Source organism: Nostoc sp. (assembly GCF_036917755.1).
GTDB lineage: Bacteria > Cyanobacteriota > Cyanobacteriia > Cyanobacteriales > Nostocaceae > Nostoc.
In genome coordinates this window covers 1-49,209 of sequence record NZ_JBALFC010000065.1, presented here as the reverse complement: position 1 = coordinate 49,209, position 49,209 = coordinate 1, and the positions used below count along the sequence as shown (strand labels likewise).

At 42.9% G+C, this 49,209-nt stretch carries 46 protein-coding genes and 1 pseudogene; 28 read left to right on the top strand and 19 right to left on the bottom strand.

Features of this window, described 5'->3' with window-relative positions; genetic code table 11:
• Positions 1–376: 376 nt before the first annotated feature.
• Positions 377–1,426 (bottom strand): serine/threonine protein kinase, encoded by a 1,050-nt coding sequence (locus V7L05_RS15945; protein WP_335165356.1) that lies wholly within the window; start codon positions 1,424–1,426, stop codon positions 377–379.
• A 317-nt stretch (positions 1,427–1,743) separates the two neighbouring features.
• Between V7L05_RS15945 and V7L05_RS15940 the strand changes: the two genes are divergently transcribed.
• Positions 1,744–3,093, top strand: coding sequence for an acetyl ornithine aminotransferase family protein (locus V7L05_RS15940; RefSeq protein WP_335165355.1), 1,350 nt, complete (start codon positions 1,744–1,746; stop codon positions 3,091–3,093).
• 86 nt (positions 3,094–3,179) lie between these two features.
• A complete protein-coding gene (locus tag V7L05_RS15935) occupies positions 3,180–4,094 on the top strand; it encodes a DUF1338 domain-containing protein (RefSeq protein ID WP_335165353.1) in 915 nt (304 codons plus the stop codon).
• Between the two features lie 404 nt (positions 4,095–4,498).
• Here V7L05_RS15935 and ureG read toward each other — a convergent pair whose 3' ends face one another.
• Positions 4,499–5,095 carry an urease accessory protein UreG gene (gene ureG / locus V7L05_RS15930; RefSeq protein ID WP_100901384.1) on the bottom strand — a complete coding sequence of 199 codons (597 nt, stop codon included), beginning with the start codon at positions 5,093–5,095 and terminating at the stop codon, positions 4,499–4,501.
• Positions 5,096–5,119: 24 nt separating this feature from the next.
• On the opposite strand from ureG, the gene V7L05_RS15925 reads away from it, so the two are divergent.
• Positions 5,120–5,242, top strand: coding sequence for a hypothetical protein (locus V7L05_RS15925; RefSeq protein WP_335165351.1), 123 nt, complete (start codon positions 5,120–5,122; stop codon positions 5,240–5,242).
• Here the strand turns inward: V7L05_RS15925 and V7L05_RS15920 are convergent.
• Positions 5,239–5,931 (bottom strand): urease accessory protein UreF, encoded by a 693-nt coding sequence (locus tag V7L05_RS15920; RefSeq protein WP_335165349.1) that lies wholly within the window; start codon positions 5,929–5,931, stop codon positions 5,239–5,241. The two genes, V7L05_RS15925 and V7L05_RS15920, sit on opposite strands and share 4 nt — an antisense overlap.
• Positions 5,906–6,352 carry an urease accessory protein UreE gene (gene ureE, locus V7L05_RS15915; protein ID WP_335165347.1) on the bottom strand — a complete coding sequence of 149 codons (447 nt, stop codon included), beginning with the start codon at positions 6,350–6,352 and terminating at the stop codon, positions 5,906–5,908. Before ureE ends, V7L05_RS15920 begins: the two co-directional genes overlap by 26 nt.
• A 154-nt stretch (positions 6,353–6,506) precedes the next feature.
• Between ureE and V7L05_RS15910 the strand changes: the two genes are divergently transcribed.
• Positions 6,507–7,076, top strand: coding sequence for a Uma2 family endonuclease (locus V7L05_RS15910; protein WP_335165346.1), 570 nt, complete (start codon positions 6,507–6,509; stop codon positions 7,074–7,076).
• 259 nt (positions 7,077–7,335) lie between these two features.
• On the opposite strand, the gene V7L05_RS15905 is transcribed toward V7L05_RS15910, so the two are convergent.
• Entirely contained in the window at positions 7,336–9,183 is a 1,848-nt protein-coding gene (locus V7L05_RS15905; protein ID WP_335165344.1) for a vWA domain-containing protein, read from the bottom strand.
• Positions 9,184–9,482: 299 nt separating this feature from the next.
• Here V7L05_RS15905 and V7L05_RS15900 point away from each other — a divergent pair, with 299 nt between their 5' ends.
• Positions 9,483–9,842, top strand: a complete 360-nt coding sequence (locus tag V7L05_RS15900) for a Rieske (2Fe-2S) protein (protein ID WP_335165343.1) — start codon at positions 9,483–9,485, stop codon at positions 9,840–9,842.
• 422 nt (positions 9,843–10,264) lie between these two features.
• On the opposite strand, the gene V7L05_RS15895 is transcribed toward V7L05_RS15900, so the two are convergent.
• The gene (locus tag V7L05_RS15895; RefSeq protein WP_335165341.1) at positions 10,265–10,789 is read right to left on the bottom strand and encodes an Hsp20/alpha crystallin family protein; all 525 of its coding nucleotides are present in this window, start codon (positions 10,787–10,789) and stop codon (positions 10,265–10,267) included.
• Positions 10,790–11,041: 252 nt separating this feature from the next.
• Between V7L05_RS15895 and V7L05_RS15890 the strand changes: the two genes are divergently transcribed.
• From V7L05_RS15890 to V7L05_RS15875, 4 genes are all read left to right on the top strand, one after another.
• A complete protein-coding gene (locus tag V7L05_RS15890; RefSeq protein ID WP_335165339.1) occupies positions 11,042–11,266 on the top strand; it encodes a hypothetical protein in 225 nt (74 codons plus the stop codon).
• 112 nt (positions 11,267–11,378) lie between these two features.
• Positions 11,379–17,087: a PAS domain S-box protein gene (locus V7L05_RS15885; RefSeq protein WP_335165337.1), complete on the top strand. Its 5,709-nt coding sequence runs from the start codon at positions 11,379–11,381 to the stop codon at positions 17,085–17,087.
• A gap of 89 nt (positions 17,088–17,176) precedes the next feature.
• Positions 17,177–17,680, top strand: coding sequence for a GNAT family N-acetyltransferase (locus V7L05_RS15880; protein ID WP_335165336.1), 504 nt, complete (start codon positions 17,177–17,179; stop codon positions 17,678–17,680).
• Positions 17,677–17,838 carry a type II toxin-antitoxin system PemK/MazF family toxin gene (locus V7L05_RS15875; RefSeq protein WP_335165357.1) on the top strand — a complete coding sequence of 54 codons (162 nt, stop codon included), beginning with the start codon at positions 17,677–17,679 and terminating at the stop codon, positions 17,836–17,838. The genes V7L05_RS15880 and V7L05_RS15875 overlap by 4 nt, the downstream gene beginning before the upstream one ends.
• 268 nt (positions 17,839–18,106) lie before the next feature.
• Here V7L05_RS15875 and V7L05_RS15870 read toward each other — a convergent pair whose 3' ends face one another.
• Both V7L05_RS15870 and V7L05_RS15865 read right to left on the bottom strand, forming a co-directional pair.
• On the bottom strand, positions 18,107–18,325 hold the full coding sequence (locus tag V7L05_RS15870; protein ID WP_335165334.1) for a type II toxin-antitoxin system HicB family antitoxin: 219 nt from the start codon (positions 18,323–18,325) through the stop codon (positions 18,107–18,109).
• Positions 18,312–18,542, bottom strand: coding sequence for a type II toxin-antitoxin system HicA family toxin (locus V7L05_RS15865; RefSeq protein ID WP_335165333.1), 231 nt, complete (start codon positions 18,540–18,542; stop codon positions 18,312–18,314). Before V7L05_RS15865 ends, V7L05_RS15870 begins: the two co-directional genes overlap by 14 nt.
• 57 nt (positions 18,543–18,599) lie before the next feature.
• Here V7L05_RS15865 and V7L05_RS15860 point away from each other — a divergent pair, with 57 nt between their 5' ends.
• The 3 genes from V7L05_RS15860 (at position 18,600) to V7L05_RS15850 (ending at position 19,856) form a co-directional block, all read left to right on the top strand.
• The gene (locus tag V7L05_RS15860; protein ID WP_335165332.1) at positions 18,600–18,797 is read left to right on the top strand and encodes a hypothetical protein; all 198 of its coding nucleotides are present in this window, start codon (positions 18,600–18,602) and stop codon (positions 18,795–18,797) included.
• A gap of 297 nt (positions 18,798–19,094) precedes the next feature.
• Positions 19,095–19,421: a hypothetical protein gene (locus V7L05_RS15855; RefSeq protein ID WP_335165330.1), complete on the top strand. Its 327-nt coding sequence runs from the start codon at positions 19,095–19,097 to the stop codon at positions 19,419–19,421.
• A 6-nt stretch (positions 19,422–19,427) separates the two neighbouring features.
• Positions 19,428–19,856, top strand: a complete 429-nt coding sequence (locus V7L05_RS15850; protein ID WP_335165328.1) for a nucleic acid-binding protein — start codon at positions 19,428–19,430, stop codon at positions 19,854–19,856.
• A gap of 294 nt (positions 19,857–20,150) precedes the next feature.
• On the opposite strand, the gene V7L05_RS15845 is transcribed toward V7L05_RS15850, so the two are convergent.
• Entirely contained in the window at positions 20,151–20,450 is a 300-nt protein-coding gene (locus V7L05_RS15845; RefSeq protein WP_335165326.1) for a type II toxin-antitoxin system RelE/ParE family toxin, read from the bottom strand.
• Positions 20,447–20,701 carry a type II toxin-antitoxin system ParD family antitoxin gene (locus tag V7L05_RS15840; protein WP_335165324.1) on the bottom strand — a complete coding sequence of 85 codons (255 nt, stop codon included), beginning with the start codon at positions 20,699–20,701 and terminating at the stop codon, positions 20,447–20,449. The genes V7L05_RS15845 and V7L05_RS15840 overlap by 4 nt, the downstream gene beginning before the upstream one ends.
• A 54-nt stretch (positions 20,702–20,755) precedes the next feature.
• On the opposite strand from V7L05_RS15840, the gene V7L05_RS15835 reads away from it, so the two are divergent.
• Positions 20,756–21,439: a hypothetical protein gene (locus tag V7L05_RS15835; RefSeq protein ID WP_335165323.1), complete on the top strand. Its 684-nt coding sequence runs from the start codon at positions 20,756–20,758 to the stop codon at positions 21,437–21,439.
• 24 nt (positions 21,440–21,463) lie between these two features.
• Here V7L05_RS15835 and V7L05_RS15830 read toward each other — a convergent pair whose 3' ends face one another.
• The 4 genes from V7L05_RS15830 to V7L05_RS15815 all read right to left on the bottom strand — a co-directional run bounded on the left by V7L05_RS15830 (position 21,464) and on the right by V7L05_RS15815 (position 25,473).
• Positions 21,464–22,195 (bottom strand): hypothetical protein, encoded by a 732-nt coding sequence (locus V7L05_RS15830; protein WP_335165322.1) that lies wholly within the window; start codon positions 22,193–22,195, stop codon positions 21,464–21,466.
• A 286-nt stretch (positions 22,196–22,481) separates the two neighbouring features.
• Positions 22,482–23,888, bottom strand: coding sequence for an NAD(P)(+) transhydrogenase (Re/Si-specific) subunit beta (locus V7L05_RS15825; protein ID WP_335165321.1), 1,407 nt, complete (start codon positions 23,886–23,888; stop codon positions 22,482–22,484).
• The gene (locus tag V7L05_RS15820; RefSeq protein WP_229547018.1) at positions 23,885–24,178 is read right to left on the bottom strand and encodes an NAD(P) transhydrogenase subunit alpha; all 294 of its coding nucleotides are present in this window, start codon (positions 24,176–24,178) and stop codon (positions 23,885–23,887) included. The genes V7L05_RS15825 and V7L05_RS15820 overlap by 4 nt, the downstream gene beginning before the upstream one ends.
• A gap of 122 nt (positions 24,179–24,300) precedes the next feature.
• Complete coding sequence (locus V7L05_RS15815; protein WP_335165320.1) at positions 24,301–25,473, bottom strand: Re/Si-specific NAD(P)(+) transhydrogenase subunit alpha; 1,173 nt, start codon at positions 25,471–25,473, stop codon at positions 24,301–24,303.
• An 897-nt stretch (positions 25,474–26,370) separates the two neighbouring features.
• On the opposite strand from V7L05_RS15815, the gene V7L05_RS15810 reads away from it, so the two are divergent.
• From V7L05_RS15810 to V7L05_RS15750, 13 genes and pseudogenes are all read left to right on the top strand, one after another.
• Entirely contained in the window at positions 26,371–26,883 is a 513-nt protein-coding gene (locus tag V7L05_RS15810) for a DUF2808 domain-containing protein (protein WP_335165318.1), read from the top strand.
• A gap of 151 nt (positions 26,884–27,034) precedes the next feature.
• Positions 27,035–27,169 (top strand): 50S ribosomal protein L34, encoded by a 135-nt coding sequence (rpmH, locus tag V7L05_RS15805; protein WP_094327629.1) that lies wholly within the window; start codon positions 27,035–27,037, stop codon positions 27,167–27,169.
• A 26-nt stretch (positions 27,170–27,195) separates the two neighbouring features.
• On the top strand, positions 27,196–27,618 hold the full coding sequence (gene rnpA, locus V7L05_RS15800; RefSeq protein ID WP_335165316.1) for a ribonuclease P protein component: 423 nt from the start codon (positions 27,196–27,198) through the stop codon (positions 27,616–27,618).
• A complete protein-coding gene (locus V7L05_RS15795) occupies positions 27,605–27,997 on the top strand; it encodes a PH domain-containing protein (RefSeq protein WP_335165314.1) in 393 nt (130 codons plus the stop codon). The genes rnpA and V7L05_RS15795 overlap by 14 nt, the downstream gene beginning before the upstream one ends.
• A complete protein-coding gene (locus V7L05_RS15790) occupies positions 27,997–28,152 on the top strand; it encodes a histidine kinase (RefSeq protein ID WP_335165313.1) in 156 nt (51 codons plus the stop codon). Before V7L05_RS15795 ends, V7L05_RS15790 begins: the two co-directional genes overlap by 1 nt.
• A gap of 67 nt (positions 28,153–28,219) precedes the next feature.
• The gene (gene yidC, locus V7L05_RS15785) at positions 28,220–29,371 is read left to right on the top strand and encodes a membrane protein insertase YidC (RefSeq protein ID WP_335165312.1); all 1,152 of its coding nucleotides are present in this window, start codon (positions 28,220–28,222) and stop codon (positions 29,369–29,371) included.
• Positions 29,368–29,895, top strand: a complete 528-nt coding sequence (locus V7L05_RS15780) for a Jag family protein (protein WP_335165310.1) — start codon at positions 29,368–29,370, stop codon at positions 29,893–29,895. The genes yidC and V7L05_RS15780 overlap by 4 nt, the downstream gene beginning before the upstream one ends.
• Positions 29,896–30,112: 217 nt before the next feature.
• On the top strand, positions 30,113–30,643 hold the full coding sequence (locus V7L05_RS15775) for a YceD family protein (RefSeq protein ID WP_335165308.1): 531 nt from the start codon (positions 30,113–30,115) through the stop codon (positions 30,641–30,643).
• A gap of 261 nt (positions 30,644–30,904) precedes the next feature.
• Positions 30,905–32,105: pseudogene (locus tag V7L05_RS15770) on the top strand (IS4 family transposase).
• A 26-nt stretch (positions 32,106–32,131) separates the two neighbouring features.
• The gene (locus tag V7L05_RS15765; protein WP_335165307.1) at positions 32,132–33,199 is read left to right on the top strand and encodes an ATP-dependent nuclease; all 1,068 of its coding nucleotides are present in this window, start codon (positions 32,132–32,134) and stop codon (positions 33,197–33,199) included.
• Between the two features lie 25 nt (positions 33,200–33,224).
• Positions 33,225–33,386: a hypothetical protein gene (locus V7L05_RS15760; protein WP_335165306.1), complete on the top strand. Its 162-nt coding sequence runs from the start codon at positions 33,225–33,227 to the stop codon at positions 33,384–33,386.
• A complete protein-coding gene (locus tag V7L05_RS15755) occupies positions 33,383–34,894 on the top strand; it encodes an AAA family ATPase (protein WP_335165304.1) in 1,512 nt (503 codons plus the stop codon). The genes V7L05_RS15760 and V7L05_RS15755 overlap by 4 nt, the downstream gene beginning before the upstream one ends.
• Before the next feature lie 220 nt (positions 34,895–35,114).
• Positions 35,115–35,618 carry an SH3 domain-containing protein gene (locus tag V7L05_RS15750; RefSeq protein WP_335165303.1) on the top strand — a complete coding sequence of 168 codons (504 nt, stop codon included), beginning with the start codon at positions 35,115–35,117 and terminating at the stop codon, positions 35,616–35,618.
• 152 nt (positions 35,619–35,770) lie between these two features.
• Here V7L05_RS15750 and V7L05_RS15745 read toward each other — a convergent pair whose 3' ends face one another.
• Positions 35,771–37,123: a serine/threonine-protein kinase gene (locus V7L05_RS15745; protein WP_335165301.1), complete on the bottom strand. Its 1,353-nt coding sequence runs from the start codon at positions 37,121–37,123 to the stop codon at positions 35,771–35,773.
• Positions 37,124–37,314: 191 nt separating this feature from the next.
• Here V7L05_RS15745 and V7L05_RS15740 point away from each other — a divergent pair, with 191 nt between their 5' ends.
• On the top strand, positions 37,315–38,763 hold the full coding sequence (locus V7L05_RS15740) for a peptidoglycan-binding domain-containing protein (RefSeq protein WP_335165300.1): 1,449 nt from the start codon (positions 37,315–37,317) through the stop codon (positions 38,761–38,763).
• On the opposite strand, the gene V7L05_RS15735 is transcribed toward V7L05_RS15740, so the two are convergent.
• Together V7L05_RS15735 and V7L05_RS15730 are read right to left on the bottom strand one after the other, a co-directional pair.
• On the bottom strand, positions 38,760–41,786 hold the full coding sequence (locus V7L05_RS15735; protein WP_335165298.1) for an SMC family ATPase: 3,027 nt from the start codon (positions 41,784–41,786) through the stop codon (positions 38,760–38,762). The two genes, V7L05_RS15740 and V7L05_RS15735, sit on opposite strands and share 4 nt — an antisense overlap.
• Before the next feature lie 381 nt (positions 41,787–42,167).
• Positions 42,168–42,356: a hypothetical protein gene (locus V7L05_RS15730; RefSeq protein ID WP_335165297.1), complete on the bottom strand. Its 189-nt coding sequence runs from the start codon at positions 42,354–42,356 to the stop codon at positions 42,168–42,170.
• A gap of 867 nt (positions 42,357–43,223) precedes the next feature.
• On the opposite strand from V7L05_RS15730, the gene V7L05_RS15725 reads away from it, so the two are divergent.
• Positions 43,224–44,918, top strand: coding sequence for a multicopper oxidase family protein (locus V7L05_RS15725; RefSeq protein WP_335165295.1), 1,695 nt, complete (start codon positions 43,224–43,226; stop codon positions 44,916–44,918).
• A 185-nt stretch (positions 44,919–45,103) separates the two neighbouring features.
• Here the strand turns inward: V7L05_RS15725 and V7L05_RS15720 are convergent, their stop codons facing one another.
• Together V7L05_RS15720 and V7L05_RS15715 are read right to left on the bottom strand one after the other, a co-directional pair.
• On the bottom strand, positions 45,104–45,385 hold the full coding sequence (locus V7L05_RS15720; protein ID WP_335165294.1) for a hypothetical protein: 282 nt from the start codon (positions 45,383–45,385) through the stop codon (positions 45,104–45,106).
• An 86-nt stretch (positions 45,386–45,471) separates the two neighbouring features.
• Positions 45,472–48,753 carry a tetratricopeptide repeat protein gene (locus V7L05_RS15715; protein WP_335165293.1) on the bottom strand — a complete coding sequence of 1,094 codons (3,282 nt, stop codon included), beginning with the start codon at positions 48,751–48,753 and terminating at the stop codon, positions 45,472–45,474.
• Positions 48,754–49,209 lie beyond the last annotated feature (456 nt).

Sequence of the window (49,209 nt, the reverse complement as noted above, 5' to 3'; positions counted from 1 at the left end):
TCTAGTTATTGGCATAGAGGATACACAATTTCTGGCTTTTGTCAAACCTTATGTTAAGAAAGATGTGGGTAATGGATAGTTAAAAAAGGGGGGTTAGGGGGGATCGAGGTTTCAAGCTTTGATTGCGTAAGTCCTGTAACTATTGCGATCGCAAAAGCAACTAATGCGACTGCTGATCTAACTATTGGAGTCGCAAAAGCAACTAATGCGACTCTAAAACTAACTATTGGAGTCGCAAAAGCAACTAATGCGGTTGCTGATCTAACTATTGCGATCGCAAAAGCAACAAATGCGACTGCTGATCTAACTATTGCGATCGCAAAAGCAACAAATGCGGTTGCCGATCTAACTATTGCGTAGGTGTAGCTGCTCGTTATTACCTATTTTGTGGTTTAGTGGGGGATGATGGCGTTTGTTGTGTTGAGGGATTGGTCGGTGTTGATGGACTTGAGAAAAATCTATCAATCAATTGAACACCATTATTAAGTGCTGAAATCAAAGGTTCTATCTTAGTTATAAGTACGCCAGCTGCGAGGATTGCTGCTAGCAGTACCTGTAAACGTTTATTTCCCAAACTAGGAAAAGTAAATCTCCTTCTCCAACCCAATTCTTTTAACCAGTCTTCTACTGTTTGGGGGCGCTTGTCTGGTTCTAATTCCATTGCGTGGAGAATGGCTTGATTGACGCGATCGCTAATCTGATCATTCAATTCTTTAGGTGGAATTAAACGCTTATTATTATCTTGGCGCTCAATAGCACTTTCTGGCAGTTTTCCTGTTAATAAAAAATATAAAGTTGCCGCAAGAGAATAAATATCAGTCCAAGGTTTACGTCGCCCCTGTTGTCTAGGAGAGTTAGAATACAGTTCAATTGGTGTAAATTTATCAACTAAGTTACCACGACTTGACACTGGGTTATCAACAAATCTTCGTGCTAAGTCGAAGTTTATCAAAACAACCTGATGCGTACCCGCCCGCAAAATGATATTTTCTGGTTTCACATTTCGATGTAAGAATTCTTGCTTATGTACCGTGATGAGTGCTTTTCCAATTTGCTCGATATAGTTTAGGGCTTCTTTTTCAGGGAGAAATCCTCGCGGTTGGACAATCTTGGCTAAATTATCTCCTGGAATATACTCCATGACCATGCATTTTAAGTCACCTTCCTCGAAAGTATCAATGACTTGGACAATATTCGGATGTTTGCATATTGATAGTTTACGGGATTCATCAGCAAAACCTGATTTTAAGCGATCGCGGTCTTCGTTACTTAATTGATTAAGTAAATTGGAATCCAATATTTTAATTACAACATTCTTGCCATCCCGATCCTCAGCAAGATAAGTAATAGCGAACTGTCCCTGTCCTAACTGTTGTTTAATTTCATACTTATCGCGGTGTAACTTTTGTCCAGATGCCCAAGTCATTAGTTGATTAGCTCAGAGACTTTTATTAATTTTTGCATATAGCAATTCTCCTGTGGATGCCATCGCACCTGGAAAATGTGTGTTATAAAAGCGGGCAAGAGTCTTAAAAAAATACGAAAGTCTTTACCATGAAGCTTTTTCGTTAAATACCTCTAAGGATTCATGAAAAATTTATCTGTAATTTTTCATGATCGCTAGCCTGTACTCTAATTTTTCGGTAAATGCGTAATTCCTACACCAATGGAATCAAATGCTACTTTAAATTATCACATTTTAGGGTTTAATCATCAGTAATATGCAAAAAAATTGAAAAAACTATGTTAAGTATCCCTATTAACTTAAATTTATCTCGTACACCCCGTCTAATAACTTCCTTACCTGGCCCTCTTGCTCAAGCAATTGTACAACGCGATCGCGCCGTCACTTCTCCTTCTTACACCCGTGATTATCCCTTAGTTGCATCTCGCGGCCAAGGGTGCATGATAGAAGATGTGGATGGCAATGTATTTCTGGATATGACCGCAGGTATTGCCGTTACCGCCACCGGACACGCCCACCCAGAAGTCGTCAAAGCAATTCAAGAACAGTCGGCGCGTCTGCTGCACATGTCAGGGACGGATTTTTATTATGAACCGATGGTGGAACTAGCGGAACAATTAGCGATTCGCGCCCCTTTTCCCCAGCCACAGAGTAACACTGGGTTTCCCGCAAAAGTATTTTTCACCAATTCCGGAGCAGAATCCAACGAAGGAGCAATCAAACTAGCTCGATATTACACCAAGCGATCGCTAATCATAGCTTTTTTAGGTGCATTTCACGGACGCACCTATGGGGCTATGTCTCTTACGGGTTCCAAAACAGTACAGCGAGCTAATTTTGGGCCTTTAGTTCCTGGGGTTACTCATATACCCTACGGCACTCACGCTAGTTTAGATTACCTGGAACAACAGCTATTTGGCACAATTTTACCACCGCAAGAAGTAGCAGCGATCGTAGTTGAACCAATTCAAGGAGAAGGTGGCTACATTGTCCCCGAAGATGCTTTCTTAAAAAGGATTCGGGATATATGCGATCGCCACGGTATTCTGATGGTAGTGGATGAAGTGCAATCAGGAATGGGGCGGACTGGTCGCTTATTTGCGATCGAGCATTGGGGTGTCATGCCTGATATCATTACTACTGCTAAAGGTATCGCCAGTGGTCTGCCATTAGGAGCGATACTTGCCAGACCAGAGTTAATGACTTGGCCTCCCGGTTCTCACGCTACCACATTCGGCGGTAATCCTGTAGCTTGTGCAGCTGGTATTGCCACACTGCGACTGCTGGAAAGTGGTTTGATGACCAACGCTACCCTGATGGGAGAATTTTTACAAGCTAGTCTTACCGAGTTGCATCAAAAATTTTCCAGAGTATCGCCGCCACGAGGTAAGGGTTTGATGGTTGCGGTGGACTTATTGGATAAACAGGGTAATCTTGATCATAAATTGCGCGATCGCATTATCCAAGAAGCTTTTTTACGCGGTTTATTGTTACTAGGTTGCGGTAAAGCAGCAATTCGTTTCTGTCCACCTTTAGTTATCGACAGCGACCAAATTCAGATAGCCCTTGAGATTATCAGCGAGATTTTAAAAAATGAGGGGGAGTGGGGAGTGGGGAGTAGGGAGTAGGGAGTAGGCTTGCCGTGAGCGTAGTCGAATGGGAGTGGGGGGAAATGACAAATGACAAATGACAAATGACAAATGACAAATGACAAATGACAAATAAAATAGCCTTTCATTTATGGAAATTACTTTGGCAAGAATACAGCGCCAGGGTAAATCATGCCCGTACCTACCAGCAAATGATTACTGCTGCGGGTGGGACTGTCGCCAACGACCACATCGCCTTTCGGTCTTTGCGTTTATTAGTAGATACTCCACAGGGTCAAGTTAACTTGGGAATTGACTACCTTGGGCAACTTGCAGAAGCTTTGGGTTATGTGGCGGTTGGAGAATATAATTTTGCTCAAACCCATTTGTACGCCCGTTATTATCGTCATCCGCAACAAGAGGAATTTAACTTACCCAAACTGTTTATCAGTGAGTTGATTGTCGATGAATTGCCTGCTAATATTGCCCAACTTATCTCTAAAACAGTATCTTCAATCTCAGACCAACTGAGCTTACCTCTTACTTTTCTACACAAAGACGGGAATATTGAAACCATCGCCAAACAACTCCAGCAAATCTTCACCCGCCCTTGGCTACCTCCCCAGCATTCTGTTGTCGAAGAGGTGAATCAGGTTACTCAGTATGGGGCTTGGGTGTTGTTGCACGGTTACGCAGTCAACCATTTTACAGGTTATGTCAACAGCCAGAACACTCCAGAATATCCAGACATTGATACTACCGCCAGTGCTTTGGCTAACCTGGGTGTACCAATGAAAGCAGAGATAGAGGGAAATGTTGCTTGTGGTTTGCGGCAAACTGCAACTCAAGCAGTAACAGAAATGGTGACAGTGTTAGATGATAACAGTGGCGCAGAAATTCAGATCCCTTGGACTTACGCCTATTATGAAATTGCCCAGCGCTATCTAGTGGAAGGGGAATCTGGAGAGCAAATGCTTTTCGATGCTTTTTTAGGAAGTAATGCCCAGCAATTGTTTGAAATGACTCGTCTGTTTAAGTAACCCAGAGTTGAGCCTGACTTTTCACCTCAAGTGGAAAAGTCCATGAAAAACCTAACCCCCTAACCCCCTTCCCGACACGGGAAGGGGGAAAATTCAAAATCTCTCTCCTACTAGGAGAGAGATTTTGAGGTTGTTTGAAAAGTTTTTCGCTGTGACTTTAGGCACTTTTAGATCCCCCCTAACCCACGCCAGTCGCTCCACTTGGGGAGACCCCAAGACCGCGCTGGCTCCCCTTAAAAAGGGGGGAACCGGAATCAAAGTCTCCCAATTTATCGGGAGATTTAGAGGGATCTAAAACTTTTGATACCGACAAGAGGACTTTTCAAACATCCTCTTAGAGAGAGGTTTTCCAGATGCCGTGAAAAGTCAGAGAGTTGAGCGAAACAATCCTGATCATTTGATTTTTAACAAATATTTGTGCAAACAAAGTTAATTACATCTGCAAGTCCTGACTGAGTTTTTAAATTAGTAAAAATAAAAGGTTTATCACCGCGCATTTTTTTAGCATCCCGTTCCATCACACTTAAATCTGCACCAACATAGGGTGCAAGGTCAGTTTTATTAATCACCAACAAATCAGATTTAGTAATGCCGGGGCCGCCCTTGCGGGGAATTTTATCACCTGCTGCAACATCAATGACGTAAATCGTTAAATCCACCAATTCTGGACTAAAGGTAGCAGCCAAATTATCACCACCACTTTCCAAAAATACTAAATCCAAATCGATAAAACGTTCTTCTAACTGTTCAATTGCTGCCAAATTCATCGAAGCATCTTCGCGGATAGCAGTGTGAGGACAACCACCAGTTTCTACACCCAAAATGCGATCGCTTGCCAACGCCTGAGAACGCACTAAAAACTGAGCATCCTCCTGAGTATAAATATCATTCGTCACCACCGCAATCTGATACTGCTCACGCAATCCCTTGCACAAAGCATCCACCAAAGCCGTCTTCCCCGAACCCACTGGCCCAGCAACCCCCACTCGAAATGCATTCATAAGTCTCCTCATCCCCAATGCCCAATGCCCAATGCCCCATGCCCCATGCCCAATGCCCAATGCCCCATGCCCAATGCCCCATGCCCAATGCCCAATGCCCAATGCCCAATGCCCAATGCCCAATGCCCCATGCCCAATGCCGCCTAACTCCTAAACAACCTTGTATACTGTGTTTCATGCTGCATACTCGCCAGTGACAAACCCCAACTACAACAGGCGAGTTGATCATCCTCCAACGCGAGAATTTCCAATGCCGCCGCACTAAGTAATGGTTGCAAATCTAGCAATAACTGCTGTCCTGCTGTTTGTCCAAGGGGAATAAGTTTCACGCCAGCAGTAATCAAATTACTTGCCCAACTATGCAGATATCCGAGTAATGCGGCTTTGATACTGATTTGCCAATGGGCAACGGCAATGCCAAAAGCGATCGCATAATTGCAAGGATTACCGACAGCATTGGCAATAGGTACAATCTGCGGTTCTAGTTTACCAAGTAATTGGATCAGCGATCGCCCCATCTGCCAACTAGAGGCGCGTAATTCTTCTGTTTCCCTAGCAGCCGATAACCAGAGATTCCAACGGCATAGCGACTCAACATCACCCATTTTTGCAGCTTGCTGCGATCGTACCATCACCGCCGCCTCTAACCGAATTGCCCCGTAGAGTAACTCTGCTTTTAGCCAATGTTTGAGATGTGTCTGGTTAGCGATCGTACCATTTTCTACCAACATTTCCAAGCCTTCAGAATAGCTATATGCTCCCACAGGCAAAGCGGGGCTAGCCAACTGTAAAATACTCAAAAGATGGCTATCACTGAGCATGATAGTGTTGTCCATAAGCTCCCAATTCTGGCTGAAACGGTAAAATTTCTTCTTTAACTTCTAACCCCAGTTGTTCTAACATTGTGCGTAAAACAGAATCTGAGGACAGGCGTAAATAAGTTGGGGTAATTTCTACAGGTACATGACGATTTCCCAAATGGTATGCCGCCCGTAATAATAAAAGTGGTGTTTGGGCAAAGGCAGTCAGCACTAGTTCTGGTTTGGCAGTAATTCTGATTAAACTGCTATCGGTTTCTTCTTGCAGAATATCGCCATCATGTAACACGGTTCCTCTGGGTAAATGTAAAAACACAACCTTACTATCTGCCGTTTCAAAGCGATGACGACTGCGGGTACGTTCTTCTGCTGTTAGCGCCAGAGTAAAAGTAACTACGGCATCGTGATTAGGTGGTTTAAGTTGGGTAAATGTTAGCATACAGAGTTTCGCCTGATCTTCCGCTTTTCATTATGGTTCTAATTTTACGAATTACGAATTACGAATTACGAATTATTTTAAATATCATAGCTGCCTTGCCCGAAGGAAAAATAAAATTAAACAAAGAAAGGCAACGAGCCAAACGGGGACAATCATGAACCAAGCCATTGAGGGAGTACGCTGGACAATTCAGGATTTAGAGGTTCTACCCGAAAATGAGTGGACGCGCTATGAAATTATTAATGGAGAACTCTTTGTGACTGGCACTCCTCACCGCCGTCATCAACAAGTTTGTGGCAAAATTTCTCGACAACTCGATGTTTGGTCAGATTCGAGTGGTTTAGGGGAGACAATTGTGCCTCCAGGAGTGATTTTTTCGCAAGCAGATAGCGTCATACCGGATGTAGTTTGGGTAAGTCGAGAACCACTGGCGCAAATTGAAGATGAAGCGGGACATTTAACAGGCGCACCAGAGTTAGTAATAGAGGTTTTATCCCCTGGTAAACAAAACGAATTTCGAGACAAAGAAGCAAAACTGAAACTTTATTTAGTTCAAGGCGTGCGTGAATATTGGATTGTTGATCGCTTCACTCAACAAGTCGAAGTTTATCGGCGAGAAAAAGCACAATTGGTTTTAGTTGCTACTTTGTTAGGCGATGATGAAATTACATCACCACTTTTACCCGGATTTTGTTGTTCTATCCGTTGCTTTTTTCCTGAATAATAACAAATTCGAGAAGATTTATGGTGGGTAAAATTTTTGGGCAATAATTGCTCTTTTCTCTGTGTACTCTGCGCCTCTGCGGTTTAAAAGTGATTTATTTAACCGCAGAGGCACAGAGGAGGACACTTGCATGGGCGGGTTTCCCACGCCAGTCCGCACAACAGGGGGAACCCCCGCAAGCGGCTGGCTTGACTTGAGCAAAGTGTCCGTAACGCAGAGAGGAAAGCAAAGATTTTATCAGTCACTTTGAAAGGGCTACTCAATTGGTAGTAGTGGGTTGGACAAACCGCTTAATTTCACCACAAGCAATATAGGACTTGCCATCAGGTGCGGTTTTGACTTCATCAACCAGGTAAAGCATTCCTTCCTCGCGAACCGATCGCGGAAAACGCATATTCCAATCCGGTTCATATCCGTCGGAAACTACCCTAGCACGCAGCTTGCTGCCATCTTTGACACACTGAACTAAAATGCTGTCCCCTACACTGTCAGTTGTGGTCAGATCGGCGGCACTAGCAGGGCCTTTGGAAGCTTTGCCTGTGTTAGTTAGATTCGATTGTCTAGGGGCAACGAAGATATCTGCTTTACCCGGTTGAGCAAAACGAGTGATATTACCACGTACACGGTAGAAAGTGCGTTCCCTTGAGAGTTCCAGTCCTTCAACAACATAGCTTGCTCCCTCGGCACGAATGGCGCGAGGAAACTGGATGTTTTTGGTTGAATCGTAGCCTTCGGACATGACTTTGATCCGCAGTTTACCCCCTTCACGAACGCAGTACAATTCAACACCTGAACCGACTTCATTCACAATCGGTATCGCGTACACTTCATCGCCAGCAGTGACACCGCGACCCACCAGATCGCTGCGATTGCGCGTCATCGTCTGGTAAGACTGATCCCGCATCTCTTTACGTCCGGCATTGCCTAGAGCTTTTTGGGCGATCCGACCTGCAAAATACTCAAGCTGATCGATCTCTTCAGCAATTTCAAAATTCTCGTTCAACCCTTTATCCCGCAAATCTTTCACAAGCGCCCGGAGGGTTTGTTCAGCTTCCTGATGCTTGCCATGTTCAGCTAGATTCAGTCCAATTTCTTTAGCCTTAGCGATCGTCAGGCGACTCAGTTCAATAATGATATGGCTCGTAGAGGCAAAAGCTGCTTCCTCAACAGTACCAACTTTGGCGATGACATCTACTGTACCTGATACGCTTTGAATCAGGTCATCTTGCACAACATCGGCGCTGTAATGTAGTTTCATCACAGGTAACTCACCAATTTGAGCGCTTGATATCATCAAACTCAAACCGAGAAGTTTGTCTTCGCCCTCATAAAGCTCTCCCAAGGTGAGGACAGGTTGAGAAGCTTTATTTTGGCTAACTTGAGCAAGACTTAAGGTATCAACAAGGCTGACACCATCAGCCAACTCCAGTGTCACCTTGAGGTTCTGTCCCACTACTGCTCTAAGACTGTCTAGTTCAATACTAAACACTTCCGTTGCTTCATCAATGCTTTGAATGAAGTAGAAGTTACCCGTCGCGGCTCTTGCCATCCCAATCAGCAGGTCTTCATTGAAACCCTGAGCAAAACCTAACGTAGTTGTGATAATGCCTTCCTCAGCTTTTTGCGCCGATGTCGCCGTGAGTATCTTCGGGTCTTGAATGCCCATATTGGCGTGACCATCGGTAAGCAGGAGAACACGATTTATTTTTTGCGGATCAAGTCGCGTCTTTACATGTTCACAGCCTTTGATCCATCCCCCCGATAAGTTGGTAATACCCCCGGCTCTCACCTTGCGGATAGAATTTTTCAGTGCAGCCTTGTTAGTCACAGCTTGGGGTGGCACAACGCTATCCACTTCATCGTCGTAAACAACTACTGAGAGAATGTCATCTGGCTCAAGTTGATCCACCACAGATTCAGCGGCTTTGAGTGCATGATGCAAGGGAGCGCCAGCCATAGAGCCGGAACGGTCAATTACAAGAGAAAGGTTAAGGTTACGTCGGGGAGATTCAGCTACCTCAGCCCGAAAACGTAGCAGAATATTAGTCTTTAATGAAGATCCTGCGGGGAGGATAGACTGGTCAAATTCGTAACTTGTCTTAATCATTTTTTATATCGCCCAAAATTGTCTATTATGAGCCACAATCCCGATGATGCTGTGACAGGAAGCGCTCTCTTTAGTTTACTCAGAAATCAGTTTGTTCAGTGTAACAATGGAATTTAATGTCATATTTTATAGTTATGACATCTCACCAGCGTAGGCAAAGCCCGCCGTAGACATCGCTCTTTCGGAAAAAGTTTGTGAACTACTGACTTTATCCTTCCCCACTCCCACAACTGAAAGGCGATCGCACTGGTCACAATTGCGGGAAACTGAAAGCAGATATATTAGGAGAGGAGAACCTAATGAGTTGGACTAAAGTTCTTGCAGTCGAAGCACTTTCCCCAGGTACGCGAGAAGTAGTGAAAGTTGGTAATCGGAAAATTCTGCTTTTGAATCACGAAAGTCAGCTTTATGCTGTAGATAACACCTGTCCTCATATGAAATTACCACTGAAAAGTGGGAAAATCACTGAAAGTGGGACAATTGTTTGTTCCTTCCATCACAGTGCTTTTGACCTGCGGACTGGTGAGGTACAAGACTGGTGTTCCTGGCCACCTGGTGTAGGTAAATTACTCTCGTTGGTTTCACAACCAAAGCCACTGCCAGTATTTCCGATTCGTGTAGAAGAAGGCAGTATCTGGGTTGATGTGCAAGAGGAATAGCACCCTCTCCCGGAATTTACCGAAAGAGTGGTGAATGAATGGGGAGTAGGGAGTAGGGAGTAGGGAAACTAAGCTGCTTAACATCGGGGAGCCACTCTCGTGGGCGGGTTTCCCGACTTGAGAAAACTGGCATCGGGGTTTCAACCTACCTTGAAAAATAGGGATTTTTTCGCTTAGCCCTTCGGCAGAGCTACGGGCATCGCATCGGGCGAGGCTTAAAACCAACTTTTCTATCTCTAGTTTTCTCTTTTGTTCCCCACTCCCCACTCCCTACTCCCCACTCCCGCCTCGAAAGGGCTGGTAAAAAAAGCAATAAAAACCCCAGCAGATGAGTTTAGCTGGGGTTTCTATCAAAATTGACCTATTTCAAAGATATAGGAACCATTGAATCAATAGAACATCTTCTCAGAAGTTTGAACGCTTTATTGTGATATAATGTTGGATTGTGTGTTAGCATTGCCAGCTTCTATGGAAGCTGTAGCACTTTCAGATTGGCCTAAATTCACTTTGAATACCTTGCTCTGCTCTTGCTCCAGTTTGGGTAAAGTCAGAATTAAAATCCCATCTTTCAGGTCTGCCTTAACTTGTTGATTCTGAACTTTGGTTGGCAGAGCAATTACTCTAGTGAAGTTGCCATACCGGAATTCAGAATGAACTTTAGCGTTAGATTGGGAATGTTTTTCGTAACGATGCTCACCAGCAATCGAAACTGCGTCTTGAGTAACTTGAACATCCAGGTCTTTACCTTCCACTCCTGGAATCTCAACTCTTAATAGCAACTCGGAACCATTGTCAGATAATTCCACAGCAGGAACCCACGCTGTTCTCGGTGATGGAGAAATCTCGGAGTTGCCGCGCTCGGCTGCTGTAAGCTCAGAGAAAAGTTGATCCATTTGACGACGCAGAATCTCCATTTCACGCAATGGTTCCCAACGAATGAATGCCATATCTCAATCTCTCCTTAACTTTCTAATTCAAGTTTGGGTAATCAAACAAAGTTTAGAGGTGTTTAGAGGTTTCAGATATTTAAGCAATTATCGAACCTCTAGTTTTTTCGAGAGGAGCTTTGTTTCTTCTCTCTAGTAAGTAATTTAATAAAATAAAAATCTAAAAATAGTTGGGAAAACCGTACAGACATAGGTTGGATTTACCGTATAAAACAAAAAAAGCAGGACTTACCCAAACAATAGCCGAAAAGAATGATTTTCTCCGTAGGGGCAATTCATGAATTGCCCCAGAGCGTATGTTATCGCCGGTTTAATGGCTGGGGAGTTGATGCCATTACCAATCGGATCGAATCAGCATGGTGTATGGGCGATATCCGCTTTGCTGTATCTTTGTATTCCGATGTTGCATCACAGAGATTTGGCAGTATAACCAGTTATCCTGCTTCATCTGCAACTTTTGCCTACAGCCGGCGCTGAAGTATGATGGTAAGAGACGATAATTTTATTTACAATCTGGTAACAGAGTTTTGCTTTCTGATTTCATGTTCAGTTTGATTCAATAATTTATTCCTGTAATTTAGTAACTGATATGAATGCTCAAAAAATAAAAATTTTATTAGTTGATAATAATCTAGAGAATTTACATTTTTTATCAGATATCTTTCAACACCAAAGTTATCAGGTGCAAAGTGCCATTTCTGGAGAATTGGCAATCAATATGGCGCTGGCTTCTCCCCCTGATTTGATTTTGCTAGACGTTCTCATGTTAGAGATGGATGGTTATGAAGTTTGTCAACATTTGAAAGCTAACTATAAAACTCAAGAGATTCCGATAATTTTTTTCGGTGTTTTAGATGAATTATTTGAAAAAATAAACGTCTTTAATTTAGGCGATATTGACTATATTACTCAACCATTCCAAACTAAAGAAGTTTTATTACGCGTCCAAAATCAACTGACTCTCCAAAGGCTGAAAAAACAGTTGAAAGAACAAAATGCCCAACTGCAACAGGAGATTAAAGAGCGTCAACGGGTTACTGTTGAGTTAAATATTCGGAACAAACAATTAGAAGAGATTTTCCAACAAATTCCTGTTAGCATTGGCACAGCCTCTTGTAAAGAAGTTTACCAAAGCGATCGCTACGCCAAAGCCGCCCTGAAAAAGAGTGAAAGTCAGTATCGCCACCTAGTGGAGACATCCCAGGATATGATCTGGTCGGTGGATATTGATGGACTAATTACCTTTGTCAACCCGGCAGTCAAGCAGATTTATGGCTATGAACCCCAGGAAATGATCGGGCGTAGCTTGACTGATTTCATCTCGCCTATACAAGTTGCTCAAGATAAAGTAGTCTTTGAGCATGTTTTTCAGGGAAAGCCAATCTTTCAGCATGAAACTACCTGTGTCGCTAAAGATGGTACTTTACTTTATCTAATGTTTAATGCGATCGCCTTACGCAACGAAGAGGGTCTGGTTATAGGCATGACAGGTACTGCTAGTAATATTACACAGCGTCGAGGAGTAGAAAAATTACTCCAAGAAAGCGCGATTAAGCTCCGCAATCATAACCTAGTGCTAACCCAACTGGCACAAAATCAGACGCTCTATGAGGGTGACTTGAAAGCAGCTTTGAGTAAAATCACAGAAACAGCTGTCCAAAATATTGGAGTGGAACGAACTAGTATCTGGCTGTATGACGAAACAAGCATGAAAATTGAGTGTTTTGACTTATTTGAGGCCAGTAGTAATCAACATAGCGAAGGACTTTCCTTGGCAGAGGCAGACTATCCAGCTTATTTTGCAGCTTTGCAGCAAGACCAACCAATCGCCGCAGATGATGCCCATACCGATCCCAGAACTAGAGAATTTTCGGCATTTTACTCAAGATTAAACATTACTTCCATACTCGATACACCTATTAGGCTGGAGGGCAAGACTGTAGGAGTTTTATGTCTGGAGGCAGTGGGAGTTACTCATCATTGGACGCTAGAAGACCAAAATTTTGCTCGCTCTCTGGGCAATTTAACATCCTTGGTGTTGGAGGCAAAAGAACGCCAACGCGCAGAAGCAGCACGACGGGCTTCTGAAGAAAAGTTAGCATCAGCTTTTCGGTCATCTCCTGATCCAATAGCCTTAATTACTGTTCGCAACAAACGCTACATCGAAGTTAACGACAGCTTTTGTCGGTTTTTTGGTTATTCTCGTTCTCAGGTGATTGATCACACCGATCAAGAATTGAATATTTGGGCGAATCCAGAAGAATATAATTTCCTCGCCCAGATGCTGCAAAAAACAAAAGCCATCCGCAATTACGAGGTTGATGTCTGCACTTCAACCGGAGAAATTAGGACGACACTGCTTAGTGCGGAAATGATCGAGATTGATGGACAATGGTACGTACTGGGCACAGCGAAAGATATTACTGAACGCAAGCAGGCAGAAAATGAAAGCCGTTTGCTACTGTTGACAACCCAAGCGATCGCTCGCGCCAGTGATGTCAATAGCGCTTTAGCAGTGGTCTTGCGCTTAATTTGTCACACCATTGGCTGGGATTTTGGGGAAGCATGGATACCTAATGAAGATGGTACTGTTTTAGAACACAATCTGAGCTGGTACGGTGAGGAGAGTAGTTTAGCAGAATTCTGCCGCCAAAGCCAAACTGTGAAATTTGCTCTGGGATTGGGACTACCAGGAAGAGTTTGGCAAAGCCAGGAACCCGAATGGATAGAAGATGTTTCGCAAGTTACAGAGCCAGTTTTTTTGCGTAGGCGTAGCCCAACCCAGGCATCGCCACAAGCCGCAAAGGTAGGATTAAAAGCTAGTTTTGGTGTTCCCATACTGGCTGGAAACCAAGTATTAGCTGTTTTAGTGTTTTTTAAACGTAGCTCAGTATTGGTAGATAGACGTTTGCTCTTGCTAGTCAGTGCTGTTGCTGCTCAGTTAGGTGGGTTAATTGAGCGCAAAACTCTAGAACAAGAACTAGCACTCAGAGAAGCTCGCCTGAATGCCTTTTTTAGCAGCGCTCCCGTCGGCATGAACATTGTAGATAACCAGCTGCGGTTTGTGCAAATCAACCAATTACTGGCGGAGATTAATGGACTACCCCAGCAAGATCATATTGGCAAGACCATCTATGAAGTCTTACCCCACATGGCCTCCCTAGTGGAACCAATCTATCAACAGGTTTTGTTGACTGGTCAACCGATTCTCAATCAAGAATTAAGCGGCGCATCAATTAAACAACCAGATATTATCCGCCACTTCTTAGCTTCTTATTTTCCGATTCCTGGTGAGGACGATCGCCCCTCTGGTATAGGCAGTGTTTTAGTAGAAATTAGCTATCGTAAACGTGTTGAACAAGAATTGCGTTTAGCCAACGAACGCCTGCAATATCTGCTCACCTCTAGCCCTGTAGTCATTTATAGCAGCAAAACATCAGAAGATTTTAGCACTACTTTTATCAGTGAGAACATTAAAGCAATGGTGGGCTACGAAGCGCGGGAATTTATCGAGGATTCCAGTTTTTGGCTTCAGCACGTCCACCCCCAAGATATTGAACTGATCTCAGAAAAATTTAACCAGCTTGTTGAGCAGGAGTACATCTCCTACGAATACCGGTGGTTACACGCTGACGGAACTTATCACTGGTTTTACGAAAAGATGAGGTTAATCCGTGACGAAGCTGATTACCCTATAGAATGCGTTGGTTATTGGGCAGACATTAACGATCGCAAATTGGCCGAATTAGCTTTGCAGTCAGGTCAACAGCGATATCAACTTCTAGCAGAAGCCTCACCAGCTTGTATATTTCACGCAGATATAGATGGCAATGTCTTATATTTTAATCAACGCTGGAGTGAGATTACTGGATACAGTTTAGAAAACTCTCTCTTAACAGGTTGGGTAAATGCCGTACATCCAGACGACCGTGAGCAGATGTTCTTGGTATGGGATCAAGCCAGAGCCGCTAAAAAAATGTATAAGAACGAACATCGGTTGTTGCGTGATCAGAGTACGGTGGTCTGGGTAATTTGTCAGGCTTTGCCAGAATTTGGCGATGATGGAGAAATTCAAGGTTACATCGGTACAATTACAGATATCACCGAGAGAAAATTGGCAGAAGAAGCCTTGCGTGAGAGTGCAGAACGAGAAAGAGCGATCGCCCAAGTAATTCAAAGGATGCGCCAAACACTGGATTTAGAGACGATATTTGCGGCTACAACCCAGGAATTACGGCAAGTACTCAATTGCGATCGGGTTGTTGTCTATCGTTTCAATCCTCAGTGGAGTGGCGAATTTCTCTCCGAGTCGGTAGGTAATGGTTGGATTTCTCTGATTGAAGAACACAAAAATGACCCTCATCTCACAGAAGGTGTCTTCCAAGATGGACGTTGCCTAGCAAAAATTTTGGCTAGCGCGGATAACCAGGTGCAAGATCCTAATCTGCAAGCAACCCCAGGTGCAAATTTCCTCTGTGTCCCAGACATTTATAACGCTGGGTTTCATCCTGCTTATGTCAATTTCTTAGAGCGCTTTCAGGCTAAAGCCTACATTATTGTCCCCATTTTATATGGTAGTCAGCTTTGGGGATTACTAGCGAGTTATCAAAATTCCGCTCCCCGTCAATGGAAAGCAGAAGAAGTCAACATCGTAGTTCAAATTGGCAATCAGTTGGGTGTTGCTTTTGGGCAGGCACAATTGCTAGCGCAAACCCAAACGCAGTCACAAGCATTGCAAGAAGCTGTGATCATTGCTGATGCTGCCAACCGCGCCAAAAGCGAATTCCTTGCCAACATGAGCCACGAATTACGTACCCCACTCAACGCCATCCTTGGTTTTACCCAAGTGATGAGCCATGATCGTGCTTTATCTACAGAACATCAGCAAAATCTAACAATCATCAATCGTGCTGGCGAACATCTCCTCAACTTAATCAACGACATTTTGGAAATGTCGAAAATTGAAGCTGGTAGAATAACATTAAATCTCAACAGTTTTGACTTAATTCGCCTCTTGGAAAACCTTGAAGAGATGTTGCGCTTCCGCGCCACCTCCAAAGGATTAGAATTGGTCTTTGAATATAAATCTTACCTCCCCCAGTACATCCAAGCTGACGAAAGTAAACTGCGTCAAGTCTTGCTTAACCTCTTGGGAAATGCAATCAAATTTACCGATACTGGGAGGGTGACGCTACGGGTGAGATGGGAGCAGGGGGAGATGAGGGAGCAGGAGGAGATGAGGGAGCAGGGGGAGATGAGGGAGCAGGGGGAGATGAGGGAGCAGGGGGAGATGAGGGAGCAGGGAGAGCAAAATCTTTCTTATCCCCCTCATCCCCCTCATCCCCCTCATCTCTCCTTCGAGGTACAAGACACTGGTCGCGGTATTGCCCCACAAGAAATTGACTTGCTGTTTGAAGCTTTTGGGCAAACTGAAACCGGAAGGAAATCGCAACAGGGAACAGGACTAGGTTTAGCAATTAGTCGCAAATACGTACAATTAATGGGGGGAAATATTAGCGTCTCCAGCATTATTGGCGAGGGAAGTAAATTTGCTTTTAATATTCAAATTGGTCTAGCCGCAGCCAGCGAAATCCAGATCAAACAAACTAGACGCCAAGTTATGAGTTTAGCGCCGGCTCAAAGTGAATACCGCATTTTGGTGGTTGATGACTCCATAGACAGCCGTTTAGTGCTAATCAAAATTCTGACATCTATTGGTTTTGCAGTCCAGGAAGCAACAAATGGCACTGAAGCGATCGCACTTTGGCAGACATGGCAACCACACCTAATCTTAATGGATATGCGGATGCCGATTATGGACGGCTATGAAGCCACAAAAGTTATTAAAGCTAGAGAAGAAACCTCAATTCCAAATCACAAGACCATTATCATCGCCTTAACTGCTAATGCCTTTGAGGAACAGCGAGAGGCAATGATCAAAGCTGGTTGTGATGATTATATTAATAAGCCTTTCCGGGAGGAACTATTACTAGAGAAATTGAGCGAATATTTAGGAGTTCAATATATTTATCAAGAAGAAAGCTATCAGATAGCAGATGCAAGGCAACAGGAAATAGAATCAACGTTGACGCTTACGGATTTAGTGACTCTATTATCTGAAATGTCGCCTGAATGGATGAAACAGGTGTACACTGCCGCAGCCCAATGCAGTGATGACCTGATTTTACAATTGATTGAGCAAATCCCTTCTGAAAATGCTGCGCTGCGAAATTTTATCAAGAATTTCGCTTATGATTTTCAGTTTGAGAAAATTATGGAATTGACTAGCAAGTGTTGAAGGGATAAAAACTCAGAGGGTTAGCGCATCTCAAATTTTCTTCTAATTCCAGTCTCAGCTTTTTTTGTTTTTTATTTATATTTCATCCAATGATAATTAGAAAATTAACAAAGCATGATGCAGAAGATTATAGTCAAATCAGATTAGAAGCTTTATATAACAATCCAGATTCATTTGGCACAATGTATCATGAAGAAGCAATTAAGACGATAGATCAATTTCGGGATAGAATTCCAGTAGATAACAATAACTTTATCTTGGGCTGCTTTGAGGATAAAGAGTTAATTGGAATAGTCGCATTTCATCAACAATCAAGAATAAAAGTCAGGCATAAAGCATATATTCGTAGTATGTATGTTCAACAAGAATATCGAGGAAAAGGCATAGGTAAATTATTACTGAATGAATTAATTGAAAGAGCAAAGGCTATTAACGAGATAGAAATATTATTACTTGATGTTGTTACAAGTAATCTCTCAGCAAAACAACTTTATTTTTCATTAGGCTTTCAAATATATGGAATAGAGAAAATGGCGTATAAATTTAATAATCAATATTTTGATATGGAGTATATGTGTTTACGGGTTAAATAAGGCATCACCGAATTTTAGATGGTGTAGATATTTTTCAAATACGTTCAGTTTCCGAAATAAGATTAGTGAGAAAACTAGATCAACTTTCCGACTCAAAAATGCAACTTGTTTCTCAAGCATTAGCTGTTGTCTTAAGTATTTCTCACTTCATCTCTTAGCGATCCACATTGCGAAGATTTGGCGATGCCAACTCTTGGAGACGCACTCGCGTTCGGCGGGTTTCGCCTACGCTTTTTTTTAACGAACCGCAGAGGCGCAGAGAAGCCAGTGCGTTGGGCGGGTTTCCCGACTTGAAGCAACTGGCGTGACACAGAGGAAGGAGAGAGAGGCGAGCGCATTTCAATAAAAAGCAAATGCTCGCCTTGATGATAACGTTAGATTAGGCGATAGAAAATAAGCGAGTCACTTTATCAACGCACTATCCATTTAAGCCACCTTACAAACGGTCGGTTTTGGAAGTGCTTCGCCGGTGGCTTCATAAGCCATTATCAATGACTCCAATGCTTGGGCACCATTTGCAACAGCTTCCTCATAAGTATCACCATGTGTCCGAAAAGGCTGTCCAGGGAAATCGGGAAATCCGACTAAAAAGCAGTTGTCTTCATCAGACCATTGAATTAGCATTTGATATTTAAATTTGCTCATCTTCTTGATTCTCTAGCTGTTTTTGTTCTACTTCTTGAATTGCTTGTTGAACGTCTTTCTCTTGATAGCGTTTTGCGTCTGAACTGTCTTTACCAGAAACCGTAAGTTTTCCTGCATATAAAGGATGTATCCAGTTTGTATGACTTCCTTTACCTGGGATTTCTGTAAAATTCGCTCTTACCAACATTTGTTTGAGTTCCCTGATTTTCTTTGGCATTGTCAGGTCTAGACGCTTAATTAATCTCAAGATATCGCACTTACAGCAAATCTGGGAATGCGATACTCCAAGACGAGTCTAGGGCAACACATTCTCAATGAAGTAGGTTATGCGATCGCTCTTTTTAACGAACCACAGTGGCGCAGAGAACACAGAGGTAAGAGGAAGGCGATGCCAACGGCGGGCTTCGCCTACGCTTTTTTATCTCACGCAAAGACGCAGAGGAAACAGAGTCAGAAGAGAGCGATCGCTTAATTGATTACCTCGATCAGCAACCGATCCTTGATCCATTGGATACCATGTAAGCGTCGGGACTTGATCGGGAAACTAAAATAGCCATTCACGCTAAAATATAATATAACTACCCATACTAAAACCAATTAATATCTATAGGACTCCTATTTGATTTTTGAACAAATTAAGTACTAATCGAAAAGGCTTATTCCCTACTCCCCACTCCCTATTCCCTACTCCCAGCCTACGCAAGTCAGTTCAATAATCAAAGCGGATTACTATACTCGTGTTATTAAATTATTTACTTGGAAGGTACTTATGAACAATAATCAACCTATCACAGCACAATCATCAACTAAACCCCGCGCTGATTTATTATTAGAGATTGAACAAACTCCAGAAGAATATCTCCCAGAATTACTGCAATTTGTACGTCTATTTCGTCAAACTGTGACGATGAAACAGACATCATTAAATCACTGGGAAAATGCTATCAATGAAATTAATCATAGTGATGCCGTTAAGCAACAAGAAAGGAAAACAAACATTAAAAAATTATTCGAGTCATGGAATGAGTTAGATGAACAAGAAGAACAACAAAAAACCTTAGAAATTATTGAATCTATGAAAGGCATTTCTATTTAAAATAGGATGAGTAAGGTTATTATCTTAGATTCTGCACCTGTGGGATTAATTACTAATCCAAAAGCAATGCCTCTAGCTGTGCAATGTCAAGAATGGTTTTATACGCTCTTTGAGAGAGGATATGAAGTAATTTTACCAGAAATTATAGATTATGAAATTAGACGTGAATTGTTAAGGGCAAATAAATTATCAGGAATTAGAAAACTTAATCAACTCAAATCAGAAATTATCTATCTTCCTATTACAACAGAAGTGATGTTGAAAGCAGCAGAGTTATGGGCTGAAGTCCGAAATCAAGGTAAATCTACAGCAGATAATAAAGCTTTAGATGGTGATGTAATTTTAGCATCTCAATCTATTTTAGTTGCTAATTATGGGCATGAGGTTGTTATTGCCACAAGTAATAAAATCCCGTTCGCCCCTGGCGTCCCGTAGGGAAGGGTACGGCGGGCTTTGCCTACGCACTGTGGACATTTTGCAGGCGATGCCTTCTCTACGAGAGGCTTTGCCAACGGCGGGCTTCGCCTACGCTTTTTTATCTCACGCAGAGTAAAAACAGAAGAGAGCGATGCCAACGGCGGGCTTTCCTGCGGAACGCTACGCGAACGCCTACGCACTGTCGAGATTTAGCGATCGCTTCGCTTTTTTTAATGAACCGCCAAGACGCCAAGGAAGAATAGAAGAGAGCGATCGCGTTTGTTGTGAAACTACAATTAGACTATGGCTATTTCACTCTAATTCTAAAAACAGTGACTCCAAATCTCTATATCCACTCATGACACGGGCAATATCAATTCCATCTTCTCTGGGATAGTATAAGATGATATATTCTTCAATGTTAAATCCCCGTAGATTGGGAGATAATTGCTCATAACTCTTCCCCATGTTGGGAAATCCAGCAACTAATTTGCATTTCTGGCGAATTGCATCAAAAAGTTTACTAGCACCACTGGGACTATTCTGAGCAATATATTCACAAATAGTATTTAAATCTTTGACTGCTTCATCAGAAAAAGAGTAGTTACTCATTTTTGAGACTCAGCAATTTTATTGATTTTTTCTTGTAATTGAGCAAATACTATCTCACCATCTGTAACCTCTCCTCTTGCAATTTGTTCCTTTCCAATCACTATTTTTCCCCGAAGTTCTTCCAAACGTTGTTCTCGTATTTGTAGCAATTTGAATGCTTCGTTCATCACTTCTTCTGCATTAGCATATCTCCCAGCTTGAATTTGGGATTGAATAAACTGCTCATGCTCAGGTTTAAGGGAAATATTCATGACAAATAACTCTACTAAATTTACTATATTCAAATTTTATCGCTAATTGATTTGATGAACGAATACGGCTCAGTTTTCAACTCAAAGATTAATGCGATGCCTACGGCGGGCTTCGCCTACGCACGCTGGAAATTTTGCAGGCGATGCCTTCGGCGGGCTTCGCCTACGCTTTTTTTAACGAACCACAGAGACGCAGAGGACATAGAGGAAAAAGAGAGCGATGCCTTCGGCGGGCTTCGCTTACGCACACTGGAGATTTTGCAGGCGATCGATCGCTCTTTTTATCTCACGCAAAGGCGCAAAGGAAGAGAAGAGGGCGATCGCACACTGGAGATTTTGCAGGCGATCGCTTTTTTAACAAACCACAGAGACGCAGAGGAAGGGAGCGATCGCACACTGAAGATTTTGCAGGTGATCGCTTTTTTATCTCACGCAAAGGCTCAAAGGAAGAAGAGAGCGATGCCTTCGGCTGGCTTCGCCTACGCACACTGGAGATTTTGCAGGCGATGCCTTCGGCGGGCTTCGCCTACGCTTTTTTTAACGAACCACAGAGGCGCAGAGAACACAGAGCAAGAAGAGAGCGATGCCTTCGGCTGGCTTCGCCTACGCACACTGGAGATTTTGCAGGCGATCGCTTTTTTCAACGAACCACAGAGACTCAGAGGAAGAAGAGAGCGATGCCTTCGGCTGGCTTCGCCTACGCACAATGGAAATTTTGCAGCCGATCGCCTTTTTTAAACGAACCACAAACTAAGCAAATAATTATTTTTGTGCTATTTTAGCAGCGATTGATCTACCAATCTTATGGAAATATTCACTTGTTACACCTCTAGCTACAGGATGTTTAGCTATAACAAACACAGTCTGACTATTTCTACAAATTAAGAAACCTTCTGAAGTTGGTGAAAACTTAACGTCAGTTATTTTTTCAGTTACTCTTCTCCAAGAATATTCATATCCTTTACCATAGAAAACAACAGCTTTAGGTTGATGTTCTTTTATTCTTTGACTAATATGATTTATTCGCTTTTCAAGACAATAATTTTCATAAGTATCTCTATTAGATAAAAAAGTAAGCTTAGAACATTCACCATATATCCAATGTTTAAGAGATGGTGAGGGTAAAGGTAATAATTCTAATAAACAAGTCTCTTTATATTTTCTAGCTAATTCGTTTTTTTGATATTTACGGACATCTTCTATATCAATATTCCCTGTTCCTTTAGCACTTAAGAGAATGCGAATCAATTTATTCCATGTTGGTTGTATTCTTGCGTCCCATGTTCCCATATCTATATGATATTCTGCAACATCATCTATTTCACATTTGCCCCTGTTTGACCATATATTTATTCTTTTTTCAATATCTTGAAAATTTTCTCCTCTTTCTTCCATACCAATAAACCAATAATTTCCTTTATAATTACCATATCCATAAAATGTATCAACTCTTTTTTCTAGAAACTTATCATTAAAAAAATATTGACTTAACATAACTCTGTTATTTTACTTGGAAAATTAAAATTTGTTAGTCAAAAGTAATTGAGTATACATGGAATGTCAAGTAAAATAACCAAACTGAAAATTTTCCTAAATTATCAAGTCTATAATAAATAAACTTTCTATTCTTTGCCCCTTTGCATGAGGTAATTTTCCGACAAAAAAACTTGCCTCAGAAGCATCAGACTCCCAAAGCAAGCAAACTCTCTACATTCTTTCTTTACTTCGCGCCCTTTGCGCCCTTCTTTACGAGACGCCGCGCGAACGCGGTTCGTTTCTCTTAAAGTTGCTTCACTTCCGAAACCAACTTCGACACCATATCCTTAGCGCCACCAAAAAGCATCGTCGTCTTATCCTTGTAGAACAACTCATTATCTACACCGGCAAAACCCGTACTCATCCCGCGCTTAATTACAATCGTCTGCTTCGCCCGATCAACTTCCAAAATCGGCATACCATAAATCGGACTATTTGTATCACTCCGCGCCGCCGGATTTACCACATCATTTGCCCCAATTACTAAAGCCACATCTGCTTGCTCAAACTGGGGATTAATATCATCCATGTCGTACAACTGCGTATAAGGCACATTTGCCTCCGCCAACAACACATTCATGTGCCCCGGCATTCTCCCAGCAACGGGGTGAATCGCATACTTGACATCAACGCCCATCCGTTCTAGCTGATCTGACAATTCCCGGACGCTATGTTGCGCTTGGGCAACTGCCATCCCATAACCAGGTACAATTACCACAGAACGGGCATAACCCAACATCATCGCCCCTTCTTCGGCATCGATGCTACGGACGCTTTGATCGGTTGTACCACCACTAGCAGCACCACCACCAGAACTAGAACCTGTACCAAAAGCGCTGAACAGTACACTAAATAACGAGCGGTTCATCGCCTTACACATAATCTCGGTGAGGATTAACCCAGATGCTCCCACCAAAGCCCCAGCGATGATTAACATATTGTTCATCACCACGAACCCAGCAGCAGCAGCCGCCACACCAGACAACGAGTTCAACAACGAGATTACCACTGGCATATCGCCGCCACCAATGGGGATGACGAACATCACGCCCAGCACCAATGAAACGCCAACTACTCCCAAGAATATGGGTAAGCTATCTGGTGTGATGATTAAATAGGCACTACCTACTATATAAGCACCCAGAAGCAAGAGGTTAAATGGTTGCTGGAAAGGAAATGTAATCGGGGAACCACTAATTAAACCTTGCAATTTGGCAAAGGCTAAAAAACTACCTGTGAAGGTAATACCACCGATTAACACGTCCAATAGTATGGAAATGTTGACATCTAGGGGTATCGGCTGAGAACTATCTAATAACCGCCAGAATTCGGCAACAGCTACTAATGCCGAAGCCGCACCGCCCAAACCGTTGAGTAAACCCACCATTTGGGGCATTTCCGTCATTTGGACTTTATAGGCAACGATCGCACCAATTCCCGATCCAATCGCCAAGCCCAACAATATCATCTCGTAGTTCAACACATGTTGATCCAGCATTGTCGCTGCGATCGCTAGCAACATCCCCACAGCCGCTATAAGATTACCGTTCCGCGCTGTAGCAGGTGATCCCAGCTTTTTCAAGCCCAGAATGAATAACGATGCAGCGACTAAGTACGTCAGCTGAATGCCAGTTGGTAAAAAGTCGCTCACGCCTTAATCTCCTTCTTCTTGAACATTTGCAACATTCTGTCTGTCACTAAAAAACCACCCACAACGTTGACTGTTGCCAATACCACAGCAATCAAACCGAGAATTACTGATACATTCGTCTCTCTGGCACCAGCAGCAACTATTGCCCCAAGTACCGCAATCCCAGAAATCGCGTTTGAGCCTGACATTAAGGGTGTGTGGAGAGTCGGTGGTATTTTGTTGATGACTTCAAAGCCGATAAAAGATGCCAAAACAAATACAAACAAAGCAGCAAGTAATGCCTCTGTCATGAAATCAAAACTCCTTAATGTAAATGGGCATTGGGCATTGAGCATTGGGCATTGGGCATTGGGCATTAGTTCTTGCTCCTTCATCTCCCTCATCCCCCTCATCCCCCTCATCTCCCAATTCCCTAACTAACCGCCGGTTGTTGAGTATTCAACGCTTCGAGCGCATCCCGCACTCGTTGATTGCGAATTTCACCTGCGTGGGTAACGCAAGCTGCATCAACGATGTCGTCGCCAAAGTCTACCTGCAAAGCTTTGTCTTTAATTAGCAGTTGAATCAACGATGTTACGTTCTTGGCATACAATTGGCTGGCATGAATTGGCATCGATGATGGGAGATTGATGGGGCCGATAATTGTTACACCGTTCCACACAATATCTTTACCGGGTTCGGTGCAGGCGCAGTTACCCCCCTGTTCAGCAGCCAAATCCACAATTACTGAACCTGGTTTCATCTGTGCCACCATTTCTTCTGTAACTAGCCGTGGTGCTTGTCTCCCAGGTACTTGGGCGGTGGTAATCACCACATCAGAATTTTTGACGTGTTCGGCGACAACTTCCTGGGTACGTTGTTTGCTAGCCTCAGAAATTTCCTTGGCGTAACCACCTGCGGCGACAGTTTCTTCCTCTAATTTGACTTCAACAAATTTTGCCCCTAAACTTTGCACTTCTTCTTTGACGGCGGGACGGATATCAAAGGCTTCTACCACTGCTCCCAAACGTCTAGCGGTGGCGATCGCTTGCAATCCGGCTACACCAGCGCCCATAATAAATATTTTGGCTGGAGCGATCGTGCCTGCGGCTGTGGTTAACATCGGGAAATATTTCGGTAATGCTGCTGCGGCAATTAATACAGCCTTGTAACCTGCTAATGAAGCTTGCGAGGACAAAGCATCCATACTTTGCGCCCTGGTAGTACGGGGAATCATTTCCATACTCAAAGCTGTGACTTTGCGATTTGCCAGTTGCTGCGCCACTACAGGATTTCCCAAGGGATTCAGGAAACTGACTAAAACAGCCCCTTCCCGAAGTAATTCAATTTCTGAGCGTCCATCTTCTCGTTCTTGCGGTGGGCCGACTTTCAGTAGAATATCAGCTTCGCCCCATAATTTAGCAGTATCGCTGATTATTGTGGCTCCTGCTGCTTGATAGGCAGAATCGCTAAAAAAAGCTCCTTCTCCTGCACCTGTTTCTACCCAGACTTCCAAACCTTGTTTTACCAATCGGGCAACGGCGTCAGGAATTAATGCCACACGACGTTCACAAACTTCAATCTCTTTAGCAACTGCTATTCTCATGAAATCTCCTGAAGATAAATACCTAATCTCTGCCAAGTAAGCGATTTTCCAAATGAGGAGTATCCCGCACTCATAATACTTAGGCAGGAACATCACCTATGAATTTTACTAGTAGATTGAACCTTGAATCTTTCCTCTCCCACTCTTAGCTCTCCAGGCAAAGTGAAGCTTTGCCGCTCGCAGAGGTCATATTTTCAGATAGTTGCAAACAGGGTTACGTATTGCACATCCTAAATTGATGATTCCCAAATTTTGCATCTTGATCTTCAGCTTGTTTTAGGGATTGAGAAATTTTGGTATTCCTTTCTTATAGAGTAATATTGACCAAATTTTGAAAGTTTTATAATTTCCAAATTAAATTTTAAGGATTACGACTTTGATTCAAACTCATTTTAATCAATTTAGCGCAAGTTAAGTGGCGATCGCTGATGTAGCGGCTCAATTTTTATTACAAAATTCTCAAATTTAGATACACTTGTACATATTTGGAAATACAATCTAATCCTAACTGTGTTTCTATCTAGTTCAAATTTGACTAACTTAGTCATCAAATCAGGACTCTACAAGGGTAATAAATTAAATCGAGTATAGGACTCGTATTTGATTTTTGAAAAAAATCAGTACATCCCGAAAAGGCTTCTTCCCCACTCCCCACTCCCCACTCTCCACTCCCTACTCCCTGTCTATGCAAATAATTTCAAAAATCAAAGCAGACTGCTATATATGTTAAATTTATATCTAAGTAATTTTGCTGTCGTCCAAACCTCAGCGAGGACGGCACTTTTTATTGTTATTAAACGTCCATTCTTAGGAAGTCAGTAGTAAAGTTTAGTAAAGAATACTAACACACAGTTATTTTAGATAACAGATTTACATTTTGGTAGAGGAAGCCCAATTATGCGACGTTTACTTTCTGCTTTAGCCCTGACTAGTTTTTTGGTTACTGGATTACCAGCCCTAACTTGGGCGCAAAGCTTACCTGGATTGACACTGTTTAGCGGTGTCAAAGGCGAAAATCAGCTGCCCTTTAGGTTAGATTTTGGTGGACAAGCTAATGGTTGGGATCGATACATATTGAGGATTCCAGCCAAAAGAATGAAATTGGCAGTTGGTCAATTTGCCATTACCTACCCTGATTATTACAAAGGAACTTTTGACCCGAAAAAAATTGAAGTTCGAGTCAAAGGCAAAGCAGTTCCGCTTTCCGAGGTGAAGTGGGACAAAGAAGGTAAGCTGATTAATATTTTTCCCCAAGAGCCGGTGCCAGCAGGTAGCCCAGTTGAGTTAGTCTTATCTAACGTCCAAAACCCAGCCTTCGGCGGAGTTTATTATTTCAACTGTCAAGTTCTCTCCCCTGGCGATGTGCCACTACTACGCTACATGGGAACATGGATTTTGAGCATAAATTAAGGTGGGGAGTGGGGAGTAGGAAGTGGGGAGTGGGGAATCTCACTTCTTTACTCACAACTGGGAACTCAGAACTGTTTTGTCAAATTCCCTAATAAAGTGATACAATATGAGATTGTGAGTTTTTATAAAAATCACCTAAGCGGAGAACTGTATGAAAAGAACACTGGGCGGCACTAGCCGTAAGAGAAAAAGAACCTCTGGTTTTCGCGCCAGGATGCGGACACCAGACGGCAGAAACGTCATTAGCGCTAGGAGAAGAAAGGGACGTCACCGCCTGAGCGTTTAGGGCATATCAAGCTATAAAAAGCATCTGTGGCTTTGCCCAAAGCAAATCGGCTAAAATCCCGCAAGGATTTCCAGGCAGTTTTCCGGGAAGGAATTCGGCGTCATGGCTCTTATTTAACATTGAGAGCCTTAAAACCGTTATGTTCAACAAAACCTTCTTTGAACACTGCCACCCAGACTACACAAGCAACTGACTCAGCACATCTTGCCAGCACGCGGATTGGCATTTCCATAAGCACAAAAGTCAGCAAAAGGGCAGTGGTTCGCAACCGAATCAAACGGCAAATTACTGGTGCTTTACATAACTTACTGCCCAAATTATCACCAGGATGGCGGCTAGTGGTGATTGTCAAACCCGCAGCAGCAGAATCTAAGTGCGTAAGCCCACAATTTCTGCAAGAATTAGAGCAGTTGTTGGCACAAGCTGAGGTGTTCGATGGGAATTCGTGAAGATGTTTATTATGAAGGTGGCCCCCATCTTGGGGATTTAATTATCAACCTGCTGATTGGGCTAACCATTGTCGGGATACCATTAACAGTCGGGGCAATTGTCAGGGCATTGTGGCTGCGTTTCCGCATCACCGATCGCCGAATTACCGTGATCGGAGGTTGGCAGGGGCGCGATCGCACTGACGTAATTTACTCAGAAATTGTCAAAATCGTCAAAGTTCCCCGTGGCATAGGCTTTTGGGGGGATATGGTGCTAACCCTAAAAAACGGCAGTCGTCTCGAATTGCGTGCAATCCCCAAGTTTCGGGAAGTTTATGACTACATCAACGAAAGAATTGCAGCGAAAAATCCCGAATATAGCGCTGCTGGCAACAAGTGATGGGAGATGAGGGAGATGAGGGAGATGAGGGAGATGAGGGAGACAAGAGGAATAACCAATGCCCAATGCCCAATGCCCAATGCCCAATGCCCAATGCCCCATGCCCCATGCCCAATGCCCCATTTAAATGTGCGGCTATCCGTAGCGAAAGATAGTCGCCGACAAATTATGATTTAGATAAATTAGATTCAGTTTACAGTACCTCAGGTTGAATTCAGAATAATGGATTTTGGTATCGGCTTTCTCTCGAACAACGTGATGCTGCCAATCATAGATTTTTTCTATGGTATTGTGCCTAGCTACGGATTAGCGATCGTTGCTTTGACACTGATAGTCCGCTTTGCGCTCTATCCCCTGAGTGCTGGCTCAATTCGCAATATGCGGAAAATGCGAATTGTACAACCTTTGATGCAAAAGCGGATGGCAGCAATCAAAGAGCGCTATAAGGATGATCCGCAAAAGCAGCAGGAGGAAATGGTCAATGTTCAAAAAGAATTTGGCAACCCTTTAGCAGGCTGTTTTCCATTACTAGTGCAAATGCCAGTCTTGTTAGCGCTATTTGCCACTTTGCGGGGTTCGCCTTTTGCAGGTGCCAACTACAGCGTTAACCTGGAAATCTTTCCCGCAGAACAAATCGAACAAATTCAACCGCAAGCCTTTGCCACAGCTCCTCAAAATATTTACGTTGCCGATGGCGAACACGTTAAAGTAGCTGCAATCCTTCCCAGTGGTAACAAACTAGCGGTGGGAGAACAAACCAAGATACAATATCAGACCGTTGACGGGAAACCATTTCAAGTACTCTTAGCAGAACACCCAGAAAATAAGCTGATTCCTGATTGGAAAGTCACCAAAGGGGAAGATCGGATCAAAATTGATGCTCAAGGCAATGTCGAAGCCTTGCAGCCGGGAGAAGTTACCATTCAAGGAACTATTCCTGGACTAGCAGCAGACAAAGGCTTTTTATTTATTGATGCCTTAGGCAGGGTTGGCGCAAATGATCCAGATGGCACAATCCACTGGGATATTGTCGCCATGATTGTCTTTTTTGGGATCAGCCTTTATGTTAGCCAAATGCTTTCTGGGCAAAATTCCAGTGGTGGCAATCCGCAGCAGGATACAGTTAACAAAATCACCCCAGTCATCTTTTCTGGGATGTTTTTGTTCTTCCCCTTACCAGCTGGGGTGCTGATGTATATGGTGATTGGTAATATTTTCCAGACTGCACAAACTTATCTTCTCTCCCGCGAACCTCTATCAGAAGAACTGCAAAAAATCGTAGAAACCCAGGAGAAAGAAGCAGCAGTCACAGAACAAAAGGCATTGCCGTTTGAACCAAAAAGTGGTAAGAAAAAGGCCACAGGGGGATCATGAGCAACATTGCGATGCAGCGAGGTCAGCAGTGGTTAAAAACGCTGCTGGAACTCACTGGGATACCTGCTGAGATTCAGGGTCATTTAGAAACTGCCCAATCTCAAGACGGCGATTCCCCAGAACCAGATAACTACTGGTTGACAATTGACCAAACCAACTTTACGTCAGAACACATCCAGGTATTAATTGGTGCCGATGGTTCTGTGCTAGATGCGATTCAGTATCTAGCAAATTCGGTTCTTAACCTCAGCCAACCCCCCGAAGAACAAGCTTCTTACACTATTGAGTTGAATGGCTACCGGGTCAAGAGAGAAGCCGAAATTCGCGCATTAGCAGAAGCAGCAGCCGATGAAGTGCGCTTTTCTGGTAGAGAAGTGGAAATCAAATCCCTGAGTTCTGCTGAACGCCGTCAAGTTCATACCTTCTTGAAGGAATTTGGAGATTTGGAAACCTTTAGTCGCGGTAAAGAGCCGCATCGTCATCTGGTTGTCCGTCCAGCTTCGTTGGAAGGAGTTGGGAGTTAGGAGTCGTTCAATTTTGGATTTTGGATTTTGGATTTTGGATTTTAGATTTTTCCTTCAATTCAAAATCTAAAATTGGCAGAGTTTGGAGTTAATTGAAAACTCATAACGATATAGGTTCAAAATTTCTCTTGTTCTTAAGAGAGAAAGTAAAAATGTAATATCAGTATAATTGCTGATAGTCAAGATAAATTTTTAGTGAGGATGTCTCACAAATCCTATGGACGCAATTTATATTCCGCAGCTAACTCAAGCCCCGGAGCGGACAGAGGAAGTTCAGGTTCAGGAATTTCTGCCTGGTCTGGAAACGTTGACACCAGTTCGCGGTCATGTGCGCGTGCAGCATCATGGCAATTACTTGGAAGTGTCCAGTCAGGCAGAAACAATTATTACTTGTACCTGCAATCGCTGTTTGCAGCAATACAATCGACGTTTAGGGCTTGATACGAAGGAAATTATCTGGTTGGACGAAACCGCAAATCAGCTAAATGACTTGCCCTTAGAAAGGGAAGTGGTTCTGGAAGATTTGCTTGAAACTCTACCGCCCGATGGTTATTTTTATCCCAACGAATGGCTGTATGAGCAGATGTGCTTGGCAGTTCCCCAGCGTCAGCTGTGCGATCGCAATTGTCCAGGCATTCCTGTAAGTAGTACTGTTGATAGTTCTGATACTTCTGATAGTTCTGATACTCCTGTTGATAACCGTTGGGCTTCTCTGGAAGCACTGAAAAAGCAACTTCCGGGACAGTAAGGCGCGTTACGCCGCATCACTTGTTCACTTTAAGTCTTACAACTTATGTAGTAGTTTACTAAGCTAATCTATGACCTTTCTATAGAAACCCGGCTTCTCTAAGAGACCGGGTTTCTTCAATTTTACTTGTCAAAATAGGTGAAATTGCTAATAATAGAACTGAGAGGGTGACAAGGCAACTCTAAGCTATGCAGGACAATAGTTTGAGAAGATGATGAAGACAAAAAATAGGGAGCATTTTTGTGGCTCCCCTAGAAAAATATGTTTCCTGAATCTTACCAAAAAACCCTGCGTGCCCATCTGAATGAAAGCCAGTATCTAACCCTACAACTTTTGTTGTTATTACTACAAGTTCATCGTCAGGTCAAACTCTCCGTTTTAGCAAGTGTCTTTCCCCAACCGATTCAATATGGCAGTCGCAAGCGGAACCTGCAACGCTTTTTGAACTTGCCGCAACTCAATGTCAAACTTTTATGGTTCCCCTTGATCAAATATTGGATTAGACAAGTACAAACGGGACGGAACTTAAATCGAGAGCAGCGTCGTCGTCTCCAGAAACTCAAACACCATAAATATGGATATTGGATGATCGCAATTGATAGGACTCTTTTGGATTGGACGGAATGTATTTATGGTGAGCTTAGTCTGGGGTACTCATGCTCTTCCTTTATATTGGGAAGTCTTAAAACAGGTAGGGAACAGTAATTTTCATACCCAAAAACGGCTCCTGAAAACAGTGCTGACTCTATTTAAAAATTATCCTGTTTTGGTATTAGGAGACCGAGAATTTCACAGCCCTAAACTGGCACAATGGCTGGATGACAGGGGTGTATTCTTTGCTCTGAGGCAGAAAAAAGACCTCCATTTCCAAACAGCACTGAATGAGGAGTATCAAGTCCTGAAAAATCTGGGATTTAAACCGGGAATGTCTAAATTTTATCAGGGAGTTTTGTGCAATAAAGGGGATGGAATAGGACTATTTAATTTGGCGGTCTATTGGAGACGAAAATATAATAATCAGGGAGCAAAAGAACCTTGGTATATCTTAACTAACCTCCCGACATTAAAACAAGCATTGGCAGTTTATCGTTGTCGTTGGGGCATTGAACAAATGTTCAAGGATTGTAAAACAGGTGGCTATAACTTAGAAGATACCAAGGTCAATGACACTCGTTTTTTAGCTTTAGTCTTATTGATTGCCCTGGCCTATAGTTTGGCAACAATGCAGGGACAACAGATGAAAAAATTAGGGATAGATATCTATGCTGGACGTATCCAAGAACACAAAGACCAGACCCCACGGCAGAGTGACTTTAGCTTTGGACTCTACGGACAACGATGGCGTTACGGGATGGAATTATGGACAGATTGGGTTCTGAGTCTGATTGCGCTCAAACCCCATAAACGGCTCTATTTTCAGCGTGGTTTCTATGCCCTATTCCTTATGCAGCAACCTTTATAGGTAGGTTGTCACCCTCTGAGGTTGTAATGAGAGATGATACAAATCTTGAAATCCTGATTTGGAATACAGATAATCTTCACAGAAATGATTTATCACTACCTCTTTCATCCTGTGGAAGTGGAGTTAGTCAAGTACTAGCAATTTTGTATATTCTAGTTTCTTCGGAAGAACCAAGAACATTAATTATTGATGAGCCACAATCTTTTTTACATCCAGGTGCAGCTAAAAAACTTATAGAAACTCTTAAACAATTTCCACAGCACCAATATATTATTGCTACTCATTCGCCAGAAATTATCACAACTGCTAATCCTTCTAATATTGTAAAGCTCCAATATCAAGATTGTGAAACAACAGCATCAGTAATAAATACAAAAGGGATAAAATCACAAAACGAAATTTTAGCTGAACTTGGAGTTAGATTATCTGATGTTTTCGGTGCTGATAGTATTCTTTGGGTAGAAGGACAAACTGAGGAAAAGTGTTTTCCAATGATATTGGAGAAAGTTGCAACAATAACACTAATGGGTATTAAAATTCTATCTGTCAATAGCACTGATGCTCTTTTGGATGGAAAACGGTCTGACCTGGTTTTTGATATTTATAAAAAACTCACAACGGGAGCAACTCTGTTTCCGCCAGCCATTGGATTTATATTTGATAGAGAAAGTAAGACAGAAACAAAGATTAAAGAACTAGAGAAGAAAGGTGTGACTTTCTTACGCCTACCCATGTATGAAAATTATCTACTTGATCCTGAAGCTATATTAGTGACAATTAATCAAGAAGCTACATGGTTAGAAATACATATTAGCATTACTCAGGTTCAGGAATATCTTGACAAAATCAAACAGGAAAAATCCTATCTGCTTCAAGGTGTAAAAAGAGAAGAAGTGTCAGATAATAATTGGTTATCTAAGATTCACGGTGCAAAGATACTTGAAAGTATGTTTAAAGAATTATGTGACAACAAATTGGAATTTAGAAAAACTAAACACTCTTATAAGCTTACAGAATGGCTAGTTGAAAATAAACCTGATTTCTTATCTGATCTGGCTGAAGAATTAGGAAATACCTTAAATAAAAGTCAGTAGTTATTTTTATACTGATTATCTAATCATGTTTACCACAAAAGAGCGATCGCTTACCTTTAAAAAATATCTCACATATAGCGATCGCACTGGCAACCCCTATGAACTGGTAGATGTTGGTTTTATAGTTGTTAGAGGCGATACAAACCTGAACAATGAGAGAATAACTAATAACTACAGCTATATATGAACTTTCGTGAAGAGTTTAAACTGCTGCTACGCGCCCGCTACCCTTTAATTTATATTCCCACCTATGAGGAAGAACGGGTAGAAGCAGCTATCCGGGAAGAAGCAACCAACCAGGGTAATCGCCCAGTGTATACTTGGGATTTTGTCGATGGCTACCAGGGAAACCCCAATGATGCTGGGTTTGGGCGACGCAACCCGTTGCAAGCTTTGGAATTTATCGAAAAATTACCAGCTTCCGCACCAGCAGTTTTGATTCTACGAGACTATCATCGCTTTTTAGATGATGTAGCGATCGCCCGCAAACTTCGCAATCTGTCCAGGCTTCTCAAGTCGCAACCAAAAAATATTGTCCTATTGTCGCCACGCATCGCCATCCCTGACGATTTAACGGAAGTGCTGACAGTCGTCGAGTTCCCCTTACCCGCCGCCCCAGAAATTAAAACTGAGGTGGAACGCTTGCTACAAAACACTGGTAACTCCCTTTCTGGCAAAGTTTTAGATGATTTGGTGCGTTCTTGTCAAGGACTTTCGATGGAACGGATTCGCCGGGTTTTAGCAAAAGCGATCGCTACCCACGGTGAATTGCAACCAGAAGACGTGGATCTGGTTTTGGAAGAAAAGCGCCAAACTATCCGCCAAACCCAAATCTTGGACTTCTACCCCGCCACTGAGCAAATTTCTGATATTGGCGGACTGGATAACTTGAAAGACTGGCTGATTCGGCGGGGAGGCTCGTTTACTGATAAGGCGCGACAGTACGGATTACCGCACCCCCGTGGTTTAATGTTGGTGGGTATTCAGGGAACTGGTAAATCGTTAACGGCAAAAGCGATCGCTCATCACTGGCATTTACCCTTGCTACGTCTGGATGTGGGAAGGTTATTTGGTGGTTTGGTGGGTGAATCAGAATCTCGGACTCGCCAAATGATCCAAGTAGCTGAAGCGCTCGCTCCCTGTATTTTGTGGATTGATGAAATAGATAAAGCCTTTGCTGGAGTTGGTAGCAAAGGTGATGCCGGAACAGCCAGCCGTGTATTTGGCACTTTTATTAACTGGCTAGCCGAAAAAAGCTCACCCGTTTTTGTCGTCGCTACCGCCAACGACATCCAAGCCTTACCGCCGGAAATGCTCCGTAAGGGGCGATTTGATGAAATTTTCTTTGTCGGTTTGCCCACCCAAGAAGAGAGAAAAGCAATTTATGATGTTCATTTATCCCGATTGCGTCCCCATAACTTGAAAAGTTATGACATCGATAGGTTAGCATACGAAACGCCCGATTTTTCTGGGGCAGAGATTGAGCAAACTTTAATTGAAGCGATGCATATTGGATTTAGCCAAAACCGGGACTTTGCTACTGACGACATTTTAGAAGCCGCCAGTCAGATCATACCCTTGGCGCGAACTGCTGTAGAGCAAATTCAGCAACTTCAAGAATGGGCTGCTGCGGGGAGAGCGCGTTTAGCATCGAAACACAATCCTTTGAGCGATCGTCTCCGCCGCACTACGTGAACACACTCAGTGACAGCTAGAATAATTACTAATTCGTAATTCGTAATTCGTAATTCGTAATTCGTAATTAAGAGGTACAAACCCCCACTAAAATCTCCGATTTGGTGGTCAATAAGACACTGGAGGGTACAAGCACCCTAAAAGTGCAACTACGAATTACGAATTATCAATTACGAATTATGTTGACCCTTGACTCTTGATAATCAGGTTTTAATTAACTATGTTGTCTGGCTTAACAAAATTTATACTTGGGTTTTTATTAGCGATCGCTGTGTTAGTAGGTGGCGGTGTTGCAGTTGCACTCTATTTCATGAATCGCACTGGCATAGCCCCTGCCAAACCCATTTTTTCCAATGATAATCCCTCGGTGAAAGCCCAAGCTCCAAAAGGAACTGAGCCTGGAGGAGGTAAATCCACCCTTAAACCTGGGACTCAGGCTCAATCGTCTCCAAGCTCCGCTCCCACAGAATCACCAAAGGCTACCCCATCACCAAAACCATTGCCATCGGGAGCTTACCGAGGGCGTGTTAGTTGGCGTGAAGGGTTGAGTTTGCGATCGCAACCAAATCAAGAAGCTGAACGTATTGGTGGGGTTGGTTTTAATCAAAAAATTATTGTTTTAGAAGAAAGCGAGGACAAATCCTGGCAAAAGATCCGTTTGGAAGGTAGCGAACAAGAAGGTTGGGTAAAAGCAGGTAATACTGAAAAAGTAGATAAACAATAGCTTAAAAATTCAAATACTAGTACAGCACGGCGTAAATAAACCACCCATTTCAAATCAATAAAACGCTTACGCTGTATACCTGTTTGAATTTTGAATTTTGAATTTTGAATTCCGCCTTGCGGTACTACTCCTAATAGTAATTTTCAACAACACTAACTAATACCACAGGCTGCTAGTTTTACAGCTAAAGCATTGGGATATCGCCACGGTTGAGAACCACCAATCCAAATGCGTGAGGGTAAATGACCGATTGGTGCTTTGAGACTAAAATTAAATTCCGAGTTGGCATAACTATAATTGTATATATGCCAACCAACTTGATTACAAAAAATTCCATAGTCTCCATTCACGTTTTTGTAAATAAGTGTTTGCACGCTAAAACCAAAGCGTCCATGACTGTAATTCACCCATAAATGGTCAATGGTCTGCAAATCTTGACAGGTAAATGTATCAATATTACTACTAAATATATAGCTACCTCTAGGCTTTGCTAGTGCCTGACACATCAGTTCCCAAGTTTCTCGATCTGCTAATTGCCATTTTCCTTTTGCTAATAAATCACGCAAATGCGTGTAATCAATAGTAGCTAATGTCTGATAATTAGAAATATTTAGCAATTTATTTGGTTGTTGTTCTAGTGTCTGCAACGCTTCTGTTGCAGATTGGAAGCGTTGCGAAACAGCATTTTTTAAAAGTTTATCTAAGATTTCACAGAGGCGAATGCTAACAGTATTGCCTGCTGGTAAATATTCCTGCCATACCCAGCGATCGTTAGCAATATCGAACAAATCAAACGGAGAGACATCGGTGAGTAAGTAAATACATGTTACACCCAAGCTGTAAAGATCGCTGGCTGCTAATGCCTTTCCTCGCAATTGTTCGGGAGCAACATATTCTGGACTACCTACTATTGTGCCTGTACGAAGTCGCCTCGTATTAGTGGCTAATTTAGCAACTCCGAAATCTATTAAAACCAAGTCTCCTTGAACCGAACGGCGCATAATATTTTCCGGTTTAATATCTCGGTGGATTACTTGTCGGGAATGGATAAATTGGAGTGTGATCAATAAACTTTTTAATATCTCCCAAATTTGCGGTTCTTTAAAAACGCCTTGTTGTTGTAATTCCTGGGCGAGTGTTTGTCCATCTACTAATTCCTCGATGATATAAAACTTTTGATTTTGTTCAAAGTGCGCTAGTAATTTGGGTATTTGAGAGTGTTCTAGTTCATTGAGACGAAGCGCTTCTTGGTGAAATAGTTTGACTGCTTTGTGCCACACCTCAGTATTTTCCTCTTGGAAACATAGCTGTTTGATCGCACATTTGGGTTGACCTGGAAGATGTTCATCAATAGCTAAAAACGTTCTCCCAAAGCCACCACGTCCAATGAGAGCGAGTGGGCGATATCGCTGTTTGAGTAACAATTCCTGACCACAACTATTACAAAAACGAGAGATGTCACAATTTTGCGGACGCGGGCAATCAATATTGGTACAGTAGCTCATACTATAGGAGTCTTATTTGTTGCAATTACTATATATAAAGTATTCCCATGCGATCGCCCTCTTACTAACCCTAAACAGGATCTCAAATTCAGTCGCGGCTGGGAAAATTTGTTGTAAAGAATCATACTAAAAACAAATATAATACAGAGCAAATAGTATAATTGCGTATAGCCATAACTTCAAAAAAGCAAGTGAAAACAGGGGTAGATAGCTATTTAACCAAGCTTGCCTCAGTCTACGAGGCATCCGAAAGTGTCAAGGTTGTTCCTACCGTAGCTAATTTCAAATTTTTGAATTGGAAAAATTTATCTAGCAGTGCGGCGATGCGTCTTTTGTCTGTGGCACTGACTATGGGGCTTCTGAGTATTGCTGGGCAAGCTTTAGCACTTCAGAAAATCGGAAGTAATGGGGCTGAAGTTAGCAGTAGCCAGAGGTGCTTAAAAAAATTAGGCTACTTTAACGGCCCAGTGAGTGGCAAGTTTGCTACCTTGACTAAAAATGCTGTGATCAAATTCCAGCAAGCCAATAGAATAGCTGCTGATGGAGTTGTGGGTATTAGTACTCAACGAGCCTTGCAACGAGCCTGTCAAGGTAGAACTTCTAGTAGAAATACCACTGGTACATTGCGTAGGCGCAGCCCAACCCAGGCATCGCCAGTTGGTCAATATCCTGTTCTCTCTCAAGGTAAAACTGGTGCAGCCGTGACCAGGTTACAACAGCGTCTCCGCCAGTTAGGCTACTTGAATGCTAATCCCACGGGTAATTTTGGACAAATTACAAAAGATGCTGTAATTGCCTTCCAGCAAAATTATCGCCTACCTGCTAACGGGATTGTGAATCGACAAACTTGGAACAAACTACGAGGTTCCTCGCCGACTCCAGCGAGAGCAAGTCTCTCGACTCAACAAGTGAGAGAACTACAAGTACGTTTGCGGCAGCTAGGTTATTTTAAGACTAATCCCACTGGGAAGATTGGCGCAATGACTAGGGAAGCTGTAATTGCATTCCAGCGAAATTATCGCTTACCTGTTGATGGCATCGCCAATGCCCAAGTTTTGGAGTCAGTGCGTAGTGCCTCCACTGTTGGATCTACTATTCAACAACCAGGCAGAAATTATCTGACTGTAGGCGATCGCGGAGAAAATGTCAGATTAGTTCAAGAGCGTTTGTCACAGTTGGGTTTCTCTAATACCAATCCTGACGGCCTTTTCAATGATTACACCAGACAATCTGTGATTGCATTCCAGCAATCTTCTCGACTTAATTCTACTGGAAATGTAGATTGGCAAACTTGGCAAGCATTAGGGTTGAATAGCTCTACTGTAAATAATTATGCTGAGACTAATGGTGATGTATTACTTCAGACTAATCGCAATGTATTACCTCCTACTAATGACTATGTAGAACCTGTTACCAATGGCAACACATTAGTTGCTAATAATCCCTACAGAGTAATAGTGCCAATTTCCAATAATGATACTCTGAGTAAAGTGCAACAGTATATACCCAATGCTGTTACGGAGGAATCCGGTCTAGGGGATTATGTGAATGCTGGGGCATTTAGCGATCGCACCCAAGCCGAAACGCTAACGAAAAAGCTTCGCTCCTATGGTCTTGATGCACGGGTAAAATACAATTAAATTGACAAACTCAACTGCGAACCTTCCTGAGTTTTATTCACTTCAATCCGGGCTTGAAAAGCTTCTTTGAGGTGTGGCATGTGGGTTACAGTGAGAATGCAGGCAAAATCAGAGGCGATCGCATTAATCGCGGCAATCAGGCGATCGCATCCTTCAGCATCCTGTGTACCAAAACCTTCATCCACAATCAACAATTGCAACGCCGCCCCCGCCCGTTGCGCTAATAATTTCGCCAGGGCTAAACGGATGGCAAAGTTAATTCTAAAAGCTTCCCCACCTGAGTAAGTTTCATAAGATCGCGTTCCTCTAGAATCGGCGATTAAAATATCTAAGGTGTCTATCAGCTTGGCATTTTTCTTGGTTGATTTCGCACTGCGTCCAGCTTTTTGAGTAATAAATTGTACATGAAACTGATTCCCACTCAGCCGCGAAAGTAGTTGATTAGTCTCGGCTTCAAGTTGCGGTAACACATTCTCAATCATCAGTGCTTGGATACCGTTTTTACCAAAAGCTTGCGCTAATTCCTGATAAACACGATATTCCTGCTTGCAAGATTGTAGTTGCTGCTGCTGTTGTTCATACTGAATTTGCAGCGTTTCCAGTTGATGGGCCAGCTGTTCTAAACGCCCCAATTTTGCTATTTGCTCATCGAGTTGCCGTCTACGTATTGCTAACTGCTGTTCTAAAGCTTGAATTTGGGCAGATGGGTTAGCTGTGGCTTGTAGTTGCTGGATAATGCTTTCGATTTGTCCGCCGAGTTTTTGCCGCTCCATTAATCTGGCGTTTCTAGACTCCTCTAACTCTTGCAATCTCGTCTGGAGTTGCGGATACTGCTGCTGGGCTGATAGTAGTTGTTGATACCGCAAATGCCAAGATTGAGCTTTCTTTACAGCTATACGGAGGTTGTTATGCTGCTCAGAACTGTAGCCAATTTCGGTAATCTGACGCTCAAGAGCCGCGATTTGTTTAGCACATTCAGAATCAGTCTGATCCTGTTGGATTTTGGCTTTTAATTGAGCAATTTGGGCTTGAAGTTCTGGTTTTCGGGCTAATAGTTGCGCTTGTCGCTTAGTTGCATCTTTAATCTGCCCTTGTTTAATTTCTGCCCATCGCCACCGCTCAACTTCGCTCCGGGCGAGGGCGTGGTCTTGTTCATTATAATTAGCTTGTTGCAGATATTGGTCTAGCTGCCGGAGTTCGGCTTGTTTATCGGGAGCGTAATCACCACCTTGGAGCGATCGCTCTAAATGCTGTTTTTCGGCAGCAATTTGTTGTAACTGTTGTTGGACATCAGTTGTAGCCTCTAACTGTGCTGCCAACTGTCCCCGTTGTTCGCGTAAACCATCGTAGCCCGCCAACTGTTGAGAAATTTCCCGATATTCCTGCCTAAGTACCTGAATTTCTCTGTCAGACACAGCCATTTGTTCCCGGACTACCCAAAACTGCCCTTGAGTATCTTCTAACTCAGCCTGGGTTTTTTCCACCACCCGACTCCAGTGATGTTCATCTAAAGGACGCTCACATAATGGACAAAGAGCTTCAGGATTTTGGAGCATTTGCAATTTCTGCTCTAATTCTGCCAGCAGTTTTTCATAATCCCGTTGATGAGCTTGCAGACGTTCGATAAAGTGCCGCCTTTCTTGCCCTTTTTCTTGGACTCGTTGCAGATAAACCCGTTTTTTCTCCAGTTCCTCAATCTGAATTCCCACATCCATCACCGCTTGTTGCAGTTGCGGTTGGCGGCGCTGCTGGCGTTGCAATTGATTCTCAGTAGTTTGGAGTTGTTCGAGTCGCGCTACTAAACCAGCATGAGTGCGATCAAGTTGGCTTTGTAAAGTTGCTCGTTGTTGCAACAAGGGAGTAACTTGCATTTGTAGTTGATCTAAACGAGCAACATGGTGACGGGCTGCGGACAGTTGTGACAAAGCCGCTTCTACTTCACCGGATTTAGTCAGAGTTTGCTGAATGTCTCGCTCTTGTTGCTGCAAAGCTTCAATTTGGGCTTGGGCTTGTTGCAGTTGCCGTTCGATTTCGTGAATTTGTTTGGTAAGCTGTTGTTGCTTTTGTTGACGAGTCTGCCCGGCGCGGGTGTATTCTTCAAATTTGACAGCAAAAGCTTCTTCTTGAGATTGTAGACTTTGATATTGAGCGTATCCAGCTTTAATCTCAGCTTCTTGATGTAATATTTTTTCTAAATCCGATCGCTGAGAGCCAATAGCTGATTGTTCTTGTTGGAGGCGATCGCAATCTTGGGTAAGATTTTGGTATTGCTGCTTCACAAAGTTGAGTTGTTGTTCCCAATTTTGGCGCTGGTGCTGGACAACTTGCAAACTTTGTAATTGAATATTATCAAAAGCTTGCACTTGTTGCAGTTGGTTGAGTTGGGCTTCTAACTCGATTCTTTGCGCTTCCGTTGTCTCGCGTTGTTGCAACTGAATTTTTATCGACTCCAAAGAACGCTCTAACTCTAATGCCTGTGCTTTGAACTGACGAGAAGATTCCTTTGCCCGTTCTTCCAAATCATCATACTGATTGAGTTTCAGCAACTCCGCTAAAATTTCTTTGCGTTCGGCGGGGCGCTTGAGCATGAATTCATCTGCACGACCTTGACGTAAGTAGGCAGAATTAATAAATGTATCATAATCGAGCTTGATATGTTCTAAAATCAAATCCTGTGTCGCTCTTACCCCTTTGCCAGTGAGTGAGCGAAACCCAGATGGAATTTCTATTTGAAATTCCAGGACGCTAGTACCTGCCCGAATTCGGGTACGAATCACCCGATATTTTTGCTGATTACTTTGGAAAGTAAAATCAACCCGAACTTCTTTCGCCCCAGAATAGATGACATCATCTTCAGCAGTGGCGCGACTTTCACCCCAAATCGCCCAAGTGATTGCTTCCAGAAGTGAAGATTTCCCCGCACCATTGGAACCGCAAATACAAGCCGTATGCAAACCGCGAAAATCTAAAGTTGCATCACGGTAACTAAGAAAGTTTTTGAGAACAAGTTGTACTGGGATCATTAAGACTATAGCGCCACATCTACTTTTAATAATTAAGAGTACAGATGCACTGTTTGCTAGTTTAGCTATCTAAATATCAGGTTTATACTTTTGAAGACATCAACTTTACAAAAATTAACAATAGAATGAGGAAATTTCTCTTGTTGCATGAAAAATTTTTGCTGTCTTCGGAGAAAAATGAAATTTCCCTAGAGGCTTTTAGTTATTTCTCCCTGTTGTCTGAGAGGAAAATATTCCTATTTAATTTATGAGAATTGAAAGTCACAGATCCCCGACTTCTTTGAGAAGTCGGGGATCTTGTCTCTTACGAATTATTTAGGATTGCTATAGTGACCAAGACAGAATTTGTCATTGGCTAGCTGCGTCACCGAACAGCCCGTCCTAGACATCGCTTAACCTTGACCGAGGTATCAACAATCCAATATATGTACCGACAGCAAATTTTGTTAAATCTAGAAATCGAGGGCGACTCTTGTCGTCTATAACTGCAAGAGTGAGAGAACCAATCACCATAATCAGCGTTACAACAGCCAGCACTTCATCTCTTGAAGGGAATTTCTTGGATAACATTGACCCACTCCTGAATCGTTTGAATCACTACATCCCTAGCTTTACAGGCGAGTGGTTGCTGTAAGCTTAAATACAGGCTTGTGATATGAATGACTTGTGTATGCAATGAGGATGAATTATAAAATTGGCAGTTAGAATCAGCAAAAGTGTAGTGGTTAGCTTATAACGGGGCGATCGCTTTCCTGTTCTCCAGAAGGTATCCAAAAAGCAAAAAGAGTTTTAATTCGTTATTCCTTAACTCAAAGAGCATTAGCTGATGAGTTAGAAGTAACTCGCCAGCCGATCGGAAAATTCTTTACAGGTAAACCTGTTGTACACCTACGCCTACAGCATCTCATTATAAGCGCACAGTTGTAAAGGCGATCGCTTTATATTTTAATGCAGTTGAGTTGAGCGAGGAGAGCGACGGGCGGTTCGGTGACGCAATGCAGCTTGTGATCCAAAGTTTCCTGTTAATATCTTTTTGCGTCTTTTTGGTATCCAGACGAAGTGATAATTAATGAGTATCACAGATGTTGTTTTATGTCTATACTTTCCAGTCACATTTGAAGTTTCCATAAAGTTATAGTGAATAGCTTGCATCTATAAACCATATTTCTATAGATTAAATTTGTCTGTAATCTGCACGAATAGGAAATCTTTTTTAGCTTATTTCAATCGGAATAAGTAGGTAGGTACGATTAAACCAATATGTATTTGGTTTTGTAAAAACGGTGAAATAACTAATTTGTAAGGTATCTGCCGAATTTACATTTCATTATATACTTGGAAATTTTATCGCCCACTTATTTAGCTGTTGATTCCATACCTGGAAAATATACATGGCAAGTGTTACTTAACTTCTTTGAGGGAAAAACCAAATCATTCATGAGCAGAATTATTAGACGAATAGCGTTAAAGGTTGCAGCACTTCCAGGGATATTCAAGCAAAGACAACTGCGGCAACTCTTAAAGATTGTTAGCAGTATTTTTTTTGCTCTTATTGTTGTGATATATGCGTTGCAAGTGAGGGCGCAAACCCCATCCACATCTTCTGTTTGCGCTCAACCGCCTGCGGGAAGCATTGTCAAAAACCCACCAGAAATCCGCAATCCTAATGCCACCAATCCGGCAAATTTTACGGTTGTCAACATTTCCCCTAAGCAAAACTGCTATGTTGCCAATGGTAACTTGCAAGCACCAACGCTTAGGCTGAGTCCAGGTAAGGCAAACTTAGTAGTGAGATTGACTAACCAATTACCAGGTCAAGCAAAAGGAACACAAGACCAAAATTGTCAGCGCCAATATCCTGGAGGAATGGCACCCCCAAATTCAACCAACCTGCATTTTCATGGCTTGAGTATATCTTCAAAGTGCCATCAGGACGAAGTTGTGCGGACGGTGGTTGAGCCGAAACAGACTTTTCTGTACAATGTCAGTATTCCACAGGGAGAGCCACCGGGACTATATTGGTATCACCCACACGTCCACATGCAGAGTCAAACCCAAGTGCTGAGTGGATTAACAGGTGCGATTATTTTTGAAGGCATCGGGAAGTATAACAAGCAAGCTGCTCAACTTCCAGAACGGGTGTTTGTGTTACGTGATACGCAGCTATTAAAATATTTTGACTTTCAGCAACCAATCAGGGATATTTCCATCAACTCAGTTCCAATTAGGTATAAAGGTGGGGGGATTTACGATCCGCCAGCCATCATTCAAATGAAACCTAATGAACAACAGTTTTGGCGTGTCGCTAATACGGCGGCGGATACCTTCTTTGACTTGCAAGTCCAATACAATAGCATTGCTCAACCGCTTCAATTAGTATCGATGGATGGTGTTCCGATCAATGCTGATAGTCAGTTGCTGAACCAGACTAAATCTGTCTCCCACATTCTGCTACCCCCAGCCGGAAGGGCAGAGTTCATGATCAGGGGTCCGCAAGCGTCGGTGAAGGATGCCAAGTTTTTGACGCTGAAATATAACACAGGGGACCAAAATTATAATAACCCACAACGAACGATCGCTAGAATTCAAATGCAGGCGGCATCATCTGCTTCAGCCTCAAATCCTGAGTTAAAGGTTGACTTAAGCAAGGTATCGGGCGATCGCTTTTCTGGAGTAAATCAGAACCAGTCTGTAAAGCAGCGCAAGCTCTACTTCTCTCAAACAGCTGCTGGTGTACAACCAGAGCAGTTTTACATCACAGTAGAGCCAAATAAGCCTAAAGTTTACGATCCAAACTTCAAGACTCCCGATATCACGGTTCAGGAGGGAACGACTGAGGATTGGATCGTGGAAAACCGAAGTTTGGTAATCCATACTTTCCATATCCACCAAATCCACTTCCTCGTCTTGAACAGTTCCGATGCAAGTGAGATCGGGATGATGCGCGACACAATCAATGTACCTATCTGGAACGGTAAGCCAAACACCCCGTTTCCCAGTGTGAAACTGCGAATGGATTTCCGAGGCGTTCAGAATGGTGCAAGTATTGCAGGTACTTTTGTTTACCACTGCCATATCTTGGAACACGAAGACAAGGGTATGATGGCATCTATTCAAGTCCTGAGTAAGTAACGCCAAAATAGTCAGATCGTCGTCAAATGAGCAGGGGTAATTTTTACGTGTAATACCATTTCACACAAACCCTCATACATATATATTTCTCGTAGGGGCACAGCATTGCTGTGCCCCTACCAACGTATTTGTATCATTATTAAAGTAAAACGGTATAACCTTGATTTCAGCTCGACGCTGACCTTCTAAGGCTCGACGCTGACCTTCTGAGGCTCGACGTTGACCTTCTGAGGCTCGACGTTGACCTTCTGAGGCTCGATGTTGACCTTCTGAGGCTCAATGTTGACCTTCTGAGGTTCGACGTTAACCTTCTGAGGCTCGACGTTAACCTTCTGAGGCTCGACGTTAACCTTCTGAGGCTCGATGTTGACCTTCTGAGGCTCAACGTTGACCTTCTGAGGCTCGATATGGAAGCGATCGCTATTATCAAAAGGACACAGTTGTAAAAGCGATAAGCCTGACGGCATGGCTACGCTTACCGCCTACACCGTCTCATGAGAAGGGCACAGTTGTAAAAGCGATCGCTTAACATTTCTACTGGAAATTACATCACCTAAGTTAAAGAAGACTGCAACAACTGTCGCATGGATGTAGCCTGCACACGGTCAGGGAACACGCTTAAAAAGTCATTTAGGTTTTGGATAGCTTCATGGATAGGCTCTAAGGAAGCACCTTGAGATAAAACATAGCGATATAACTGCTTTGCTGGTTGATTATATTGAGCAGCCAAATAGTAAAGAGCTAAGTTAAAGGCATTACGCGAATCTTTAGCATCTTTTTCGTAATGCTGTTTAGCAAGCTTGATGGCAAGTGCTAAGTCAGATCGTGCTTTATCTGGTTGGTTAAGGGCTTGGTAGGCTAAAGCGCGATTATATAAATACCAATTACTGTCAGAATCTAAGTTAATAGCGCGGTTGAAATCTGCAAGAGCCTCATTATACAGCTTTAGCATCAGGTAAGTTTGACCGCGAAGTGCGATCGCCCAGTCAAGTTGGGGGTTAAGTTCAATGGCGCGGTCAAAATCTTCTAGGGCTTCTGGGTAACGCTTCATTAAGCGGTAAGTTTCACCGCGAAGTGCGATCGCCCAGTCATATTTGGGGTCAAGTTCAATGGCGCGGTCAAAATCTTTTAGGGCTTCTGGGTAACGCTTCATTAAGCGGTAAGTTTCACCACGATTTGCGATCGCCCAGTCAAGTTTGGGGTTAAGTTCAATGGCGCGGTCAAAATCTTCTAGGGCTTCTGGGTAACGCTCCATTAAGCGGTAAGTTTCACCGCGAAATGCGATCGCCCAGTCAAGTTTGGGGTTAAGTTCAATGGCGCGGTCAAAATCTTCTAGGGCTTCTGGGTAACGCTCCATTAAGCGATAAGTTTCACCGCGATTTGCGATCGCCCAGTCAAGTTTGGGGTTAAGTTCAATGGCGCGGTCAAAATCTTCTAGGGCTTCTGGGTAACGCTCCATTAAGCAGAAAGTTAGACCGCGATATGCGATCGTCCAGTCAAGTTTGGGGTTAAGTTCAATGGCGCGGTCAAAATCTTCTAGGGCTTCTGGGTAACGCTCCATTAAGCGGTAAGTTTGACCACGACTTGCGATCGCCCAATCATCTTTGGGATTAAGTTCAATGGCGCGGTCAAAATCTTCTAAAGCTTCTGTGTAATGCTCCATCAAACGGTAAGTATAACCACGACTTGCTAGCACCAATTTGTCATCAGAATCAAGTGCAATGGCGCGGTCAAAGTTTTGTAATGCTTTAGAGTAGCATTTTATTAGGCAGTAATCTAGACCCATAATTGTCAGTACCAACTTGTTATCAGGATCAAATACAATCATGCTGTTAAAGTCTTGCAGTGCATCGGAGTAGCGTTGCATGAAATGGTAAGTCAGCCCGCGAATTGCTAGTATCCATTTGTGACCAGGGTCAAGTGCAATAGCACGATCAAAGTCTTGCAGTGCTTTACTATAATCTTGTATTTCCCAGTGAGCCAAACCCCTAATTGTCAGTACCAACTTGTTATCAGAGTCAACTGCAATAATGCGGTCAAAGTCTTGTATTGCTTCAGAGTAGCGCTCCATATTGTGGTAAGTCAGACCCCGAATAAACACCACCAATTTGTAGGGTTGAAGTGCAATAACGCAGTCTAAGTCTTGCAATGCTTTACTGTAAAGCTCCATTCGGAAGTAACTTACACCCCGCCAAAGTAGAGCAATTAGTCGCCACTCTAACTCAATGGTAGAGTTTTGTAGAAGAGCATTAAATATCTCAACAGTGATTTGATAACGCTCATCTTCATAAGCTTTTAACCCATTAGTTAGTTGCTCCCCCCAATGCTGAACTTCTGCATAACCCGTATCTTTACCAGCCTGCATAATTGTTTCTGCCCAGCATTGAGCAAAAATTAGTTCAGTTTTTAGAGCAGCCAGGAATTCATTGAGAGCTATAGGTAAATACTTTTGTGGTGATTGGCATAATCGGTGATACAAAACATTGAGCTTATGGCTTTGCCAAGTTTGATCTCGCCAAGCTTTTACTTGCTCTAATTGCAATTCGTTACCTAGCGTGTCGTAATAGTCTGCCAATTTACTGTGTATCTCAGCCCAACCTCGCGGCGATGAAAGGCGCTTGTAGCGTAACATTTGCGTTTTGACGACATCATGATAAGCCCAGCCATCGGTACGTTCGTTGACAAAAGATGTTTCTTTCAGCCAAGTAAATAGCTCATCAGCTTCTTGTTCTCCTCTCAACTGAGCTAAAATACCCCGGTTCAAGCACCGAGGAATGGCAGCATCAAGCGCCACTTGTTGCCGTTTGGGATCGTCAATCCATTTTAAAAAGCGTTCTACAGCACTGCTGCTAGGCTCAATTACCTGGTTGGGGTGATTGGGATGAGCATCTGCTAGCATTCCTACTAGCAGAGGTAAGTTTCCAGAAAGGTGCAAAATCACTTCAATAATGCGATTGTCTGTAATGCCTTTGCGAATTAGATATTGTTGGGCTTCTTCTTCTGTAAACGGTTCCAGAGGGAAACGAACAATTAACCCCTCGTAAGGTGCCCAATGATTTTTATCTAACTCTTGCCGACTGGCGATGGTTATCAATATATTGAGAGGTACTTCACCGTGCCGACCCTCCAAAATTTCCCTTAGCCAGTTATCTAAGAATTCTCCGGTGCGTTCATAGGTATCAAAAAACAAAACAACACCAGTTTTATCGGCAATTTTAAAAATATCTTGCAAAAATAGCGGGGTCAGAACTTCCACAGGTTCTTGAACTAATAGCACCTCATCTTTATTTGTTATTTTCTTTGCCACATAAGACGCCCATTCTCCGGCTTGGGTAGCAAAAGTATCCTCATCTACAAAGTCAAATACAGCACCAGCAACGGGAACTCGACGCGCCAAGCGCACGCCAGTTTTTACCATAGTTTTCCCCACAAATGCCGAAAAACCTTGAGGGGCTTCTGGATCAGTTTCTAATTCTTGGCGCTTTTGCCGGTAAACTTTATACCGTTCTGTAAACTGGGATAGTTTGTGACCTTGCCGTTCTAACTCTTCAGCTAGACGACTCATGACTTCTGGTACAGTTTTTTCAGCTTCATCGATGTAAGCCGAGATAATTTTTGCTTCATCAGCAATTTTGCAAAACTGTCGCAGCAAGGTACTTTTACCAACTCCGCCTTCACCCCAAACGTTATACAGAAAACGACGGCGATCGTCTTCTGGGGATAATGCTAAATTTTGGCGAAATTGGTTTACTTGGTCTTCACGACCCATAAAACCTGATTGCTGGAGTTGCTTAAGCTTATCTTGTAAATTCTTGTACTTGTTTTGCGGGTTCATTACAAGATTTAATTTTAAGGTGTTAATACTTATAGAATAACTACTTAATGCCCACGCTGTATTTTGGAATTTACCAAACTTTTCTAGGTAATTTTTACGTGTAATCTTAATTTAACCTCAATGTTGACCTAATACAGTTCGGTTAAAGTGCATAGTCCTTAAAGATCCCCCTTAGTTCCCCTTAAAAAGGGGGTAATAGAGCCATTCTTAGCACCCTTTTTTAAGGGGGGTTGGGGGGATCAAGTCTTTATCCGAACCATATTTGGATGTTGACACCTTCCGAGGCTCAACGTTGACCTTCCGAGGCTCGACGTTGACCTTCTGAGGCTCGACGTTGACCTTCCGAGGCTTGACGTTGACCTTCTGAGGCTCGATGTTGACCTTCTGAGGCTCGATGTTGACCTTCTGAGGCTCGATGTTGACCTTCTGAGGCTCGATGTTGACCTTCTGAGGCTC

What these genes read in the sequence shown, in the direction of transcription:
- V7L05_RS15945 (WP_335165356.1), bottom strand. Translation starts at nt 1,426, where the DNA reads ATGACTTGGGCATCTGGACAAAAGTTACACCGCGATAAGTATGAAATT.
- V7L05_RS15940 (WP_335165355.1), top strand. Translation starts at nt 1,744, where the DNA reads ATGTTAAGTATCCCTATTAACTTAAATTTATCTCGTACACCCCGTCTA.
- V7L05_RS15935 (WP_335165353.1), top strand. Translation starts at nt 3,180, where the DNA reads ATGACAAATAAAATAGCCTTTCATTTATGGAAATTACTTTGGCAAGAA.
- ureG (WP_100901384.1), bottom strand. Translation starts at nt 5,095, where the DNA reads ATGAATGCATTTCGAGTGGGGGTTGCTGGGCCAGTGGGTTCGGGGAAG.
- V7L05_RS15925 (WP_335165351.1), top strand. Translation starts at nt 5,120, where the DNA reads ATGCCCAATGCCCCATGCCCCATGCCCAATGCCCAATGCCCCATGCCC.
- V7L05_RS15920 (WP_335165349.1), bottom strand. Translation starts at nt 5,931, where the DNA reads ATGGACAACACTATCATGCTCAGTGATAGCCATCTTTTGAGTATTTTA.
- ureE (WP_335165347.1), bottom strand. Translation starts at nt 6,352, where the DNA reads ATGCTAACATTTACCCAACTTAAACCACCTAATCACGATGCCGTAGTT.
- V7L05_RS15910 (WP_335165346.1), top strand. Translation starts at nt 6,507, where the DNA reads ATGAACCAAGCCATTGAGGGAGTACGCTGGACAATTCAGGATTTAGAG.
- V7L05_RS15905 (WP_335165344.1), bottom strand. Translation starts at nt 9,183, where the DNA reads ATGATTAAGACAAGTTACGAATTTGACCAGTCTATCCTCCCCGCAGGA.
- V7L05_RS15900 (WP_335165343.1), top strand. Translation starts at nt 9,483, where the DNA reads ATGAGTTGGACTAAAGTTCTTGCAGTCGAAGCACTTTCCCCAGGTACG.
- V7L05_RS15895 (WP_335165341.1), bottom strand. Translation starts at nt 10,789, where the DNA reads ATGGCATTCATTCGTTGGGAACCATTGCGTGAAATGGAGATTCTGCGT.
- V7L05_RS15890 (WP_335165339.1), top strand. Translation starts at nt 11,042, where the DNA reads ATGATTTTCTCCGTAGGGGCAATTCATGAATTGCCCCAGAGCGTATGT.
- V7L05_RS15885 (WP_335165337.1), top strand. Translation starts at nt 11,379, where the DNA reads ATGAATGCTCAAAAAATAAAAATTTTATTAGTTGATAATAATCTAGAG.
- V7L05_RS15880 (WP_335165336.1), top strand. Translation starts at nt 17,177, where the DNA reads ATGATAATTAGAAAATTAACAAAGCATGATGCAGAAGATTATAGTCAA.
- V7L05_RS15870 (WP_335165334.1), bottom strand. Translation starts at nt 18,325, where the DNA reads ATGAGCAAATTTAAATATCAAATGCTAATTCAATGGTCTGATGAAGAC.
- V7L05_RS15865 (WP_335165333.1), bottom strand. Translation starts at nt 18,542, where the DNA reads ATGCCAAAGAAAATCAGGGAACTCAAACAAATGTTGGTAAGAGCGAAT.
- V7L05_RS15860 (WP_335165332.1), top strand. Translation starts at nt 18,600, where the DNA reads ATGCGATACTCCAAGACGAGTCTAGGGCAACACATTCTCAATGAAGTA.
- V7L05_RS15855 (WP_335165330.1), top strand. Translation starts at nt 19,095, where the DNA reads ATGAACAATAATCAACCTATCACAGCACAATCATCAACTAAACCCCGC.
- V7L05_RS15850 (WP_335165328.1), top strand. Translation starts at nt 19,428, where the DNA reads ATGAGTAAGGTTATTATCTTAGATTCTGCACCTGTGGGATTAATTACT.
- V7L05_RS15845 (WP_335165326.1), bottom strand. Translation starts at nt 20,450, where the DNA reads ATGAGTAACTACTCTTTTTCTGATGAAGCAGTCAAAGATTTAAATACT.
- V7L05_RS15840 (WP_335165324.1), bottom strand. Translation starts at nt 20,701, where the DNA reads ATGAATATTTCCCTTAAACCTGAGCATGAGCAGTTTATTCAATCCCAA.
- V7L05_RS15835 (WP_335165323.1), top strand. Translation starts at nt 20,756, where the DNA reads ATGAACGAATACGGCTCAGTTTTCAACTCAAAGATTAATGCGATGCCT.
- V7L05_RS15830 (WP_335165322.1), bottom strand. Translation starts at nt 22,195, where the DNA reads ATGTTAAGTCAATATTTTTTTAATGATAAGTTTCTAGAAAAAAGAGTT.
- V7L05_RS15820 (WP_229547018.1), bottom strand. Translation starts at nt 24,178, where the DNA reads ATGACAGAGGCATTACTTGCTGCTTTGTTTGTATTTGTTTTGGCATCT.
- V7L05_RS15815 (WP_335165320.1), bottom strand. Translation starts at nt 25,473, where the DNA reads ATGAGAATAGCAGTTGCTAAAGAGATTGAAGTTTGTGAACGTCGTGTG.
- V7L05_RS15810 (WP_335165318.1), top strand. Translation starts at nt 26,371, where the DNA reads ATGCGACGTTTACTTTCTGCTTTAGCCCTGACTAGTTTTTTGGTTACT.
- rpmH (WP_094327629.1), top strand. Translation starts at nt 27,035, where the DNA reads ATGAAAAGAACACTGGGCGGCACTAGCCGTAAGAGAAAAAGAACCTCT.
- V7L05_RS15795 (WP_335165314.1), top strand. Translation starts at nt 27,605, where the DNA reads ATGGGAATTCGTGAAGATGTTTATTATGAAGGTGGCCCCCATCTTGGG.
- V7L05_RS15790 (WP_335165313.1), top strand. Translation starts at nt 27,997, where the DNA reads ATGGGAGATGAGGGAGATGAGGGAGATGAGGGAGATGAGGGAGACAAG.
- yidC (WP_335165312.1), top strand. Translation starts at nt 28,220, where the DNA reads ATGGATTTTGGTATCGGCTTTCTCTCGAACAACGTGATGCTGCCAATC.
- V7L05_RS15780 (WP_335165310.1), top strand. Translation starts at nt 29,368, where the DNA reads ATGAGCAACATTGCGATGCAGCGAGGTCAGCAGTGGTTAAAAACGCTG.
- V7L05_RS15775 (WP_335165308.1), top strand. Translation starts at nt 30,113, where the DNA reads ATGGACGCAATTTATATTCCGCAGCTAACTCAAGCCCCGGAGCGGACA.
- V7L05_RS15765 (WP_335165307.1), top strand. Translation starts at nt 32,132, where the DNA reads ATGAGAGATGATACAAATCTTGAAATCCTGATTTGGAATACAGATAAT.
- V7L05_RS15760 (WP_335165306.1), top strand. Translation starts at nt 33,225, where the DNA reads ATGTTTACCACAAAAGAGCGATCGCTTACCTTTAAAAAATATCTCACA.
- V7L05_RS15755 (WP_335165304.1), top strand. Translation starts at nt 33,383, where the DNA reads ATGAACTTTCGTGAAGAGTTTAAACTGCTGCTACGCGCCCGCTACCCT.
- V7L05_RS15750 (WP_335165303.1), top strand. Translation starts at nt 35,115, where the DNA reads ATGTTGTCTGGCTTAACAAAATTTATACTTGGGTTTTTATTAGCGATC.
- V7L05_RS15745 (WP_335165301.1), bottom strand. Translation starts at nt 37,123, where the DNA reads ATGAGCTACTGTACCAATATTGATTGCCCGCGTCCGCAAAATTGTGAC.
- V7L05_RS15735 (WP_335165298.1), bottom strand. Translation starts at nt 41,786, where the DNA reads ATGATCCCAGTACAACTTGTTCTCAAAAACTTTCTTAGTTACCGTGAT.
- V7L05_RS15730 (WP_335165297.1), bottom strand. Translation starts at nt 42,356, where the DNA reads ATGTTATCCAAGAAATTCCCTTCAAGAGATGAAGTGCTGGCTGTTGTA.
- V7L05_RS15725 (WP_335165295.1), top strand. Translation starts at nt 43,224, where the DNA reads ATGAGCAGAATTATTAGACGAATAGCGTTAAAGGTTGCAGCACTTCCA.
- V7L05_RS15720 (WP_335165294.1), bottom strand. Translation starts at nt 45,385, where the DNA reads ATGCCGTCAGGCTTATCGCTTTTACAACTGTGTCCTTTTGATAATAGC.
- V7L05_RS15715 (WP_335165293.1), bottom strand. Translation starts at nt 48,753, where the DNA reads ATGAACCCGCAAAACAAGTACAAGAATTTACAAGATAAGCTTAAGCAA.